This is a genomic window from Nocardia uniformis NBRC 13702 (genome assembly GCF_001613345.1).
Classification (GTDB): Bacteria; Actinomycetota; Actinomycetes; order Mycobacteriales; family Mycobacteriaceae; genus Nocardia; species Nocardia uniformis.
In genome coordinates this window covers 1-57,671 of sequence record NZ_BDCE01000051.1, presented here as the reverse complement: position 1 = coordinate 57,671, position 57,671 = coordinate 1, and the positions used below count along the sequence as shown (strand labels likewise).

Below are 57,671 nucleotides of genomic sequence, written 5' to 3'. Positions count from 1 at the left end.
GCGGCCGATCCACCCCGTGAGGGTCGGTTCCTGGGCGGGTGTGGCGATGAACAGTACGAGGGCGAGCAGTGTGACAGAGCTGATCGCGGCGGCATTCACCACGCGCAGCCATTCCCTCCACAGATACCGCCGCCGCTCCGGGCCCGACTTGGCCGCCTTGACCGGTGGCGGCCCACCGGCGAACCGATAGGCGAAGCGGGCATCGGCCCATCGGACGATCGTCGGGCCGAAGGCGATCGAGAAGCCGAGATACAACCCGGCGAGGCCGTGGGTGGCATCGGCGGTCGCGCCATTGCGCAGATCGATGGCGGTGGCTATCACCAGCACCACATCGAGCAGCGGAATGCCCAGCAGGATAACGGTACTCAGCGTCCGCATCCGTGCGAGGTAGCGCACCGCGAGGCCCGATCCGAGTAGTACCCACAAACCGACCTCACACGCCAGGATGACTCCGGCAACGGGGTGTTCCCCCAATAGTTCGAGCATGTGACAACCCCTTGTTAGCTCAATCGTGCTAGCAACAAGGCTTCAATCTAGCACAGTTGCGCTAATATGGAATCGTGCCGAAGACAATCGATCACGAACAGCGCAAAGCGGACGTCGCCGCGGCCGTATGGCGGCTCATTGTCAGCAGCGGCGTCAGTGCGGTCTCGCTGCGCACCGTCGCCGCCGAAGCGGGCATCGTCCTCGGTTCCCTGCGGCACAGCTTCCCCACCAAGGCCGATCTGCTCGCCTACTCCATGCAGCTGGTCCACGCCAATGTCGAAAAGCGCGTCGCCACCCACACCTCGATCCAGGACCCCCACGCCCTGGTCACGGGAATCCTGTTGGAACTGCTCCCCGTAGATGACCAGCGCTACACCGAAATGCGGGTCAACGTCGCCCTCATTGCCGAAGCCCCCGCCCACCCTCGCCTGGCCGAACTCGCCGAAGCAGCCCAAACGGCCATTGCCGACCTCTGCCTACAGCTCTGCCGGTACCTGGCCGAAACCGCGCACCTGCACCCGACCCGCGACCCGGGAACCGAAGCCCGCCGCCTGCACGCCCTGATCGACGGCATGGCCCTGCACATCCTGGTCACGCCCAGCGCGGCCGCGGCCACCGAGGCCGCGTTGTCGACCTACCTGAAAGACCTTGCCGCGCCCAGCCGTTGACCGACAGCGCGTGGCACTTCCTTCCGGATGCCACGGTGGGGTCCCGGCGGCCGGGAATGGCGCTGCCATACTGAGGTCGAGGCGGCCACCTTTTCAGGGGTCGACCGGCGAAAGGAACTGCGCGCTATGGCGAACGATGGATCGACGGTTGCTGTGCTGGGCCCCGGGGGCGTGGGCGGATTGCTGGCCGGGCTGCTGGCCCGGGCGGGAAATCGGGTGATCTGCCTCGCCCGCGAGGAGACGGCGGCGGCACTGCGGGTGGATGGAATACGGGTTCGCAGTGGACAATTCGGCGACTTCACGGCGGATGTCGAGGCGGTGACCGAGCTGCGGGAACCGGTTGACGCGTGTGTGGTCGCGGTCAAGCACACGGCTCTCGACACGGCGCTCGAGCGAGTGCCGCCCTCGGCGTTGGGGGATGGTCTGCTGGTGCCGCTGCTCAATGGTGTAGAGCACCCGGCGCTGCTGCGGGCTCGCTACCGACCCGATCGGGTGGCCCCGGCCGTCATTCGCGTCGAATCGACGCGTACCGCACCCGGGGTGGTCGAGCACGGAAGCCCGTTCACCGAGATCGACCTGACCGGCGACGTCGTGCCCCGGGTCCTGCTGGACGCGGTGGCGGAGACGCTCTCGGCTGCCGGTCCGTCCGTGCGAGTCCTCGAGCACGAAGTGGCGGTCCTGTGGGCGAAGATGTCGTTCCTCGCACCACTCGCCCTGCTCACCACCCGGCACGGACTTCCCGTGGGTGATATCCGCACCCGGCACCGCGGCGAGCTGGCGACACTGGTCGAAGAGGTGGCCGCCGTCAGCCACGCGTGCGGTGGTCCGGCCGACCCGGCAGAGGTCCTCGCCCGCTACGACGCCTTCCCGCCGCAGGCCAAATCGTCGATGCAGCGCGACGCCGAGGCTGGGCGTCCGCTCGAACTGGACGCGATCGGCGGTGCCCTCTTGCGTGCGGCCGAACGGCACGGTCTGGCGGTCCCGGTGACGGAGCGCTTGGTCGGGGAACTGAGCGCTGACCAGTAACGACCGGTTGGCCGGTCCCGATTTCGAGGGCAACGGGGCGGATGGAACCGACGGAAGGGCACGGCCGTGAACTTCATCGACGGAGTCTCGAACGCGGCGTATCAATTCATGATCGGTGCCCCCGAGCACGTATGGCTGGGCTGGCTGCTCTACGCCATCGGCAGGTAGCCGCGCCGAACAAGGAATAAGCGCGGTGGCCGTGCCATTGGATCAGGATATGACCAGTGCCGAGTTATTGGTTGACGCGTTCGGGCGGATCCGGGAGAACGTGCATGGGGCGGTCGCCGGGTTGACGGAGGAGGAATTGGGCCTGCGGCTGGAGCCGGAGGCCAATTCCATTGCCTGGCTGGTGTGGCATCTGACCCGGGTGCAGGACGATCACATCGCGGATGCGGCGGGCACCGAGCAGGTGTGGACCTCGGAGAAATGGGCGGCGCGATTCGGGCTGCCGTTCGACGAGCAAGCCACCGGGTACGGGCACGGATCCGCTGAAGTCGCCGCGCTGGAGGGTATTTCGGTGGGACTGCTCCTGGGATATCACGATGCCGTGCACGCGCGGACGGTCGAGTATGTCGCGGGGCTCACCGACGCGGATCTGCCCCGAGTGGTCGATACCCGGTGGGATCCGCCGGTCACCCTCGGTGTTCGACTGATCAGCGTCGTCGATGACGATATTCAGCACTCCGGGCAGGCGGCGTTCATCCGTGGAGTCCTGTTGCGCCGCAGGTGAATGCCGCGGCGCGGTCGTCCCACGCCGGTCGGTTACGGCAGGGCGATGTACTTGGTTTCCAGGTACTCCTCGATGCCCTCGGTGCCCGCCTCGCGGCCGAGCCCGGATTCCTTGACACCGCCGAAGGGGGCCGCGACATCGGAGATGATGCCGCGATTGACGCCGACCATTCCGGTTTCCAGAGCCTCGGCGACACGCAGCGCGCGACCCAGGTCGGCGGTGTAAATGTAGGCGGCCAAACCGAATTCGGTGTCATTGGCGGCGGCAATGCCCGCTTCCTCGCCGTCGAACCCGGCAATGGCGGCGACGGGGCCGAAGATCTCCTCGCGCAGGATGCGCGCGTCGGCGGGCACATTGTCGAGCACGGTGGGCTCGTAGAACCAGCCCGGCCCGGGGGCGTACCCGCCGCCGGTGGTGACGCGGGCACCCTTGGCTACCGCGTCGCGCACCAGGTCGGCGACCGAATCACGCTGTTCGGCGGTGATCAGCGGACCGACCTGGACATCGTCCAGATGCCCGGGACCGATCCGCAAGGACCGCATCCGCTCGGTGAGCCGCGCGGTGAACGCTGTCCGTACCGCGTTATCGACGTGGAAACGGTTTGCGGCAGTGCAGGCCTCGCCGTTATTGCGCATTTTGGCGGCCATCGCGCCAGCTATCGCGGCATCGAGGTCCGCGTCGGCGAACACCACGAACGGCGCGTTGCCGCCGAGTTCCATCGACGTGCGCAGCACCCGGTTGGCGGATTGGGCGAGCAGGATCCTGCCGACCGCGGTGGAGCCGGTGAAGGTCACCTTGCGCAACCGATGATCGGCGAACATCGGATCGGTGAGTCGCGCGGCGTGGGAGGTCGGCAGGATGGACAGCACACCCGGCGGTAGTCCGGCATCGGCGAATACCTGGCCGAGTGCCAGCATGGTCAGCGGTGTCTCGGCGGCCGGTTTGACCACCATGGTGCACCCGGCGGCGAAGGCGGGCGCGATCTTTCGCGTGCCCATCGCCAGGGGGAAGTTCCACGGCGTGATGGCCAGCGCCGGACCGACCGGCCCTTTGGTGACCAGAATGCGGCCGTTCCCGGAGGGGGAGTGGGTGTAGCGGCCGTTGACGCGAACGGCCTCCTCAGCGAACCAGCGCAGGAACTCCGCGCCGTAGGTGACCTCACCCTGGCTCTCGGCGAGGGGCTTACCCATCTCCAGGGTCATCAGCAGCGCGAAGTCATCGCGTCGCTCGAGAATGAGTTCCCAAGCGCGGCGCAGGATTTCCGAGCGATCCCGAGCGGGGGCGGCAGCCCAGCCCGCCTGTGCGGCGACGGCGGCGTCGAGGGCGCGCGCCCCATCGGCGGCGGTGGCATCGGCGACCTCGGCCAGGACCGCGCCGGTCGCTGGATCGTGGACCGCGAAGGTGTCCACGCCGGGGCTCTGCTCGCCGCCGATCCACAGTCCGGTGGGCACGGTGGCGAGCAGTTCAGCCACGTCACGCATTGTCGGATTCTCCTCTGTCGCTCAGGCGGTGCTGATGCCCGGGGCGCCGCCGGTGGGCGTCACCGTCGCGTTGGTCGTGGCGTCGTTCTCATAATGCGGCGCCTCCAGCGGGGCGGATTTCAGTCTGCTCGGGAACTCGCACCGCGCACGCTGCCGAATTGGATAAGCGGAGGCCGGAAATTCACCACTATGTACACTCCGGCGCGTGACGCTTCCGGTCAGCTGGGTATCGACCCGATCCGATTTGGGGATTCGGCTCGCTGGCGGCGCCGCGGGGGTGGATCGCACCGTCGACGTGGTCCTCACCACCGAACTCGATGAGCCCTTCCCATGGCTGTCCGGCGGGGAGCTGGTCCTCACCACCGGAATGCGGTTGCCCTCGACCGCCGCGGGACGCGCGGCCTATCTGCGCGGGCTCGATGACTGCGGGGTGGCCGCGCTCGGATTCGGTATCGGGTTCGGCCACGAGCGCATCCCGGACGATCTCACCGCGGTGGCCGACGAGATCGGACTGCCGCTCTTCGAGGTACCGCTGCCGACACCCTTCGCGGCCATTGTCAAAAGGGTGGCCGCCCGTATCGCCGAACTGCGCTACGACGAGGTGCTGCGCGCCTCGCGGGCCCAGCCGCGGATGACCAGGGCACTCATCACAGCGGGAGCGCAGGCCATAGTGCGTGAACTCGCGGCAGCGCTGGGGGCCACGGTGCTGGTACTCGATCGTTCCGGTGCGGTCGTCCGAAGTCAGCCGCGCGCACTGGATTCGGAGCGCTTGCGCGCGGTGCGCGCGGCCCTGGCGGTTTCGGCGACCAGCGGTGTGCACACCGATTCCACCGGCATGTCGATCACCTACCAGCGCATTGGTATCGGCCGCCGCCCGCATGGAGATCTGGTGGTGCTGCGCGATGAACCGCTGGGGCATATCGATCAGATCCTGCTCGGCCACGCGAATTCCCTACTGGCCCTGGACTACGAGAAACCCGCGCGGCTGGGGGTCGCGCAACAGCGGTTGAACAGTCACGCGCTGGGTCTGCTACTGGGTGCCGAAGTCGACACCGCCCCGGCCTGGGCGCAATTGGCACAGGCGGCCGATGCACAGGGTCACATTCGGGTACTGGTGGCCGAATGCGATTCCGATGCGGCGGCGGCCACCATGCACGAGGCGATTGCCGAGGTGGTGACCGGTGCGGGGTACCCACCGTTCCTGTATCTCGCCGAAGGTCGGGTGGTGAGCGTACTGCCGGGCGCAAGCGCCGCGTTCGTACCCCGACTCCATAGTGAAACCCGAGGTCGGGTACGGAAATTCGTTCGTCTCGGTATGAGTGGACCGCATCGGGTGCACGCCCTCGCGGAAGCCGTGTCGAGTGCCCGACTCGCCGCCACGATGGCCGAGCGAGGCGGTGCGCCAACGGAATTCGCCGCCCTGACGGGTCGCTCGCTGCTGTCGATCGATGCCACGCGGGAGGTGCTGGACGCCATGGGGCGGACCGTGCTGGCACCGATCGTCGACTACGACGCGGTGCACGGCACCGAACTGCTGACCTCGCTGCGGGCATTCCTGGAGGCCAATGGTCAGTGGGAATCCGCGGCCGCGGCGACCGGCGTGCACCGCCATACGCTGCGCAAACGCATCGCCACCAGTGCCAACCTGCTGGATTGCGATCTGGACAGTGCCCGCGTCCGGGCGGAACTACTGCTGGCACTGCTCGCCCGCGGCGAGTGATGCCGCATCGCCACCGACGGCACCCCGCCGGGGCATGGCATGTGACCAGAGTTGCGGAATCAACACTCCCAGGATGGGCAGTCTGCTGATTTAGTTGCAGTGATATGATTCAACAACGAAATCAGTTGCCAACCGCTTATCTGGCCTGGGATAAACGCTGTAGTCAGCACCTGCGAACGACGCCCCGTTTCGACTGGCGACCGCGCTTCGCTCCCGCCTTCGAGGAGTCCGTACATGACCGCCATCCGTGAGCCCCGCACCCTGTCCGCGGCCGATTCCGCCCGGATCGTCCGCGACCACCTCTGGATGCACTTCACCCCGCACTCCGCCGCGACCGGCGCCGAGGTGCCGGTGATCGTCCGTGGTGAGGGGGCCTACATCTACGACTCCGCCGGACGCCGCTACCTCGACGGACTCGCGGGCCTGTTCGCCGTACAGGTCGGCCACGGACGCGAGGAACTGGCCGAGGCCGCCGCGCGCCAGACCCGCGAACTCGCCTACTTCCCGATCTGGGGTTACGCACATCCGACCGCACTCGAACTCGCCGAACGGCTGGCCATTGCCGCACCCGGCGACCTCAACCGGGTGTTCTTCACCGTCAGCGGTGGCGAATCCGTCGAGACCGCGTGGAAGCTGATCCGGCAGTACTTCAAGCTCACCGGTAAGCCCACCAAACACAAGGTGATCAGCCGGTCCATGGCCTATCACGGCACCTCCATGGGTGCGCTGTCGATTACCGGAATCCCCGGTGCCAAAGCCGATTTCGAGCCCCTGGTGCCCAGCACCCAGCGGGTACCGAACACCAACTTCTACCGCGCCACCGAACACACCGACGACTACGAGGCCTACGGCCGGTGGGCGGCCGACCGGATCGAGGAGGCCATTCTCTTCGAAGGCGCCGATACCGTGGCCGCGGTATTCCTGGAGCCGGTACAGAACACCGGCGGCTGCTTCGTCCCGCCGCCCGGCTACTTCCAGCGCGTGCGCGAAATCTGCGACCGCCACGACGTCCTGCTGGTCTCCGATGAGGTGATCTGTGCCTTCGGTCGCCTCGGATACGATTTCGGCGCGAAGAAGTTCGGCTACCAGCCCGATATCATTACCACCGCCAAGGGCCTGACCTCGGGTTACGCCCCGCTGGGCGCGGTTATGGTCAGCGATCGCATTGCCGAGGCATTCCAGCACGGCGCAACCTTTATGCACGGCTCCACCTATGGCGGCCATCCCGTGTCCTGCGCGGTGGCACTGGCCAATCTCGATCTCATGGAACGCGAAGATCTCTACGGCCACGTACTCCGCAATGAGCAGGCGTTCAAATCGACCCTCGAAAAGCTCTACGACATCCCGATTGTCGGCGAGGTGCGCGGTGACGGCTACTTCTGGGCCGTCGAGCTGGTGAAGGATCGGGCCACCAAGGAACGGTTCACCGATGAGGACGGCACCCGAATCCTCAAGGGCCACGTCTCCGCGGCGCTCTTCGAAGCGGGTCTGCACTGCCGCGCCGACGACCGCGCCGAACCGGTTATCCAGCTGGCACCGCCGCTGATCTGCGATCAGCGGCAGTTCGACGAAATGGAACACGCACTGCGATTCGCCCTGACCGGAGCCGCGAAACTGCTCTGAATTCATCGCGATCCGACCCGACAGCTCCGCCAACTTTGTTGGTGGAGCTGTTTTTATTCCTGTTACAGGAGGATCGCGGCGCGGAGTGCCCGCTACCCTGTTCGACTCGTGCGATGTTAAGCAAGCATGGAAGCTTTCGTACCCGATCGACCGTAGCGATTGTTAGGGAGCGAATATGATGTCGGACGTAACGGCCATCAATTCGGCATTGGCGGGATTGGACGCGATTCGCTCCGATCTGGCCGATTTCTACCGCGATCTGCACACGCATCCCGAATTATCGGGTGCCGAGCATCGCACCGCCGATGAAGTGGCCAAACGTGCGACGGCACTCGGCTATCAGGTGACCACCGGAGTCGGCGGCACCGGTGTGGTGGCCGTCCTGGCGAACGGGACCGGACCAACGGTATTGCTGCGGGCGGATTTCGATGCGCTCCCCATCCGCGAGGCGACCGGTCTGCCGTACGCGTCGCAGGCCGACCTGGTAATGCACGCGTGCGGCCACGATATGCACGCCACCTGTTTGTTGGGCGCGCTGAAACTACTTGCCGATGCCCGTCATTCATGGTCGGGGACGGTGCTGGCGGTATTCCAACCGGCCGAGGAAACCGGTCGCGGCGCGCAGGCCATGGTCGACGACGGCTTGTTCGACCGCTTCGGAAAGCCCGATATCGTACTGGCCCAACACACCGCGCCATTCCCGGTAGGCGTGGTCGGCGGACACGGCGGCACCGCGGCGGCGGCCACCGACGCGCTGCGAATCATCATGCACGGTCACGGCGGACACGGCTCTCGGCCCGAGGTCACCATCGATCCGGTGGTCATGGCGGCGGCCACGGTCATGCGACTACAGACCATCGTGTCCCGGGAGGTCGCCGCCGACGATGCCGCGGTGGTGACGGTCGGAATGATGCGTGCCGGAACAAAGGACAACATCATTCCCGACGACGCCGAACTGCGCCTCAATATCCGCACCTTCACCCCGGAAACCCGCGCGAAAGTACTCGCCGCCGTGGATCGCATCGTGCAGGCCGAAGCGGCGGCCGCCGGTGCCGAATGGAAACCCGACACCACCGTCATCGACGCCTTCCCTGTCCTGGTCAACGATATTGACGCGACCCGCCGAACAATGGCCGCGTTCGGTGAAATATTCGGTCCCGACAAGGTTTTCGACCCCGGCCGGCTCACCGGCAGCGAGGATGTCGGAACTTTCGCTACGGCCGCCGGTGCGCCCATCTGCTTTTGGCTGTTCGGCGTCCTCGATCCGGAATTGTTCGGCAGTACCGATGTCGTGGAAATCCTGCACGACATCATGACCGGCCAGGTCGACCTCAAAACGATTCCGGGCCCGCACACCGCGACCTACGCACCCGTTATCGACCCCTCGATCACCATTGGCGTCACCGCCATGACCACCGCCGCCCTGACCTGGCTCGGAACCCGATGAAATACCGGTGAACGACCGCACCGGAACGCCAGGAGGATAGTGGCGGAGGTGGAAGCGGTCGATCGGAGGGACGACTATGGATGATGTGCTGGCGTATGCGGAACAGCTCGCTCGATATGCGCAGGACGGCGCGCCCGCCGGATCGGTGTGGTTCGCGGTGGAAACCGAGTCGGGACAACAGGTGAGCCACCAGGTGTTCGATGGTGAACCCGAGCGAGTCTTGGAGCGGACAGTCGAATTCGCGCTGCGGATGCTGCTGTATACCTGCCATGAACTCGGAGGCGAGTGAGGTGCGGGAGGTGTTCGACGCGGTGGTCGCCGCCGCTGACGCACCGATATTCATTGTGACCGTCGCGGTTGACGCCGAACGTGCCGGATGTGTAGTGGGGTTCGCGTCCCAGGTGAGTATCGAGCCGCCGCGGTTTCTGGTGTGTTTGTCGAAAGCCAATCGGACCTATCGGATCGCCGCGGCGGCGCACCATCTCGCCGTTCATCTGGTGGACCGCGACAATACCGCGCTGGCGCAGTTGTTCGGCGCCGAAACCGGTGATGAGGTGGACAAGTACAGCTGGTGCCGATGGCGGGTGGGGCCACATGGAGCCCCGGTGCTCGACGACGCCGCCGCCTGGTTCGTCGGGCGCATCATCACACGGCACGACTTCGGTGATCACGAGGGCGTCGTCGTATCGCCCGAATTCGGTTCGGCCCCAGCCCAATCGATCAACGTGCTGCATTACCGCGATGTCGCCGACCTCGAACCGGGTCATCCGAGCTGAGCAATTCCGTTGGCGGGTGCCGAGAATCGCCGCGGTGCCCCGTCGCGCGGATCGCCGGTAGGCTGAGGACGTGATTACGCTCAGAAAAGAAGACGGCGCTGCGGATCTCGCTGGTATCACCAAGATGAGTGTGGGGGTGAGCTGGGACCCGTCCGCCGGGACCAGCGGCGGTCTACTGGGTATCGCACGCCGAAAGAAGGGCGTCGACCTGGATCTGATCGCCATCCTCATGCAGGGCGCGGAGCCGGTGCGGTTCGCGGGCCTGGATTCACTCGATCCGCTCGGCAACGGCTCGGTCATCCACACCGGCGACGAGCAGACCGGCGCGGCCAGCGGCGACGACGAAACCGTGCATGTCACCTTCAGTGAGGTACCCGGCGGAATCGACTCCATCGTGTTCGTGGCGGCCGCGTTCAAGAAGGGCACCTCCTTCGAGAAGGCCAACAACATCTCGTTCAAGATCTACGACGCCACCGGCGGCGGCACCCAGCAGGTCGCCGATATCTGGCCGTCGATGCTCGGTGCGGATAACGCCAATGCGATCGCCCGCGCCTTCCGCACCGGCCAGGTGTGGCAGCTCGAGGTGCTCGACCGCAAGGGCAAGATCAAGCAGGGCGATATGCAGGCCCTGCTTCGCTTCGCCATGGCGTGAGCTGAAATAACCTCGGTCAGCGCACACCAGGTGCGTTGACCGAGGAGTCGGTCGTCGTCGCGGTAGCATGCTGGGCGTTCGTCCCGCGGCAGCCGCACGACGATCCGACAGGAGCAGTGTGCCCGATGAGTGTCGCCATCGCGCTGTTCACCCGAGATCTGCGGATTCGCGATAATCCCATGCTGGTGGCGGCCTGCCGAGTGGGTACGGCGGTGGTGCCGCTATTCGTGGTGGACGACCGCATTGTGTCGGGACCGGCTGCCTCGCCCAACCGGATCCGGTTCCTCACCACCGCCCTCGGCGAATTGGACGCCGAACTGCGTGCTGTCGGTGGGCGATTGGTGGTGCGGCGGGGCGAGGTTGCCAGCGAAGTCGACGCGGTGGCGGGCGAGGTGGGGGGCGGACAGCGTCCATCTGGCGGCCGATGTGAGTCGCTATAGCTGCCTGCGTGAATCGACGCTGCGAACTCGCTTGCAACGGCGGGGCTGTGTGCTGCACGTGCATTCGGACTCGATCACCGTCGCCGATCGCGCCGCGGTGCTGCCGTCCTCGGGTCGCGATCATTTCGCGGTCTTCACACCGTACTTCCGGCGCTGGCTCGAAACCCCGGTGCGGACGGTGATTCGCCCACCGACCGCGCTGGTCGTGCCGCCGGTGCGCAGCGAACCGCTCCCGGTGTTCGCCGACCTGTGTGCCGAGCCGACCTCTCCGGCGCTCGCGGTGGGCGGTGAGACCACGGGCCGAAAACTCTTGCGCGACTGGGTGGCCGGTCCGATCGGCGACTATGCCTCGACCAATGAATTGGCAATGGGTCGCGGGGACCGGTACCGACACCCGCCCCAATCGGGTTCTCAATCCGATCCGGCAGGCCGAACGCTATGACCCGGAGGGTGACTACGTGCGCCGCTGGATTCCGGAGCTGGCACATATCCCCGGACCTGCCATCCATAAACCCTGGCGCGCCGGGATTCTCGGCGCTGACTACCCGGCACCGATCATCGAATGCAATGGAATGTGAACGTATGCGGGCGGACAACGGGAGCCGCTGGTGCTCCGCTGTCGACGTGTTGTGCAGGTAGCCCGGTCGCCTACCGTCTTTCCTGGGTTTTTGCCGGATAGACGGTATCGACGGTAGCTGGAAATGTGGATGCCATCCTTTGCGCACACCCCGGAGCGATATGAACCACAGCACTGTAGCTCGCCGCGTCGTCCGCGTCTCGGCGCTCGTACTCCTCGTCTGCGCTTCGCATTCGACCGGAGTCGCTCAGGCACAGCCTGATTCGGCGACGTGGTACGTCAGCGCGGTCGCGGGCACGGACGGTGCCGGAACTGTCGACTCGCCGTTCGATTCGCTGGCGCGGGCCGAGACCGCGTCGCGGCCGGGCGACACGATCGTGGTGCAGCCGGTCGCGTCGTCGGTGCGCGCATTGGACGGCGGTATCGCACTGAAGGCCGGTCAGAAGCTGGTCGGTGGGGGAGCCGCGGTGCTCGGCGCAGCGAACGATGCCGCGTTACCCCGTATTACGAACAGCACGGCGAACCACGACGGTGATGCCGTGCGGCTGGCTCCCGGTGCCGAGGTCCGCAACCTGGTCATCGACGGTGCGCGCCGCGGTGGCATCTATGGAAACGACGCCGTCGATGCCGTGATCACCGGCAATATTGTCGCCGCGACCAACCAGCAGTGCGCCGACGGGTTCATGATCGGCCCATTCTCCATCCCGCCGACCATCGCGGTCGGGGTCGCCGCGCCGCCACTGCCGAACTTCATCACCCTCAATAACGGGTGGGCGGCCATTATGACCGACTTCTCGACGGCGACCGGCACCGTCCGCATCGAGGGAAATACGGTCCGCGACACCGCATGTGGTGACGGCATCGATATTCGCGCACACGGGACCAGCCGCGTTACCGCACGGGTCACCGACAATACGACCCGAAATATCAACCTGGGCTTGGCTAAACTCTCGGTCCTCGCCATGGGTTTACAGGCCGCGGATGACGCGCACCTCACCGCCGAGCTGATCGGCAACTCCCAACTCGATATCGCCCCGCTCAGCTCGCCGCTGAACCACCTCGCCGATAGCGAGGGTATTTTCATCAACCCGATGGGCCGGGCCCGTCTCGACGTCACCATCGACCGCAATGAATTCCGCGAAGGCCACGGCAACTTCTCCGCCAACGGCCTGGAATACGTCACCACCAATGGCACACCCGACAGCCGCGTAACCGTCACCAACAGCACCTTCGACACCGTTCGCGGTGACATTATCGAGAACTACAACCTGAGCACCGAGGGCGCGCGCCAATCCCTCACCCTCGACAACGTTCGAGCCCACCACTCCTCATTCCCCGCCGCCGCGCTCAACCCCGTGGTCCCCGCCAATCTCGGAACCTGCCTGGTCACCACGAACTTCGGCCGGACCGCGCATACCGACCTCACCGTCACGAACTCCGACTTCGGCGATTGCAGCGCCGACGGCATCGGCCTGATCGCGTACACCCCAACCGGTGCCGCCCCGTCGACGGCGGAGCTGATCTTCGATATTCGGGACACCACCATCAACGGCACGGCGGCCAACGGGATCAATATCGTCAATATCGGCGATACGGCCGTCCTGCGCGGCACCATCGTCCGCACCGATATCGCCGCCGCCGCGCAGTCCCTCATCCGGGCCCGGAATCAGGATGTGATCGGCAGCGCGACAGTGGAATTCGGTACCGGCGCCCTCGATGGCACCGCGCAGGCCTGCCTCGCCGCCGATCACCCGCGAGTAGACCTCGCGGCAATCCCTACGACTTGCCGCTGACCTTCTTCCGGAGCGGCTCCGACCGGTAGCGGCTGGTGGGGCCGTCGATGCGGAGGAGCTTCCAGACCTGCTTCGACACCGGGTTCATCAGACCGATACGTTCGGCCAGAGCGCGGACGTCCACGAAGTAGTCGGCGAAGACCTGTTTGGCCTCGTCCGAGCCGTAGAACAGCTCCTTGCGGACGTGGTCGGGGATATCGAATTCCTTGAAGAACGAGCGGGGCGGGGTGACGATCGCCCGTCCGGCAATGCGCATGACAATGGGCATGGCTACCGACAGCACCAGCTTGTTGACCGCATTCGATTCCGGCACATGGTGTTCCAGGAATTCATGGGCGAAGGAGATGTGGCGGGCCTCCTCGGCCACATGGATCGCCATCACACCGCGCATGATCGGATGCACCTGGTCGCCGGAGCGCAGGATCGCCTTCTGGATGTGGTCGATGGGTTCCTCGCCCGCGAGTACGGCCATGAAGAAGAGGTTCGGGAACAGGACCGCCATGGGAACGACAATGTGGCGGACCTGCCGCACCAGCGGGCCCATACCCGGCACATCGATGCCGATGCGATTGACCATCTCCTGGAACATCAGGGTGTGGTTGTGCTCCTCGATCATTTCGTGGGAGCAGTACCGGAATTCCGGGGAACCATTGGGCAGGCCGAATGTGTGTTGCACCATACCGCTGATGAGCAGGGACTCGAATTGCAGGCCGACCTTGGCGATATTGGCCTGACGGTACTTGCCGATCGCGATCTGCTGTTCGGGGCGCAGCGCCCGGTACCAGGCGTGCCGGCCGAGCGGGTCGCCCGAGGCCGGTAGGGTCCAGCGTTCGGGTCCGGCATCGACATCGAAATCGGGGTTGTCCCAATCGATATCGTCGAATGGATCGAAGTGCCGGTGCACCGATCCCTCGGAGAGCAGCATCAGCGTGCGCGCGTACTCCAGGGCTTGATCGGCCGCCGGGTCATGGTGTGATTCGGTGATTGTGGACACCGTTGTCCTCCTTTTCGCACGGTGCCTGCGGCACCACACTCCAAGGTAAGTGTTACTCCACGTATCAGTCAATGGTGTCGCGGTGGTGGCGGGGGCGGCCGAAGACAGGGAGACTGGTTTCGCGGTTCGACGCATCCGCATCTGGGCAACGAGGCCGATCTATCCGAAATCGGCCGTCGTTGCAGAACGGAGTGGATCATGACCGAGCACGTGGAACACGACCTGTCACCGGGTCCGGCGGTGCTGTTCGTGTGCACGCACAATGCGGGGCGATCGCAGATGGCACTGGGATTCTTCAATCACCTGGTCGGCGGTCGCGCCACCGCGTGGTCCGGCGGCTCGGCGCCCGCCGCGCAGATCAACCCCCTCGTGGTGCAGGCCATGTCCGAACGCGGCATCGATATCACCGCGGAGTACCCGAAGCCGTGGACCGATGAGCTCGTCCGGGCCGCCGATGTCGTCATCGATATGGGATGCGGCGATACGGACCCGATCATGTCCGGTCATCGCTACGAACAGTGGCCGCTCCCCGACCCCGCGGGTCACGACATCGAAGAGATCCGCGCGATTCGCGACCAGATCGAGATCCGCATTCGCCGTCTGATCGGCAATCTCCGGCTGGCTCCCGTCTAGCTCGAGCACCCCTGTCGGTGGCAACGTGCAGAATCGTACGGCGACAGGCGATTTCGAGAGCGAGGAGAGTCGGGGATGGAGCGGGAGCGGTTCGCGGAAGCCGTATTGGAGAGTCTGCGGGCACACGGGGTGACCGATGCCGAATACGACGCGCAGGAGTTCTGCGTGCGGCACAGCCATGGGGAAATGCTGTACCTGAGCAATGTCTTCGCCGACGCCACCGCCGCTGCGGAGGAGGAGCGGGAGGGGCTGATCGACCATTTCGTCACCGCGATGACCAGCGGGGACGCGGTACCCGAGGACTGGTCGAGCGCCCGGGCGCTGCTACGCGCGGTTCTGCGACCGGTGACCTATGGCCTGGACGCGGATATCGATCCGGTGCTGCTGACCAGGCCCGCGTTCCCGTTCATACACGAGGCCGTGGTGGTGGATCTGCCGCGGACGCGGGCGTACGTGACCGAGGATATGGCGCGGGGCTGGGGTGTCGAGGCGGATGCGGTATTCGCGGCCGCACGGGACAATCTCGCCGCCATCGCGCGGCCCGGATCCCCGGACAACCTGGAGATTCTGCGTTTCGTCGATGACGGTGACGCCTACTTCGGCTCCTGGCTGCTGGTTCCCGGGTGGCTGGCGAGCTACGCCGGTGGCGCGAATCGGCCCGTGGCGTTCATTCCCGACGATCAGACACTGCTCGTGGTCCCGGATGAGCCGGAGCTGCTGGAACAGGTATTCGGGATGGTCGAGGAGCAGTATCGGGAATCGGCCCGGCAGATCTCACCGCAGGGCTATACGGTCGACGACTTCGACCGGGTCGTGCCGTTCGACCAGCTCGGCCCGCATCCCGCGCGCGAACCGGCCCTACGCGCCCGCACCGGGCTCGCCGCCACCGAGTACGCCGTCCAAAGTCGTTTCCTGGAAGCGAAATTCGAGCGGGACCTGGATCTGCTGCCGCTGTGTGACGTGGAACCGGCCTTCGTCGCCACGGTGTTGTTCCAGGAGCTCGGGGGCGCCCCGGTAACCGCGACGATCTGGGGCGAGGGCGTGGAATACCTACTGCCGGAAGCGGACTACGTGCATTTCGTGGAGGGCGATCCGGAGGACGGTGAGATCGACCTGGTATGCACCGTGCCATTCGACGCGGTGGTGCAGATCCTGGGCCTGGCGCCGCTGCCGGGACTGTCTCCGACCCGGTTCGAGGTGCGGCAGTGGCCGGACGCGACGGCGCTGTCGCGGTTGCGCGAGCATTCGATCGACATGGGCGAGTAACGAGGGGCATGGTCGGTGAGCCGGTGTGAACGGCTCACCGACAGTCAGGCGGTGGCGCGGTAGCTGCGCGCGACCAGGGCCGATCGCAGGTACCACAGTCCCGACGCCTGGGTGGGGTCGAAGCCGGTGAGTTGGGCAATGCGCTTGAGCCGGTAATCCACGGTATTCGTGTGGACGTGCAGTACGCGTGCCGTGCGCTGCCGGTTGAGGTTATTGGCGATATGGCGCTGCAGGGTTTCCAGCAATTCCGGGTGTTCGTCGAGGCGATCGAGCAGGGAGCCGAGATATTCGCGGCCGGGGCCGGGGCGGGTGAGCTGGAATTCGAGGGCGAGATCGTCGAATCGGTACAGTCCGCGCACGCATTGCAGGCGGTGCACCATATCGAGGAGTTCATGGGCCTGATCGGCGGCCGTGGGAATCTCCGAGGGGGTCGCGGTGACGGTGGTGGCGGTGATCGGTACCCGGCCCGCGCGGGACAGCTGGATGATCAGTTCGTCCAGGTCCGCGGGTGCGTCGATGGTCGCGGGGATGAGAATGGTCCCGCCGTCCACACTCAGCAGCGAGAGCGCGGTATCGGCGCAGCGGGTGGCCAGTTCGGCCTGCACGCGCCGCAATTTGCGGCGAGCTACGACCTTGCCGTCGAGCGTGGGGTCGGATTCCTCCGGATGTGCCGGGATGGTGAGGGCCAGTACATAGTAGGACTCTGCGATCTCGATACCGCATTCGCGAGCCATGGTGGAGGTGGGGTGCCCGCCCAGTAGCGCCGAGGTGAGGGTGTGCACGGCGGTGTGGTGCTCACCGACCACCGCGCGCAGTTCGCGCACGTAGGCGACGGATACGGCGGAGGTCATGCGATCGAGCATTTCGACCACGAGTTTGGCGCCGTCGATGAGGCTCTCGTAATCGCCGGGGGCGAGCGTCAACTCGCTGTCCTCGCCGCGGTATCGCGCGGTGGCGGTGGAGACAACCAGGTCGAACCCGATTTTGAACCCCTCGTGGATGGCGTGGTGAATGGTGTCGATGGGTACACCCTCGCGGGCCCACTGCGCCGCGGCGTCCTGCAGCCTTTCGGTCTTGGCGGGGAGATCCTGCCCATCGAGCATGCTGACGGCGATTTCGAGGCAGGTGCGGGTGATGGTGGTGACATCGCCGTAGATGGCATCTCCGGGTAGCGTTCCGCAGGGCACTACATTGGCGACGAAATGACCTACCATCTGCCGTGATAGCGCCCAAACGTCCTTCAGTGGCGACGACATCGGCCTCCCGGAAAAGGTGAGACCTAGTTTTTCGGTGCTCTCAACGGGCATCGATTACTCCTTCCGCCCCGACTAGCTGTGCGGCTGGATAACACTAACCACAGCGACCATACCGACGGTCCCTTTCGGTGCGTTCTGTGTCATCGGGGAATCGCGGCGCATGCGCCATTGTGAGACATCACAAATCGGGCGCTCAGCGCCACAGTCGGCCGCACGGTAGTCGGCGCAGGCCAGGACGCACATTGCCATCCACCGCCACCGCCAAACCCGAATTCCGGGCGGCGGAGGTGAACTCCCACGCCTCCGCGCTGGTCGCGGCGTACTCGAGGACCAGGGCATCGCCGGGGCTCGGGCCGTTGAAATAGACGGTAATGCGGCGGGTCGGCACCTCGCCGTCATCGTGCGTGGCGGGAACCATACTGCTCATACCTTCGACGGTAGAACCGGTTCTCCCCGCCGTGCTGTTACATGCTGGTCGGCTGGATATCTCACAGCGGCACCACAGTCGATCACGAACGAATCTTGTGAGATATCAGGAGATTTCGATCTGATTACGATTTCGGCCGTTATATTCCCTACCCTCTCCCAACATGGCGCGTGGCAGTATCGGAGGTAGGCCGGATATGAAAGTTGGTTCGGCGACAAGGCGTTGGCGCGACTGGTCGCGAGTAGTGGTGCTGATCGCGAGTGGATTGCTGGTATTGGCAAGCGCCCCTGCGGGGCTCGCGCAGCCGATGTACCCGGCACCCGATCCGGACGCGTTCTACGCGCAACCCGAGGATATCGGCGCGTACGCGCCGGGCGATGTGTTGGCCACCCGGCCCATGCCGCCGCTGGCGGCCTTCCCCGATACCGACATCACGGTGGTGAAGTTCCGGTCCACGAATTCGACCGGGAAGCCGATCGCCGCCATCACAACGGTTTTGACACCGCACAACCGCCAGCCCGACGGCCCGCTGCTGTCCTATCAGCACATCATCAACGGCCTCGGCGCGCAGTGCTCGGTCTCGCGGGTGCTCTACACCGATGACCCGAATCTCATGGTGCGTGAGGCCCCGGCGTACAACTTCGCGTTGCAACGGGGCTGGAGTATCGCCATGCCCGATCATCTGGGACCTCAATTCGCTTATGGCGCAGCCAAATTGGGTGGACAAATCACCCTCGACGGCATTCGCGCGGCGCAGCGGGTCGATGAGCTGCGGCTGGCCGACAGCCCGGTGGTGATGGCCGGATACTCCGGCGGCGGTATGGCCACGGCCTGGGCGGCGTCGATGGCGGAAACCTATGCGCCGGAACTGCGCATAGCCGGGGCCGCGGCGGGCGGTGTACCGATGAACCTGGTGAAAATGCTGGAAACCATGGGCCTGGGCGCGCATCCGGTATTCGGGCTGGCGCTGGCCGCGGGCCTCGGGCTCGAACGCGAGTACCCGGAACGCTTTCCGATCAGTGAACAGCTCAACGATCGCGGATTGCAGGTGCGCCAGACCGTGGCCAACAGCTGCACCAATGATCTGCTGGCCGCCGGTGCCAACCGGGGTGCGATCGATTTCGCCAAATCCACCTCGATGATCGGCGACAGCGATGCCCGCGCCGTAGTCGAGGAGAACAGTCTCGAACTCTACGACGGTACTCCGAACATGCCGATATTCGAATGGCATTCACCCCTGGACGGACTGGTGCCGGTGGACGCGATCGTCAATACCGTGCAACGGTGGTGCGATGCGGATGTCACGGTGCAATCACTCACTGTCCCTGTCCCCGACCATCTCACCGCCGCCGTACTCGGCCTCCCACACGTACTGAGCTGGATCGACGCCCGCTTCCGCGGCGAGACGGCCACCGGTAACTGCTGACGAATCGACGGATCGCTAGACGAGGAGTACGCATTGTTCACCGCCCTCACCGATCGGGAAATCCTGCTCGAATTGGAACCGATTGCCGAACAACAGCTCAATGAGCATTTGCGCCAGGCGAAACCATGGAATCCGCACGACTACATACCGTGGGACGAGGGCCGCAATTTCGCGGCCATGGGCGGAATCGACTGGGATCCGGAACAATCCAGGCTCTCCGAACTGGCCCGCGCCGCCATGGTGACCAACCTGCTCACCGAGGACAATCTGCCCTCCTACCATCGCGAAATCGCCGACACCTTCGGATTGGACGGGCCGTGGGGGACCTGGGTGGGGCGCTGGACCGCCGAGGAGAACCGGCACGCGATTGTCATGCGGGATTACCTCGTCGTCACCCGCGCCGTCGATCCGGTCGCGCTCGAACAGGCGCGAATGCAGCATATGACCACCGGAATCGCGAGCCCCGAACAGATTTCGCAATTCCTCAGCGGTGTCGCGTATGTGACATTGCAGGAACTGGCGACGCGAATCAGCCATCGCAATACCGGAACTGCCTGCGGTGAACCCATTGCCGAGCGCATGCTTGCCCGTATCGCCACCGATGAGAATCTGCATATGGTCTTCTACCGCCGCATCGGCGGCGCCGCCCTGGACCTCACGCCCAACCAGATGATGCGCGCACTGACCGATGTGGTGACGCAATTCCAGATGCCCGGCCTCACCCAGCCCGACTTCCGCCGCAATGCGGTGCTGCTGGCCAAGCACGGCATCTACGACCTACGCCAGCACCTCGACGGGGTGCTGCGGCCGGTACTGCGCTCCTGGCGCGTGTTCGAACGCACTGATCTCAGCGGTGATGGCGAGTACGCCCGCGAGGAATTGAACGCCTATATCGAAGATCTGGAGACCATGGCGCGGCGCTTCGAGGAGCAGCGTGACCGGGCGTTGGCGCGAGCGGCAATGCGGGCGGCGGGGTAGGCGATCGTGCGAGTGACTCTCGGTGCAATCGCCGTGGCGGCGGCCTTGACCGCCGTCCCGATAGCCGTGGCCCCCATGGTGTGGCCGGAGCCGACGCCGGTCGCCGAACCGACCGTGCTGCGAACCCACCTGGCGTCCACCGAATTTCGTGGTGAGGGCTGGGAGCGGCTGAATATCGTCTCGGCCGCCATGCGACGGGTGGTTCCGGTCGATGTGCTCGTCGGCAGTGGATCGGGGCCGCGCCCGACCCTGTATCTGCTCGACGGTGTGGAAGCTCAGCCCACCTCCGACTGGATCACCAAGGGCGGCGCGCGCGAATTCTTCGCGGACAAGCCGGTGGATGTGGTCCTCACCAGTGGCGGTGTCGGCAGCATGTACAGCGACTGGCAGCGCTACGACGCCAAGCTCGGCCTCAACCGCTGGGAAACCTTCCTCACCGAAGAACTTCCCCCCATTGTCGAGGCACACCTGGGCAGCAGCGGCCGCCGCGCCATCGCGGGCGTCTCCATGGGCGCCCAGGGCGCGATGATGCTCGCCCAACGCCACCCCGGCCGCTACCGGGCCGTCGCCGGAATGAGCGGATGCTATTCCACCGCGGACGAAGTCGGCCGCGCCGTCACCCGCATCACTGTCGGCTCCCGCGGCGGCAATGTCGAAAACCTCTGGGGCCCACCCACTTCCCCCGAATGGATGGCCCACGACAGCCTCCTGGGCGCCGAATCCCTACGCGGGACCGCCATCTACCTCTCCGCCGCCACCGGCTTCCCCAGCGTCCCCGACCTCATCTCCATCGCCCAATCCCCGGACATCCTCGACGCCCTCGGCACCGCGGGCGGGGGAGTGGCCCTGGAAGCCGGAGCCCGAGACTGCACCGCCCGCTTCGCCGACCGCCTGGCCCAACTCGACATCCCCGCGACCGTCGAATACACCCCCACCGGTCTACACGCCTGGCCGGATTTCTCCGCCCAGCTGGGCCCCGCCTGGCAGACCATGGCCGGAGCCCTCGGCGTCGCGGGGGAGTGAGCCTCCCATGCCGTCCAAATTGCCTCGGCAAGAATGTATTTCACCCACTCTTGTGCCCACTCACCACGCCGTGTCCATCACCTGGTGAGGTATCCAGACAACCTCCGATGAACCCTCGCCCCGCCCACCACGCCGAATAGCGTGAAACACAGACCAGCTAACCAACAGTCGAAGTCCCCGAGATCGTGTGTCCGGCGAGCGGTGCTGCCCCGTATATCCCCACCGCCCACCAGACGCACTCCGCCGCACGCACCGCCCACCGGTTGAGGTGCCCCCTTACCCCACACCCAGCCGGCAGGCGAGGTCCGGCCTGCGGCGGAACCCGCCGACCGGGCGGGAGAGCGCAGGACGCACCACCTGCCCGCCCGGTCGGCACTCCACCCCACCCGAATAGCCCGACCCACCTCGGTATCCTCGCGATTTGGTCCAGACGGGGGGTAGTGCGGTAATCTCGTCGAGCACCCGCGCAAGCGAGTGCGGCGGGCTGTGGCGCAGCTTGGTAGCGCACTTGACTGGGGGTCAAGTGGTCGCAGGTTCAAATCCTGTCAGCCCGACAGAAGATGCAGGTCAGCCCCGGTGGAGACGCTGGGGCTTTCTGCTGAAATCGACTCCTCGACACGGATTCAGCTGACAAGGCGGTCCAGGATCGGTGAGCTATCCGGTGCCAGGGTGGGGCGCGGTCGACGTAGTAGAGCTCGTGACCTTCGACCCGGGCACGTGCCCGAGCTGACGGCCCGCGCGTCGCGGCGAAGCGGTCGCCACTCGGGAACTCGCACACAGCGTGCATCCGGAGGTATCGGGATTGCGGTCCGATCGCTGGTATTTCTACCGGTTCCGGGCGGGTTCGGCGATCTCGCCTATTGGGCGGACCCGCACCGCACCAGCCCTCGTCGCGAGTCCGGCGCGACTGCGATTCGTCTTCGCCTCCTGCCAAGCGTGGAACGACGGCTTCTACACCGCCTATGAACATATCGCCGCCGAGGCTCTCGATCTGGTGGTGCATCTCGGGGACTACATCTACGAAGACGCGGTCTCCGGCCATCGCACCGGCCGAGTAGTGGAATCGCACCTGCGGCCCGAAGCCCGCGACCTCTCCGGGTATCGGCTGCGATATGCGCTGTCCAAGGCCGAGGCCCCGCTCCAGCGCGCCCATGCGCTGTTCCCATGGCTGGTGACCATGGACGACCACGAGGTCGACGACAACTGGGCAGGCGGAACCTCCGGCCTGGATTTCGATATCGACATCATTCCGCCGCTGTTCCGCCGCCGCACCGCCGCTTTCCAGGCGATGTACGAACACCAGCCGCTGCGGATCGCGCAGTTGCCCACGGGACCCGCCATGCGGCTGCACCGCCGCTACCGGTACGGCGATCTCGCCGAGATCACCATGCTCGACACCCGCGAGTACCGGAGCAAACAGGCGAGCCTCAATGGCACCCTCACCACCGACCGCGCCCGCCGATCCCGCACCGACCGCTCGATCCTCGGTGGCGCACAACGTGATTGGCTGATCGAGGGCCTGCGCCGATCGCACGCCCGCTGGCAGATCATCGGCAATCAGGTGGTGATGGCGCAGACCGACCATGACCCCGGCCCGGCCACCGTGGTGTCCACCGACGCCTGGGACGGCTATACCGCCGACCGCGACACGATACTCGGCGAAGCGACCGATCACGGGACGCGCAATCTCGTGGTCATCACCGGAGACCGGCACGAGAACTACGCCGCCGACCTGCGACGTGACCACACCGACCCCGAATCACCCGTGGTCGGCAGCGAGTTCACGGGCACCTCGGTGACCAGCGGCGGCGACGGTGTCGACACCTACGGCCACGGCCGGCGCCTGCTGGCCGCCAACCCGGATCTGAAGTTCTTCAACGCCCAGCGCGGCTACGTCCGCGTCGAGGTGGACTCGCGATTGTGGCGCAATGATTTTCGGATCGTGCCCTACGTGCAACGGCCCGGGGCGCCGGTACACACCCGTGCCACCTATGTGGTCGAGGACCAGGTACCCGGTGTCGTGGCGGCCTGGAGTCCCGACCCGCCAACCGAACGGTCCGGCCCGATCGATGAACTCGCCGAACCGGAGACCGGTGACCCCGTTATCCATGTCTACGCCACACCAGGACCGTAGGCGACCAGCATCGCTCACCCGAACGGACCGAGGCCTGAGTCGAAATCCAATGCCACCATAAGGAATTCGGAACCAAACCCGTACCTCATCCCCGCCGGAGGCTCCGAGTGATCACCCGACGCGGTGCGAGATAAGCTGTCTCGGAGTGCAATTGGATTCAAGGAGGCCGATCGTGGGTTTGTTCGACCAGCTGAAGGGCGTGGCAAGCAAAGCCGCCGATCTCGGGGCACAACACGCCGACAAACTCGAACCACTGGTGGACAAAGTCGGCGATTTGGCGGATCAGAAGACTAAGGGCAATTACACCGGACAGATAGACCGGGTGCAGGAAGCCGCCAAGAAGGCACTGCGGGAAACGTCGCGGCGGTAAGCCGAATCTGTCCGCGGTTTCTTGCGAGGGTTCGACCGCCGACCGGAGCGGACTCGAGGCGAGATTCCAGCGGGTAGCCCCAATGAATTGGAGCGCCCGTCGCGGAATGCGGCGGGTCGGCCCCACCAGGCCGCGCCAGCGAGTGTTGTGTGTGGACCGTGCGGCCTGTAGGCGTTGCGACGATCTTCGCGGGCAGTTGGCTGATGAGCACTCATGGTTGGGCATCGCCACTGCGCGTACTCGCGCCGTCGTGGGGCTGGATGTGAATGTTGGGTTGGTGGTGCATGATTCGCTGCTGCCAGCTACGGTCGTCTGCGACGGGTTGCCGGGATTGTGAGGTGGGGGGTGCGGGTGGCCAGGGTCAGGGGGCGGGACCGGCTGCGATTCTGGTTCGACCGGACGATGGATCGCGGGACTCCGGCGTTGATCGGCTGGCTGGGTTTGGCGTCGTTGGCCCTGATCACGGTGGTCACGGTTCTGGCCGCGCTGCTGGCGCCTGCTGATGTTGAGGGTGTCAAGGGCGGCTGGGTGGGTGTGGCGTGGATGAGTTTGCTGCGCACGCTTGATCCCGGGACGATGGGCGGCGACGACGCGACCGTGTTCAGCGTGCCGTTTCTGGTGTTGATGCTGGCTGTGACGCTCGGCGGGGTCTTCATCGTCAGTTCGTTGATCGGTGTGCTGGTGACCGGTATGGAACAGCGGATCGCGCAGCTGCGCAAGGGCCGGGCGCCACTGATCGTGGCCGGGCATACGGTGGTGCTGGGCTGGTCGGATCAGGTGTTCACCGTGGTGTCCGAACTGGTCGGCGCGAACAAGGGCACCCGCCGCTCGAACGTGGTGATCCTGGCCGATCGGGACAAGGTCGATATGGAGGATCAGATTCGTGCCCGGGTCGGTGACACCGGCCGGACGAGGGTGACCTGCCGGTCGGGCAGCCCGCTCAAGCGGATCGATCTGGACCTGGTCAGCCTCGACACCGCCAAGGCGATCATTGTGTTGCCGCCGACGGGCGACGACGCCGATATCGACGTGATCAAAGCCTTACTGCTGCTGAACAATCGGTCGTGGCCGGCCCGGCGCCCGCATGTGGTGGCCGCGGTACAGCAGTCGGAGAACCTGGCCGCGGCCCGGTTGGCCGCGGACGCGGACACACTGGTGATCGACGCCGAGGACATCACGGTACGGATCGTGGTGCAGTCGCATCGCCAGTCGGGTCTGTCCACGGTGTGCACGGACCTGCTCGACTTCGCCGGCAACGGAATCTATCTGCGGGCCGAGCCCACCCTGGCCGGGTGCACCTATGGTGACGCGCTGAGCGCCTATGACCTCGGTTGCCCGCTGGGACTGCGACGCTCCGACGGGACAGTCTCGGTGAACCCGCCGATGGACACCGTGATCGCCGCGGACGACCAGATCATCCTGCTCGCCGAAGGCGATCTGCTGGTGAAGCTGGCGACCGAGCCGGTCCCGGTGGTCACCGCGGCCCTGGTGACCGTCCCCGACCACGCACCCGCACCCGTACCCGACCGGACCCTGCTGGTCGGCTGGAATTCGCGCGGCTCTTGGATTCTCGGCCTGCTCGACGAGTACGTCCCGCCCGGGTCGGTGCTCGACATCGCCGCCCCGCACCCCCCTCCCGACGAGGTCACCGCCAGCCCGCGCGCCAACCTGACCGTCGGCTACCGGGTTTGCGAGCCGACCAGCCGACGCTCGCTGGAAGCGCTGAACCCGGGCAGCTACCAGCACGTCATCGTGCTCACCGACGACACGCTCGAGGAGGACCACGCCGACGACCGAACCCTGGTCACCCTGTTGCATCTGCGTGACATCGAAGTCCACATCGGCGACCCGTACTCGATCGTCACCGAGATGAACGACGACACCAACCGGGAGATCGCGCAGGTCACCAAGGCCGACGACTTCATCGTCAGCAGCAAACTGATCAGCCTGCTGCTGACCCAGCTCGCCGAGAACCGCCATCTGCAAGCAGTGTTCACCGACCTGTTCGATCCCAGCGGCTCGGAGATCTACCTCAAACCCGCCCCGGACTACGTCACCACCGACGCGAAGGTCGACTTCGCCACCATCGTCCATGCCGCGCGGTTGCGCGGTGAGGCGGCGATCGGCTACCGGCTGCACCACCGCGCGGACCAGCCACCGGCCTACGGCGTCACCCTCAACCCGCCCAAGGACGCCACGATCACCCTGTCCGCGTTGGACAGCGTGATCGTGGTCGCCGAAAACTGAACCCCGCCACCGAGTTGCGGTGCCCGGGCGGGTTGGAGCAAACCGATAGCGATCTCACAAAGGCTCAGCCGCCGGGCGAGGACGACGAGAGCGTCGAGCGCGCTGAGCCAGACAACCCGTCATGGAATCGATCACGGCATCCTGCCAGTACTCGCCCATGGTCTATCGATACCCCAGAAAGCGGCGATCGCCCGCATGACACCACCGACCGTGACTCGATGCCCCGCCCGAGCGTCGAGATTGGGCCAGTCGTACAGCTCCGGCGGTACTTCGCGGAAACGCTAGCGGTGTCCGGAGAGCAGTCCGTGCCGCAGGAGTGCCTGGTTCGCGCGGCTGCGGTCGGCGATGACGTCGGGGTCGAAGACCGGGACAGGCAGCGTCTGCTGCATGACCGGCTCCAGGAGCATCGGGCCGAGGATGAGGAACAGTATCTGGTATGCGGCCCAGCGGTCGTCCTGCTCGGTGGGCTTTTCACGCAGGCGGGCGAGGTGGGTGCGGGTGCCGTCGAGCAGGCGTGTGAACAGGTGGGCGCCGAGCGGGCCCGTTTCCAGGAGCGAGCGGCGGATGTAGTCGCGGCGAACGGTGTCTGCGCCGAATAGTTGTGCGGTGGCGTCGCCGAACGCAATGAGGAGGTCCTGCTGGCCGGCATGTGGATCGAGCCCGGCGATCGCGTGGTCGAAGTGGTCGAGGACGTCCTCGTCGACGGCTCGGCGGAGTCCGTCCTTGGATCCGAAGTGGTGGCGGACCAGGGCGTGGGATACGCCCGCGGTGGCGGCGATCTGGCGGAGACTGGTAGCGGCGAATCCGTTTTCGGCGAACAGGCGCAAGGCGGTGCGGCGGATGCGCGCCGCGGCGGTGAGATCGGCATCCTCGCGCGGGGTCATGGATCCGCTGGCTCCCTCGGGTGCGTTGGTTGTTGCTACAGTAGGCGTTTCAGGTACGGCGTCTTCTTGATCAGCCATGCCAGGGCGAAGCTTACGGCCACACCGAGGACGCTCACTCCGACGACGGCGGGTAGCGGTCCGAATGCCACCGCCGCCGCGAGGTATTGCAGTGCGACGACAATCGGTACGTGGATCAGGTACACGGTGAACGTGAGTGCCGCCGCGCCCAGCAGCAGGCCGGAGGATCGGCGAGCGTGTTCACGGAACAACACGATGAGCCCGATCGACAACGATACGCACATCACCGTTTCCACCACTGACCAGATCAGCGACCCCATGGTCGGTCCACCAGCGGCGTACACCTCTGCCAGTTGCCGATGGATTATGACATTCGTTGTCGCGAGGGCTGTTCCCACTGCGAGCCAGCGGTATCCGGTGGTAGCGGGTATCGCGGTGAGCCACCCGCGCCGGTATGCGAGTGCGCCGAGGAAGAAGAACGACGCTTGGTGGGCAAGGTCGGCGGGCTCGGCCTGGATGAATTCCAGCAGCGGCACCCAGGTGTCGACGGGGTAGCGGAGGCGGATCATGAACGTCAGCGCGGCGAGGAATCCGATGAATCCCACGATGGCGAGGGTGCCAGGCGGCGCGGGGGCGGCTACTCGAGACGTCGTCGTGGTGGACCGCGCCGATACCCAACGCCACAGGGTGTATATCAGCGAGTAGACCAGCAGATGCTGGATGAACCACAGATGCCCGAACTGTCGGTCGGGCCAGATCGGACCCGACCAATCGGCGGGCTGCTCACCCTGGCCCAGGTAGACGTCCCAGTAGTAGGACGGGAACGTCATCGGGGGATAGCCGCGGAAGTTCGTGTAGTACGCGTACATCAGCACCGCGACGATGCCGAAGAACCCGACCAGAATCAGTGGTCCGAACCGGGTGAAGCGATCGAGCAGGAACCCGCGTGCGCCCTTCCGGTCGAACACCGACGGCACGAAATAGCCCGAGACGAACAAGAACAGGCTCATCAAGAACGTCCCCACCATCGCGGTGAGACCGGGCAGCCAGTCCAATCCGGCGTCTCCCTCGACATACCACCAGTCGGCGGGGCCGTAGGGCTGGGCCGCGTGCAGCCCGATCACCAACACGATCAGCAATACCTTCAGGTTGTCGAGAAACAACAACCGAGCCGGAACCTCTGGGTGTTCGACGGAAACTCTCGACTGTCCACTTGGATGATTTCCTATCCACATGGATAGCCATGGTACGTATCCGGGCAGCGATCGCAAGGGCGGCAACGGGTATGGCGCTACGAGATTTCGAGCGTGGATCGGGGTGGGTGGCGAGCGGTGAGCTACCCAACCGCCGCCCATACACCATTCCTGGCTATTGCCGTGCGCCAGAATGCAATGCGTGCGCCTTCATCCCGGACTGCTTCTACCGCAGCAGAATTCACCGGATCCGTTCGAAGCCGAAGTCGCTATCCTCTACGTGTGCATGTTCCGATCATTCGACGGCGAATCGATCACGGCATCAACCGGTTCGGGAGGAGTTCGACGCCTCGATGAATCCGCAGCAGTGCGGATAGGCTGTGTGCCATGACCGCCCGCAACGACGTGGTACCTGCCGACTCCGGATCTTCGGTGGCGAGGTGGCGCACGCGGATTATCGCTCTCGTAGCGGTGGCCGTGGTGCTGGTCTCCTTGTATTTCGTTCTGGCCGCGTTCGTTCCGCGCTGGTGGGGACAGCGCATCGGTGACCTGTCGCAGGGCAGTATCGCCAAGGGCACGGGCTGGGGGTTGACCTTCGGAATCCTGTGCACGGCCATCCCTTTGCTGCTGCTGTCGCTGATGCCGCTGGTGTGGCGCCGCCGACACGGGCGAATCCTCGCGGGTGTGGCCGCAACGCTGGCAATTGTGGCCGCGCTCCCCAATCTGATGACGCTCGCGATCGTGATGGGCGACGGTAATGGTGCGCACGCGGGTGAACGCATTCTCGATGTCGACGCGCCGGGATTCCGGGGTGCGTCACTGATCGGCGCGATCATCGCTGTCGTAGTGATCGCTGCCGCGGGATTTGCCGTGGGACGCTGGCGGATCCGACGCCGCCGGTCCCAGCGGCAGCCGCTTCCTGGTGTGCCGACCACGAACTGACAGCAGCCCTGTAACGGTTGTCTACTGTGTGGGCATCCACCCTGCGGAAGGGGAACCCGGTGCGTCCGGACTGACCATCGCCCAGGACTTCCGGCGGCACCGTCTGACGCCGTACTCCACCGGTACGCCGTGAGGGATCGATTCCTGTCGGTCGTGGCTTGCCGGACGCTGAGCGACCGCACCCGGCGGTGAGCGACGACACTCTCGCCTACCTTCGGGTGATACACGGCCAATGCCCTATTCTGCGACACAAGAATTCATTCACTGGACCGAAGCGAGCAGATGAAACGCGCATCGCGCAAATATCGAAAACCCAGCCAGCCCCGTGCTGATCACGGCCCCGGAATCGCGAAGGGAGCGTGGTCGTGCTGACTGTGCTGAGTATCGCTCTCGGTGTTCTGGTGGTTCTGCTCATCACCGCGCTGACCGGATATTTCGTCGCCCAGGAATTCGCCTACATGGCGGTGGACCGCTCCCGGTTGAAGGCTAGCGCCGAGGCGGGTGACGCCGCTGCCGGTCGCGCGCTGGCGGTGACGCGGCGGACCTCGTTCATGCTCTCGGGCGCCCAGCTCGGTATCACCGTTACCGGCCTGCTGGTGGGTTATGTCGCCGAACCGCTGATCGGTCGCGGTCTGGGCGAACTGCTCGGCGGTGTCGGTATCCCCACCGGGGTGGGTGTCGCGGTCGGCGCTGTGCTGGCGGTCGCGTTCTCCACCGTCGTGCAGATGGTCTTCGGGGAGCTGTTCCCGAAGAACCTCGCCATCGCCCGCCCGGAACCGATGGCTCGACGGCTCGCCCTGTCGACCACCCTCTACCTGAAGATGTTCGGTTGGCTCATCTGGCTTTTCGACCAGGCCGCCAACGTGCTGCTGCGCGCGGTACGGATCGAACCGGTCCACGACGTCGAACATTCGGCCACCCCGCGCGACCTCGAGCACATCGTCGCCGCCTCCCGTGACGCGGGTGAACTGCCCGTGGAGTTGTCGACACTGCTGGACCGGATTATCGACTTCCCCACGGCCACGGCCGAACACGCGATGATCCCCCGTTCCCGAGTCGACACGATCGCGATGGACGAGCCGCTGACACAGGTGCTGGAACGGATGAGCACGGGACATACCCGCTATCCGGTGGTGGGCGACACCAGCGACGACCTGCACGGCATCATCCACCTGCACGACCTGCTGGGCGCGGACACCACCAGCGGTACCGCGGGACAGCGAGCCCGGGCCGCGGTGCTGGTGCCGGAGTCCATGTCGCTGCCGAACGTGGTCGCCGCTCTCACCGCCGCGAAGGAGGAGATGGCGCTGGTCATCGACGAATACGGTGGCTTCGCCGGCGTGGTCACCGTCGAGGACATCGCCGAGGAACTCGTCGGGGAGATCGCCGACGAGCATGACGACCCGGAAACCGGGGGCGAGATCGTGGCCGCCGACGGTGGCTGGCTGATCGCCGGCGACGTGCACCTGGACGAGGTCGCGCGTCGGCTCGATGTCGAACTGCCCGAAGGAGATTACGAAACACTCGCCGGATTGGCGATCTCGCGACGAGGCGACCTGCCCGCGGTCGGCGACATCGTGGAGATCGACCTGGAACCCGATACCGCCGACTTGCTCACCGATCACCCGCCCACCCGGCGCTGGATCACCGCCGAGGTGCGGCAGCTGGACAAGCGGGTGCCGTCGCAGGTGTTCGTGACCGTGCACGCCGAGCAGAAGGCGACTGTCGATGAGTAGCCCCTGGGTTGTCGCCGCGATCACGATCGGATTGATCGCCGCCAGCGCATTCTTCGTCGCGGTGGAGTTCGCGCTCATCGCCGCCCGCCGCCATCGGCTCGAGGATGCCGCCGCCACCAGCGCCCCCGCCCGCGCCGCACTGCGCAGCGCCTCCGAGCTATCGGTCCTGCTCGCCGGTTCCCAGCTCGGCATCACCGTGTGCACCCTGGCGTTGGGCGCGATCACCAAACCCGCTGTGCACCACTGGCTCACCCCGGCGATCGGAACCCTCGGCGCGCCGCTGTGGATCGCCGACGCGGCCGGATTCGTGCTCGCGCTGTTCGTGGTGACATTCCTGCACCTCGTGGTCGGTGAAATGGCGCCCAAGTCGTGGGCCATCGCGCATCCGGAGAAATCGGCCATCCTGCTGGCGCTGCCGATGCGGGCGTTCATGTGGGCGACCCGCCCGCTGCTGGTGGCGCTGAACAATATGGCCAACTGGTGCCTGCGGAAGGTCGGGGTCACCCCGGTCGACGAAGTGGAGTCCGGACAGAACCCGGCCGCGTTGCGGCACCTCATCGAGCACTCCGCCACCGTTGGCACCCTCGATGAGCGCTACCGCGGAAACCTCACCGCCGCGCTCGAACTCGAAGCACTCACCGTGGGCGACATCGTGCGCCCCAACACCACACCCTCGGCTGTCGCTCCGGACGCGGACGTGTCCGCTATCCAGGACTCGTCACGGAGCACGGGTCACCTACGGCTGCTCGTGCGCGGCGGTGACGCCGTCGAGGGCGTGTTGCACGTTCGCGACAGCCTGCGCGCACCGAACGCAACCACCGCTCGGGACCTGATGCGCCCGGTGCTGACACTCGCCACCGCGGTGCCCGTATACGAGGCGTTGCGCATCATGCGCGAGACGCGCAACCATATCGCGATCGTCACCGCCGCCGATGCCGGAACACTGATCGGGCTCGTCACCCTCGACGACGTCCTTCACCGCCTGCTCCCCATCGTCGACGAAGAGACCACCGCCGCGTAACAGGACTCGATCCGGGACCAGCGCAGCCCATGCGAGGTCCCGGATCGAACCATTCGCTCTCACGCGATTACGTCCATGGCATTCCGGTGGGTGATTCTAATCCAGTGCACCCCAAGCCTTTTCAAGGAATGAGCATGCGTACCGCAGGGCCGAACTGTGGGAATTGCTGTGCTGCACCGTGGTACAAATCGCCGGTAGGCTGTGGATTGTGATTACGCTCAGAAAAGAAGATGGCGCTGCGGATCTCACCGGGATCACCAAGATGAGTGTCGGCGTCAGCTGGGATCCCTCCGCCGGAACCAGTGGCGGGCTGCTCGGCATCGCACGCCGCAAGAAGGGCGTGGACCTCGATCTGATCGCCATCCTCATGCAGGGCGCCGAGCCGGTGCGGTTCGCCGGATTGGACTCCCTCGACCCGCTCGGCAACGGCTCGGTGGCTCACACCGGCGACGAGCAGACCGGGGCGGCCTCCGGGGACGACGAAACGGTGCACGTCACCTTCGCGAATGTGCCGACCCCGATCACGTCCATCGTGTTCGTCGCCTCCGCGTTCAAGAAGGGCAGCTCGTTCGAGAAGGCCAACAACATCTCGTTCAAGATCTACGACGCCACCGGCGGCAGCACCCAGCAGGTCGCCGACATCTGGCCGTCGCTGCTGGGTACCGACAACGCCAATGCCATCTGCCGTGCGGTCCGCAACGGCCCGAACTGGCAGTTGGAAGTCCTCGACCGCAAGGGCAAGGTCAAGCAAGGAGATATGCAGGCGCTGTTGCACTTCGCGATGCAGTAGGAACCCGCCCGCGCACCGAGAGCGACGGTGAGCCCGGCCTCGGGACCACCGGTGGCGCGAGCATTCTCATGGCACCACCATGCCTTACCCCCGCTGATCGAGCACCTGATCGTCGGGGGTTGCGTCCGGCGTTGCGCTCTCACTGGGTTCGTCGCGGTCGTGTTCGTTCAGCAGGTCGCGGGCCAACAGCGTGGCTCCCGCCACCGCGCCCGGCATGAGGAACACCGCGACGACCGGGACCAGGAAGGCGGCGGCCAGCGGTGCTCCGAAGCCCCAGACCAGCATCTTGCGCGAGCGCAGCAGCGCCAGCCGCTCACGCAACGCGATCGAGCGGCGCGTCAACGCGATGGCGGTCAGCTCCTCGGTGAGGAAGAATCCGGTCACGAGTATCGCGATCACCGGAATCACGGTCTGCCCGAGGACGGGCACGAAACCGAGCGCCAACAACAGCACACCCCACAGCGCGGCGCGTACCAGTATTCGGAGACTGTCGCGGGCCGATATCCACAGGTCCTGTCACAGCGGTAGTCCCGATTCCGGTGCCGTGCCATCCGGTGATACCGATCGATCGACCCGCTCCGAGAGTGCCTCGTAGAACGGCTGACCGATCAGCAGTGTCACCGCGGTGAAGCTCAGCACGGCGAGCAGCAGCGCCAGTGCGAACAGCAGCGCGGTGACGAATCCCCGGAACAATCCCAGCCATGGGCTGGGCCAGTCGTCGGCGAATGACGTAATGGCAGAGGCCAAGTCGTAGCCCCACACAGCGAGCGCGACGAGCGCCGCAACATACAGCACCAGTGTGATCAGACCCGGCAACAGTCCGAAACCATACTGGCGCCCATGTCGGGCCACCCACCGCTGCCCGCTCAGGAGATAGGTGAAACCCACACCGAAATCTCGCACGTCCACACGATACCGACCCGACCCCAGCCGCCAGGACCTGGCGGCGACCACGAAACCCGTTGCTACCGAGCACGTCCCAAGTATGCGTCGCGGTCCCGCCGCCACACCGATGACCCGATCGACACCCGCACCGGATTTGTCTTGGCGCCGACGCTCGTGCGCATGGGCGCGGGACGTCCGCTTCGCCGACTTGCGTCACGGTTTCGCGCCCGACCTCACCCTCGACCGAATTGGCAGTCAACCCGCCGCTTTCCACACCTCCCTGACACTGGCTGTGCTCGGTGCGGCGATCGTGGTCCTGGTGGCCGCCCTGGTCGGCTCGCGCACGCTGGCCTGGCTGGGTGTGCTCACCGGCTTGGCCGGGCTCGCTGCGCTCTCGTGGCGATTGAACGCGCAGTTCGACCAGCAGTTGCGCGACTACTACCGGCACCTGTTCACCAGGGCGTGGGGGCTGTATCTCCTTGGCGGCGGCCTGGTCGTCGCGTTGCTGGCGCTGCTCGCGCCGCGAGAGCGTCTGCCGCGCTAGATGATCCGCTGCTGCTGCAATCATGCCGGTGGGCGTCATACTCGGCCCGTCATTGTTCGGGTGCTCGCGGTGCGCCTCGTAGAGTGGCAGGCAGCAGCTTCGACACGTGAGGGAAGGTCTGTGTCCACAACACTCGCCAAGGGACAGAACGGTCCACTGGGCACTACCGATGTCGTGATCTCGGTGCAGGTCGCCGCCGCCGCCGACCTGTCCGCGCTACTGGTCACCGAACGCGGAAAAGTGCGCTCCGACGCCGACTTCGTCTTCTTCAACCAGCCCAATGGTCCGGGCGTGCGGTTGCAGCCGACAACGCCGGGGCAACCCGCCGCCCTGGCGGTGTCACTGCATCAGGTACCCGCCGACATCGACCAGATCCGCGCGGTGATCACCCTCGACGACCCGACCGTGCCCTTCGGCCGGATGGCCCCACCGTCGGCGTTTGTGGCCGATGGGTCCGGGAATCGGCTCTACGAGTATCGGATCGAGGGTCTGCAGACCGAATCGATTGTCATCGCGTTGGAGCTGTACCGGCGAGCCGGCGGGTGGAAGGTACGCGCGGTCGGCCAAGGTTACGCGGGCGGATTCGCCGCGCTGGTCACCGACCACGGTGTGAGCGTCGACGACGCCGCACCGCCGCCCGCCGCACCGCGCACCCCGCCTCCTGCGCAACCACCGTCGCCACCCGGCTACCCCTCGCAGCCGCCGAACTATCCGCCGTCGGCCGCTGCGCCGCAACCCCCGCCCTACCCGCCCGCAGCGGCCTATCCGCCGCCGACCGGACACCCCCCGAACCCCGGGCCGGGATATCCGCCGCCCCCTGGTGCCGCGGCCGGGTATCCGCCCGCAGGCCCGCACTCCGCGCCGCAACCGGCGGGTGAGGTCAGCCTGGCCAAAGGCCGTCCGGTCAGCCTGGTCAAGGGCCAGCGGGTGACACTGCGCAAGGAGGGCGGTGTCGCGCTCACCCGGATCCGGATGGGCTTGGGCTGGGATCCGGTGAAGAAGAGCGGATTCTTCGGCAGTCGCACCATCGACATCGACCTCGACGCCTGGGTCGCCATGTTCGCCAACCACAACCTCAGCGACGTCGCCTACTACGGGCAGCTCATCTCCAAGGACGGATCCATCCGCCACCAGGGCGACAACCTGACCGGTGAGGGCGAGGGCGACGACGAGGTCATCCTGGTCGACCTCACCCGCGTCCCGCCCCACATCACCACCCTGCTCTTCACCGTCACGTCGTATCAGGGGCAGACCTTCGAACAGGTCAGCAATGCCTACTGCCGCCTGGTGGACGAGACCACCGGCGCCGAGCTGGCCCGCTATTCACTCACCGGCGGAATGCCGTTCACCGCCATGGCGATGGCGAAAGTCTTTCGCGCGGGCGGGGATTGGAAGATGCAGGCGATCGGTGAAGGATTTCAGGCCAAACATCCCGGCGAAGCGGTGCCGCAACTCGGACGATTCGTGGCCGAGCGATAACGGCGACGTTCTACCCGAACAGCCCGATCTCGAGCAAGAAAGAGTTCGCCGGGTGTCCAGACTTCTGGCCAGGTGGTGTCCAACACAGCGGCGACGCGCACCTGATCTGCGGGGTTCGCATCTGGACAACAGCACCACTCATGTTCCGCCGATCCTGCGAGGCTTCCGGACCTCGAAGCGGCACAGAGGCAGCGTCCGACGAGTCTCGCCGTCAAGCCCGATCACCGGAGGTCCGGTGCCTTGACGGAGTTCGCTTTGCGATGCAGAGTATATGTCATGAACTCTGCATCGCAAAGCTATCCCGATGCCGCCGACGCCCGGCAGCTCCTCGGCGATATCGAGCGACTCACTGCGCGCGGCTGGCGAATGGCGTCGCCCGCCTGGTTCCCCCTGTTGTGTGTCGCGGTGGCCGTGCTGGCGTCGGTTCCCGCCGGGATCGCGTTGGAAGGCGGGAGTCCCGGCTGGTACTGGCTGATCGTCGCTCCGCTCACCACGATCGCGTCGTCCTGGTACTTCCTCACCCGTCGCGCCCAGATCCCGGATACCCGCGGTGTGGTGCTGGGGCTGACCGGTCTCGCAATGCTCACCGGGACGATGCTGTTCGGCGCGCTCGTCGACGGAAACTGGGCAGTAGCGACCCCGTGGCTCGTCATCGGCATCGGATTCGGGGTGTTCTCGATCGCGATGCGCTCGATCGGGGCCGCCGCCTTCTCCGCCGTGACCATCATCGCCGCGGTGACCGTCGCAATAACCGAGCCGGCTGAGGGCTACGCGATCCTCGCGTTCGTGGTCGGTGCCACCGCCGCACTCGCGGCGTTCATCGAAATGGTCCGCGCTGACGGGGCGCGGTCGCGTTGATCGAACCGCACCCGTCGGTCGGCCTCGACGATATCGTTCACCAGCGCACCCGGCTCGGCATCCTCGCTCTGCTCCGCAGCGGCGTCACGATGGAGTTCGGTGCCCTGCGCGACACCCTCCAACTCACCGACGGCAACCTCAACCGCCACCTGAAAGTTCTCGACGACGCGGGCCTGATCACCAGCACTCGCAAGACGGGCCACGGCAGGCCCCGCACTTGGCTCACCCTGACCGCCGCAGGTCGCACCGCCCTCGACGCTGAACTCGCCGCCCTACGCGCGATCATCACTACCGCCGAGGGGTAGCGCCACCAGCACGGCAGATCGAAACTGTCGACGGCGCGGAGCGCGGGCCCATACTGCCGGACAGGCTGGCTCGTCCAGTCTGCGGCATTAAATGGGCACCGATCCGGTACTGGTGGGTGCTGGTGAAACTCGTCCTCGCTGTGTCCATTCCGGTGTTCGCGGCGGTAGCAGGAAAGCGGCTGGGTGCGCTGCTCCGCCGCCGTGACCGGCGACCGCTCCGCAGAGCTGGCCGGAACCGACGCCAAGCCGTGGGTGTGCTTCGTCGGATTCAGCCTCTTGCTGGGGTTCGTGACGGCGCTGTCGACGGTCGAGCCGTGGGGCCGGACACCGTGGTTGGGGCACCGATGCGACGGCGGGCGGTCACGCCCGCACCAGTGCACCGAGAACGCGTCGAGAATCGGCGACACTCGGAATCTGCTCCCGCGCGGCGGAATTCGGTGATCGATGTGGACGATCCCTGCCTATAGCCGCCTTTCCCGGTAGTGTTCGGGAGGTGACGACCGGCGAGGGGGGACCGCACGCGACACCGATCGGGGTGCGGGGAACGGTGGCGGCGCGATTACGGGCGGCGATCTTCGATGCGCGAGCCGAAGCGGTACGGGCATCGGACAGAGCGGGCGGGCAGTACCTGGACCGGGATTTGCTCGAGCTCCTGGAACTGCAGCGCCGTATCACGCGCATCGCCGACCAGCTCGACGCGACCGACGACCACCACCTCACAGGCCCGGGCACACCCGTACCGTCCGCCGACACCGGTACCGCTCGGTCGACGGCGGATGTACTGGGGAATCCGCAGTGGCCCGGTGGGCATGGCGAGTTCGCCAGGCGCGCTACCGCCGCAGCTCTCGTGGAGACGCTATCGTCGGGGACAGCGCCGGACCACAGAAGCCGGCAACCCGGAACAAGATTTCGGTACATCGAGAAGGGCAAGAAAGGAATCATCATGGGTGTCACTCTGGCCAAGGGCGGCAACGTGTCGCTGTCGAAGCAGGCCCCGAACCTGACCGCGGTAGCGGTCGGTCTGGGCTGGGATGTGCGTTCCACCACCGGCGCCGACTTCGACCTCGACGCCAGCGCGTTGGCCACCGGAGAGAGCCGGAAGGTGCTGTCGGACAGCCATTTCGTGTTCTACAACAACCTGCGCTCGCCCGAGGGCAGCATCGAGCACACCGGCGACAACCTCACCGGTGAGGGCGAAGGCGACGACGAGGTGATCAACATCGACCTGGCGGGCACGCCACCGACGATCACCAACATCTTCTTCCCCGTCTCGATTCACGACGCGCAGGCGCGGGCACAGTCCTTCGGACAGGTCCGCAACGCCTATATCCGCGTCGTGGACCGCAGCAACGGCGCGGAACTCGCGCGCTACGACCTCACCGAGGACGCTTCGTCCGAGACCGCGATGGTGTTCGGCGAGCTCTACCGCAACGGAGCGGAGTGGAAGTTCCGCGCCATCGGCCAAGGCTATGCGTCCGGCCTGGCGGGCATCGCCCGCGACTACGGCGTCAACCTCTGATTCGGATCACGGTACGGGGGAATGGGTTTCACGTTGCGGTCCGCGGCGCGCAGCCACCGCGGGCTGATCCGTGGCAATAACGAGGATTCGATGTTCGCCGGCGCGCGGTTGCTGGCATTGGCGGACGGTATGGGTGGCCACACCGGAGGTGAGGTGGCCTCAGCAATGATGATCGCGGCGCTGGCACCCCTCGATGACGCACCAATCGCTGACCCGCGTACCGCGTTGGCCGCCGCGCTCGCGGCCGGGAACGCCGCCATCGCCGAGAAGGTTTCCACCGCACCGGATCTGGCGGGGATGGGGACGACGCTGACCGCATTGCTGTTCTCCGGCAACAGGTTCGGACTCGCCCATGTCGGGGACTCGCGCGCCTATCTGCTGCGCGACGGGACGCTGTCGCGGCTGACCCGTGACGACACGTTCGTGCAGTCGCTGGTCGATGCCGGGTACATCACCGCCGAGCGGGCCACCACTCACCCACGGCGGTCGCTGATCATGCAAGCGCTCACCGGGGCCGAGGTGGCACCGACGCTCACGGTCCGCGACACCAGCTTCGGCGACCGCTATCTCCTGTGCTCGGACGGCTTGTCCGACGTCGTCGACGACGACACTCTCGCGGCGACGCTGAGCGAACACGGTATCGATGCCTGCGCGGACCGGCTTATCGAACTCGCTCTCGCCGCGGGCGGACCCGACAACATCACCGTTGTCGTCGCCGAACTCATCGCCGCGACGCCACCGCAGTAGTAACCCGGGGTCGCGCACGAATGCCGTGAGGGTGCCTGCGGTCTCGCGGATATGCCGGTATCGGTCGTGGTTACCATGATCGGCAAGACTCATGTCGGGTCGGGGGCGAACCAGCAGGGAGTACACGACGCGTGACCGACGAGGATCGCCCTTCCGCCGGACGGCATTCCCGCCGCACTCCCTGGGAACGTGCCGATCAATTCGATACCCACCCAGTACATTCGACACCTGGCCCACGCGGACGTCACCACCAGCCGGACAACGATTCGTGGATGACCGCCGAGACCGATCAGTATCCGGTCCCCACCGAAGCAACCGCGCCTCGACCACCGCATGTCGGAAGCCGTCGGCGTCGTGCAGCGACCCGGTCGGGCACACGACGAGCCAAGACCGCCGGACGCGGTGTCGTCGTGCTGCTGTCGGTGATGACGTTGCTCGGCACCGGCGGAGCATGGCGATACCTGCACGCAATCGATGACGGGTTCACCCACATCGATGCGCTCGACCCCGACTCCGCCGACGTCGTCGACCCCGGCGGACAACGGGGTGACGAAACCTTCCTCATCGTCGGCACCGACAGCCGCGCCGGGGCAACGGAGAGATGGGCGCCGGTAACGCCACCGACGTCGAGGGTGCCCGCGCCGACACCGTCATGCTGATCACCATCCCCGCCAACCGGCAACGCGTCGTCGCCGTCTCCTTTCCGCGCGACCTCGATGTCTATCGCCCGGTGTGTCCGGTGTGGGACAACGCGACCGCCAGCTACTCCGGCGAGATGATGTCCGCTGCAGATGGGGACAAGCTCAACGCAACCTATGCCCTCGGTGGGCCTCGCTGCCTGGTCAAGGTAATCCAGAAGATCTCCGGCCTCAAGATCGGCCACTTCATCGGCATCGACTTCGCCGGATTCGAAACCGTGGTCGACCAGATCGGCGGCGTCGAAATCTGCACCCCCACCCCGCTCATCGACGACCTGCTCGGTCCCGTCCTCCCCACCGCCGGCCGCCAAACCATCAACGGCGCAACCGCTCTGGACTATGTGCGCGCCCGCCACATCCTCAGCGACCCCACCAGCGACTACGGGCGCATCAAACGCCAGCAACGCTTCCTGTCGTCGCTGCTGCGGTCCGCGCTGTCGGGCAAAGTGCTGCTCGACCCCGCCAAACTCAACGGCTTCATCACCGCCTTCGCCGCCCAGACCTTCGTTGAGAACGTCACTCCCAAGGACCTGATCACCCTCGGCCGCTCGCTGCAAGGGGTCGACGCGGGGGCGGTCACCTTCCTCACCGTCCCCACCGACGGCACCAACGAGGTCGGCAATGAAATTCCCCGCACCACCGACATACGCGCCATCTTCCGCGCCATCATCGACGACACCCCACTGCCCGGCGAGAAGCGTGGTCCCGCACCGGTCACCACCACCCTCGCCGCCGCCCTGCCCACGCAAGATCAGGACACGGTCGTCGATCCGAGTCAGGTCACGGTGAGCGTCTCCAACGCCACCACCACACCTGGGCTCGCGTCGACCACTGGCGCCGAACTCGCCGACTACGGCTTCACGATCGGCACCATCGGCAATCACCCGGAAACCAGCAGCAGCACCGTCATCCGCTTTCCCACTGGACTTCGGGGCGCCGCCGAGGCACTCGCCGCGATCGTCCCCGACGCCACCCTCGAGGAAACCGCCAGCACCACCGGTGTCCTCGGCCTGATCCTCGGTACCGACTACACCGGCACCCTCACCCCATCGGACACCTCCGACGGCTCGACCATCACGCTGCCGTCCGACCTCACCATCACCAACGCCGCCGACGAGACCTGCGCCTGAGAATTGTGCAGCGGTCGAACACTGTCGTCCGCGAGCTAATCGCTGGCCAGCGTAGCCACGCGCTGAGTCCGGTGCATCTCTGACCACGCCCGCCCAATACACGTTTCTCAGTTCGGGTGCGCGAACCTCTCACCGTGACTGCCGCTGGACCGGTGACGGAAATATCGAGCCACCTCGATATCAGCGGAAATTTGCAGTTCACGATGGGTAGCCGTTGTTGTAGATGCTGTATGTGCCACCCCATTGGCGCGAACCGACACTCACGGGGTGGAGGTATCTAGCCTTCAGTCGCATCGCATGGTTGCGCTCGACAGGCGCCACCTCAGATCAGGTGTCCGGATAATGGGGGAAGCTCAGCCACAACTGGGTGCGCCGGATTGTGAAGAACTGCGTGGGCGGCGTTGCCAGAGATACTGACCATAAGCTGCGCCCAGCGGTCTTCGGCTTCTCGGCTGCGGGCGGTTTCGACACGAATCAACCCTACAGAATTCGCATGGCAACCGACCCCAGGGACAGGACCACCATGAGTCGTACAACGATCATCATCATTATCGGGTTCGTCTTGCTCGGTCTGTTCCTATTGTGCGGCAGCCTTTTCGGCCGCAGGGGAATGCATCGCGCCGCCGAGGATTTCCTGCTCGTCTGGCTGGCCTTGGTCATCGGAAATATGGCGGTGGGAGTGATCGACGAGGGTTACGGAGTGGCCGAGGAAATCCCGTTCCTCCTGATCAATTTCATTCCTCCCGGGATTGTCGCCGCTGTCGCGTGGTTCCGGACCAGGCCATCGTTACGGCAGCCGCAGAACCGGTCCTGAACGGACTCAGTAGTGCAGGGGGCCGTGGGCCTCGTTGAGCGGGCGGGCGGACCCGTGGCCGCGTTCGGCCAGGATCTGCGCTGCGATCGATATCGCGGTTTCGTCCGGGGTGTGGGCGTTGAGATCCAGGCCCAGTGGACTTTTCAGGCGTGCGAGTTCGGTGCTGGTGACCCCGGCGGTCCGGAGTCGTTCGGTTCGTTCGGCGTGCGTGCGTCGTGAGCCGAGGGCACCGACGAATCCGATGTCGCGTATTCCGAGTGCCGCCGCGAGCATCGGAACATCGAACTTGGTGTCGTGTGTGAGCACGCAGACCACGGTGCGCCGGTCAATCCGTCCGCCCGCGAGTTCTGCCATCAGATATCGGTGCGGCCAGTCCACGACCACCTCGTGCGCGGCGGGGAAACGAGCGGGGGTAGCGAAGGTTTCGCGTGCGTCGACCACCGTTATCCGATAACCGAGCTGGCGGCCGGTCCAGCTCAGTGCCCGCACGAAGTCATTGGCTCCGGCCAGGATCATCCGCGCGGGTGCGGCGAAGGTGTGCACGAACACTCGCGGGCGCGGTGACGGGTCGGTACCGCACTCGTCGGTGCAGATAATGCCGCTGCGTCCGGCATCGAGTAGAGCCCGAGCGTCACGGTCGACGCCGCGCCAGGGTTCGCAATCTCCCGGGCGCAACAGTTTCCAGTGTGCGTCGGTGTCCAGCGTGGTCGCCAATGCCACCGGGCGCCCCGCCGCGATATCGTCGCGCACCTCGGTAAACAGGTCCCCGAGCGCGCTGTCGAGGCGCTGGCAGAAGATCTCCATCTCGCCCCCGCAGGTCAGCCCGACTTCGATGCCGTTGCCGTCGGCGTAGCCGAACCGGTCGGTGACCGGTTGCCCGGTCTCCAGCACCTGTGCGGCGGACTCGAGCACAGCGGATTCGACGCAACCTCCCGATATCGATCCCAGGACCTCGCCCGTCGTGGTGAGGACCATCGCGGCCCCAGGTTCGCGCGGGCCCGCGCCGGTCGAATCCACGACCCGCGCCAAGGCCACCGGGCCGTGGGGCAGCAGCCTGATCAACTCATCGAGCATCGCGCGCACAGGCTCGCTTCCTTCCTCGCGTCGGTCGACACCGTGCCCTCGCCGAAGGACGAGGGCACGCCCGATCCGGCCAGTCCTCGACCGACGGCGGCATTCGGGTCAGGGTTACAGCAGGTGCTCGATTCGTAGTGGGATCTCGCGCATGCGGCGGCCTGTGGCATGGTGCACGGCGTTGATGATCGCCGCGGCGGTGCCGACCATGCCGAGTTCACCGAGCCCTTTGACGCCGAGTGGATTGAGCACCGAATCTTCGAACTCGACAAAGGAGATGTCGACCGCGGGGGCGTCGGCATTGACCGGTAACAGGTATTCCAGCAGCGAGGAATTCGCCCAGCGGCCGTCGCGGATGTCGGGCAGCGAGCCTTCCATCAGTGCTTGGGACAATCCCCAGTTCATACCGCCGAGTACTTGGCTGCGCGCCAGTTTCGCGTTGAGTACCCGTCCGGGCGCGAACGCACCGACCAGGCGCCGGACTCGGATCAGCCCGAGCTCGGGATCGACCGCCACCTCGGCGAATTGGGCGCCGAAGCTCAGTTTTCCGTGCGCCTCGGGATCGGGCGTGGGCAGCCAACTGCCGGTTGTCTCTATGTCGGACAGCTGATTTCGCTGAAGCACCGCTGAATAGGTCTCTCCGATCGAGGGATCGGAGACCAGGCGAAGCGTGCCGTCGACGCCCTCGATCTCCGCGGAGGTTCGCCCGTGCAGCGGCGAACCCTCGTCGGCTGTCGCGATCGAGACAAGTTGCGCGAGCAGTTGCGTGCCCGCGATGTGCACGGCCGAACTGACGATCGCCGCTCCCGTCGAACCCACCGCCGCAGCGATATTCGGGAAGTCGGTGCTGCCGATCTCGACGCGGACGCGGTCGAACGGCACTCCCATCGCGTCACCGGCCACCTGCGAGGCGATGGTCGCGACCCCGGTGCCGAACTCCTGTGTTCCCGCCTGCACCACCAGAGAACCATCCGATCGCAGTCGCGCGTGTGCGCGTTGCGGCTGACCGGGTTCGTAGACCGGATAGCCGGCGGTGCCCACCCCCCAGCCGATCAGCCAGTTCCCGTCGGTATGTGAGCCGGGGACCGGATTGCGTGCGCCCCAGCCGAATCGCTCGGCCGCGTGCCGCAGGCATTCGGCGTAACCGTCGGAAGTCCACCGATTGCCACTTTCCGGGTCCACCGCGGCATGGTTGCGTAGACGCAGCTCCACCGGGTCCGCACCGAGTTGCTCGGCGAGTTCGTCGAGCGAGCACTCCAGCGCCACCATCCCGGAGGCCTCGCCGGGCCCACGCATGAATGTCGGGGTCATGGTGTTGCCCTTGACCAGCTGATACCGGCCCTCCCAATTCGCGATCGCATAGGCCTTGCCCGCCACTTCCAGGGACAGCTCCGCCCAGTCGTCGAACGGGGAGGTGACCGAGAGCTTGTGGTGGCGCAGGCCGGTGCAACGACCGTCGGTATCCGAGACCAAGGTGATGCGCTGTTCCTGTTCTTCGCGCAGCCCGGTGCCGTAGAACATCTGTTCTCGGTTCAGGATAATGCGCACCGGCCGTGCGAGTTCGCGAGCGACCAAGGGCGCGAGGGTGACGTGCGGCCACATCATGGCTTTGCCGCCGAAGCCACCCCCGACGTAGTCCGCGACTACCCGAACCCTGCTCGGAGAAATACCAAGATATGCGGCGATGGTCAGTTGACTGGCCACGATGCCCTGGGTGGAGTCGTACACCAGGACCGAGTCGCCGTCCCACATCGCTGCGGTCGCCGAGCACTCGATGGGATTGTGATGGTTGGCCGCGAAGTGATACGTGGCGTCCACGCTGTGCGCGGCCTCGGCGGCAGCGGTTGCGAAATCACCGCGGGACTGCGCGGCGGGCACAAGGCCGGCGAAGATGCTGTCCGGCAGGTATTGCCGGTCCCGTCCGTCGTCCAGGCGGACCATCGGCGGCTGTGCGGTGTAGGTGGCTTCGATCAGAGTGGCGGCATGCTGGGCGACCTCGAAGGTATCGGCGACGACCACCGCGATCGGTTGTCCGAAGTAGTGGATCGTGGTGTCCTGCATGGGAAAGAACGTCTGGCCCGGCGCCGAATGGCCGAACGCGGACGGCAGCACCGGGACGGTGGCGACCCTCGGCAGATTCTGGTGGGTGTAGACCGCGACGGCGCCGGCGCGCAGCGCGGCATCGGTGTCGATCGAGCTCAGCGTGCCGTTGCCGATCTCCGCACCGACCAGCACGCCGTAGGCCGCATTGGGCATCGGGATCTCGGCGGTGTAGCGGGCGGCACCGGTGACCTTGGCCCGGCCGTCGACCCGGTCGATTCCTTGCCCGACCAGCTTCGGCGCGGTGGGCGCGCTCATTTGTGGCCCCCGATCTGGACGGTGACCGTCTCGAGGGCACGCACCAGTGTTCGTTGCGCGAGTGTGACTTTGAACTTGTTCATCGGATTGCTGCCGTCGGCAGCGGCGAGTTCGGCGGCAGCCGCGATTGCGAAGTTCTCCTTGGTCGCGGACCTGCCGATGAGCATGGATTCGGCGATGCGGGCCCGCCATGGTTTGGTGGCGACACCACCGAGACCGATGCGCACATTCGCGACGGATCCGTCGACCAGATCCAGCGCCACGGCCGCCGAAGCGGCTGCGAACTCATAGGATTCGCGATCGCGCACCTTCAAATAGTGCGAGGTGGTCGCGTAGGCGAGCGGGGGCACATCGATGCGGACGACGAGTTCATCCGGACTGATCGGATGTTCGATATGTGGTGTGTCCGCGGGGATCAGGAAGAAGTCGTCGAAGGCGAAGGACCGGGTGCCCTTCGGGCCCTGCACATGAACGACAGCGTCGAGGGCGGTGAGTGGGATGGCCACATCCGAGGGGTGCATGGCGAAGCAGTGCTCGCTGGTGCCCAGGACAGCGTTGCCGCGGTGCAGGCCGTCGAGCACACCACATCCGCTTCCCGGGTTGCGTTTGTTGCACGCGAACGCCACATCACGAAATCCTGGACACCGCACCTTCTGCATCAGATTGCCGCCCATCGAGGCCATATTCCGGATCTGCGCCGTCGCGCCCTTCCAGAGCGCCACCGAGAGAAACGGATACCGCTCACGTACACCAGGATCGGCCGCTACCTCGCTCATCCGCACCATCGCCCCGATCCGAAGACCGCCGTCGGCGGTGATTTCGAGTTCGGTGAGCGGGAGCCGGTTGACATCGACCACGTTATCGGGCTGCATCGCCCCGATTCGCAGCATGTCCACCAATGTTGTTCCGCCCGCTAGGAATACCGTGTTCGGGCGAGCCGTGACAGCGGTGATGGCGTCGTCGACGGTTTCGGCGCGAGCGAACGCGATGGGCTTCACTTCGCGTCACCTCCCGCCATGTCGTCGCGCGCGTCCTTGATAGCCTCGCGGATGTTCTGATACGCCGCGCAACGGCAGATATTGCCGCTCATCCACTCGGCGATCTCCTCGTCGCTGTCGGTATGCCCCTCCTCGATGCAGGCGATGGCCGACATGATCTGCCCCGGTGTGCAATAGCCGCACTGCAGCCCATCGCGGTCAATGAACGCGCGCTGCACCGGATGCAGCTGGTCTCCGTTCGCGACGCCCTCGATCGTGGTGATCTCGCGGCCCTCCGCGCTGAGTGCCAGTGTCAGACACGACAATTCGCGCCTACCATCCATCAGTACCGTGCAGGCTCCGCAGGCGCCCTGATCACAGCCCTTCTTGGTGCCGGTCAGACGCAGATACTCCCGCAGCGCATCGAGCAGGCTCGCCCGCGGCTCCAATGCCACCGGGTAGAAATGTCCGTTCACACGCAATGTCGTCAGCGTGTGATCTGGTCCGGAGAATTCAGGTGTACGGGTGTCTTGCTCGGTTATTTCGCCAATGCTCATCGACTCGTATCTCCTGCTCGTGAATACGCATGGAACGCACAATCTCGATGTCGGAAAACGCAATTTCGAGGCCCGGGGAAATGCTAGCGAACAGTCAGCAACTATGCGCGGTCGGGTACTGCGATGGATCACTCGTAATCTAGTCGTTGTCAACCACGAGCGGCATCCGGCGGGACAGATCCGCGCGCCGGACGTTCCGGCTCAGACCATCGAGTGGCCAGGGAGCTTCCTGAACCCTCGAGAGCGGGCCCATCAGCCTGAGTGCGAGGCTCGCGCGGTGTAGCTGAGTTGGCTCGGCCATCTGATCGGGCACGATGCGGGATGTTCCGCCGATGTGAAGGAGACCCAGGCTGTCCGATTCGTCCACCGCTGTCAGGTCTTCATCACACCCCGGTAGTATCAGACCATACGGTCGCTCGTCGGCTGTGCGCTTTTCGGCTTGCCCGGGAGAGTGGAAATGAGACCACGCGGTGGCCCTGGTCTGCGGCGGTTGTCTCGCCGCAATCGGATACTGCTGATTTCCGCCGCGGTATTCGTCGTGTTCCTGCTGATTACTTCGCGTCTGGTCGGTGCCTATGTCAGTTGGCTGTGGTTCGGGGAAGTGGGATTCCGCGGCGTCTGGCTGACCTTGCTGTTGACCCGGCTGTCGCTGTTCATCGTGTTGGCCGTGTTCATCGGCAGCGTGCTTTTCGGGGCTATGTGGCTCGCGTTTCGCGTCCGCCCGCCGTTCTTCCCCGGCTCCGGAAAAGAAGATGTACTCCGGCCGTATCGTGCCATCGTGCTTCGGCGGCCGTTGTGGTTCGGACTGGGTATCGCCGCCGCAGTAGGCCTTATCTGCGGCCTCGCCGGGCGATCGAGTTGGGTGACGGTTCAATTGTTCATCCATGGCGGATCCTTCGGTGTATCGGATCCCGAGTTCGGCCACGATGTCGGATTCTTCGTCTTCGATCTGCCCTTCTATCGACTTGTCGTGAACTGGCTGCTGGTCGCCACCGTCCTGGCGTTTCTGGCCAACCTCGCCGCGCACTACCTGTTCGGGGGTCTACGGCTGTCGGGAAACGCGGCCGGTCTGACCCGTGCGGCGCGGATCCAACTCGCGGTACTCGCCGGGACCTTCATTGTCTGGAAGTCGGCCGCCTACTGGCTCGACCGATATTCGCTGCTGTCGAGCCGTAGCAGGGAACCCACCTTCGCTGGCCCCGGCTACACCGATATCAACGCGGTGCTTCCCGCGCGCTTCATTCTCTTCGCGATCGCCATCGTCTGCGCTGCGGCGGTATTCGCCGCGGTCGTGGTCCGGGATCTGCGAATCCCGGCGATGGCCGCCACACTTCTCCTGTTGTCGTCGATCCTGGTGGGCGGCGTCTGGCCGATGGTCGTCGAGCAGTTGTCGGTCCGTCCGAACGCCGCCGACATGGAACGCTCCTATATCGAGCGCAATATCGCGGCTAGCCGACAGGCCTACGGGGTCGGCAGCGACCGGGTCGAATACCACGCCTACCCCGGTGTCGGTACCAAGCCGCCGCCCGACGTCGCAGCGGACGCGACCACGATCGCCAACGCCCGCCTGCTGGACCCCAACGTGCTCTCGCGAACCTTCACCCAGCAGCAACAGCTGAAGAACTTCTACAGCTTCCCGGAGAATCTGGACCTGGATCGTTACCGCATCGACGGGGAACTGCGTGACTACGTGGTCGCGGTGCGTGAGCTGACCCCGAACGCGCTGAGCGGCAACCAACGCCACTGGGTGAATCGGCACACCGTCTACACCCACGGGAACGGCTTCGTCGGCGCGCCGGCCAATCGCGTCAACGCCGCGGTCCGGGACGCGGTCGGCGAGGTCGCCAGCAGCAATAGCGGATACCCGATCTATACGGTCAGCGACATCGCGTCCCAAGCATCCGGGCAGCAGGTGATCCCGGTGGATCAGCCGCGTATCTACTACGGTGAGGTGATCGCCCAGGCTCGTCCGGACTACGCCATCGTCGGCGGTGGCACCGAACCCCGCGAGTACGATACCGACACCACGAAATACACCTACAGCGGTGCCGGTGGCGTCCCCATCGGGAACTGGCTCAATCGCCTGGCGTTCGCCGCGAACTACGCCGAACGAAATATCATCTTCTCCAAGGCCATCGGTCCGGAATCGAAAATCATCTTCCATCGGGATCCACGCCAGCGCGTCGAACTCGTCGCACCGTGGTTGACGACCGACAACAATCCCTACCCGGCGGTCGTCGACGGCCGGATCCTCTGGATCGTCGACGCGTACACCAGCATCGACGGCTACCCATACGCCAAACGCAGCTCGCTCGAAGCCCTCGCGCCGGACAACGACACCCGCCTGCGGCCGCCCCGAGAGATCTCCTACCTCCGCAACTCGATCAAGGCCACCGTGGACGCGTACGACGGTACGGTCACGCTCTACCAGGTCGACCGACAGGATCCGCTGTTGGCGGCGTGGATGAAGGTCTTTCCCGGCACGGTCGAACCCGAAGAGTCGATCACCGCGGAGCTGCGAGCCCACTTCCGGTACCCGGAGGATCTGTTCACGATTCAACGGGAGATACTCGCCAAATACCATGTGGACGAACCGCGAGAGTTCTTCACCACCAACGCATTCTGGTCCGTACCCAGCGACCCGACCACGGACACCAACCCGCATCAGCCGCCGTTCTACGTGCTGTTCGGCGATCCGGACGATGCCCAACCGTCGTTCCGGCTGGCCAGCGCGATGGTCGGGTTCAATCGAGAATTCCTCTCCGCCTACGTCTCCGCCCACTCCGATCCCGAGAACTACGGCAAGATCAGCATTTTGCAGCTGCCGACCGACACCCTCACCCAGGGGCCTCAGCAGATCCAGAACTCGATGATCTCCGATACCAGGGTGGCATCCGAGCGAACCCTGCTCGAGCGTTCGAACCGAATCCAGTACGGCAACCTGCTCACCCTGCCGATCGCCGACGGTGGCGTGCTCTACATCGAACCGCTGTTCACCGAAAGGATCTCGACGACACCGAACGGGTCGACCTTCCCGCAGCTGGCTCGGGTGCTGGTCAGCTATCGCGAACCCGGTACCGGTGGTGTCCGGGTGGGGTACGCCCCGACCCTCGCCGAGGCACTCGACCAGGTATTCGGACCCGGTACCGGCGGGCTCGCCACCGCACCCGGAGGCAGTCCCGCCGCACCGCCGCCCCCGGGACAACCGCCCCCGGGACAGCAGCCCGTCCCCCCACCCACGCAATCCCCACCCGCCGTGGATCACACGAAGATCGCCGAACTCAACGCACAGATAGAAACCATCCGCGCGGCCCTCGAGCGTCTTCAACAGCAGCTCAACGACCTCGACCGTCCCGGTGGATAGCGACCGCTCGAAGGACCGGTCGGTGGTGCGAGAGCTGGCCGACCGCGCGAGCAGTTCGACTGCTTGCCGCCGCTACCCGGTTATCGGGCGGTGACGGTCTCGGCGGCTGCTGCCTCGTCCTCGGCCACACGAGCCGCATTCTTCGGGCCGCGGAGGGCGATGTAGATGAACAGGACGCCCATCACGGCGGCGCCTGCCGACATCGACTGCTGCCAGCCGTCGACGAAGGACTGCTGCGCGGCGTGCACCAAGCCCGGTGCGTGTACGCCTGCGTCGGCGGCGGCTTCGACGGCGTTGGCGATGCCTGCTCGCGCGGTGTCCGCGGTGCTCCGCGGGATGTCGTGCAACCGGTCGTCGATGGCGTTGCGGTAGCCGGCGGCCAGGAGTGCGCCGAGCAGGGCCACGCCGAGCGCGGTGCCGAACTCGCGGGTCACGTCGTTGAGCGCGGAGGCAACCCCCTGCTTCTCGCGCGGCAGGGAACCCGTTATGGCCTCGGTGGAGGGTGTCATCGACAGGCCCATACCGATACCCATGGCGAGCATGCCGGGCAGGATGGAGAGGTAGCCGCCGTCGACGGACACGATGGCGGCCATGAGCGCGAGACCGGCACCGGCCAGCAGGATTCCGGTGGCCATGGTCGCTCGGGCGCCGATGCGGGTGGCCAGCAGTGGGGCGAGCCCGGCAGTAATCATCATCATCACGGCCATGGGCATCATGGCCGCCGTGGACAACAGTCCCGACCAGCCGAGGACGGCCTGGAAGAACGGGAACAGGACCACCGCGATACCGGCCTGCACACCGAAGACGACCAGTAGCGTGATCGAGCCGCCAGCCAGGCCGCGCTCTCGGAACAGGCGCACATCCAGCAGCGATGCGTCCCGGAGGTGCAGCTCCCAGATCACGAAGCCGACCGCGGCGAGGAGACCGACGGCCAGGCTGATCAGAGTCGCGGGCGCGGTCCAGCCGCGTTCCGGTCCCTCCTGCAGGACGAAGATGAGCCCCACCACCGCGACGGTCGATACCAGTGCGCCGACGGTGTCGAAGGGGTGCGCGGCCCGCTCGCGGGAATTGGGAACCGACCGCAGCGTCATCGCCAATGCCGCGATGACCAGGACCACGGGCAGGGCGAACAGCCAGCGCCAGTCCGCGACATCGACGAGCAGGGCGGACAGGAACATACCCAGGATCCCGCCGCCTCCGGCGACACCCGTCCACACACCGATCGCCTTTCCGCGCTGCTCCGCGGGAAAAGTGGAGGTGATGACGGCAAGGGTGATGGGCATGATCATCGCCGCACCGATACCGCTGGCCACCCGCGCGGACAGCATTACCCCAACCGACGGGGCCGCTGCCGCAGCGATATTCGAGATGCCGAAGACGACCAGCCCGGCAATCAGCATGGGTTTGCGGCCCAAGCGGTCACCGATCGCGCCGAGCGGCAGCAGCAGCGCGGCCAGGGCGAGGGTGTAGATATTGATGATCCACAGGACGGTGCTCTGCGAGGCGTCGAACTCGACGGCCATGTGGGTCTGGGCGACGTTCAGTCCGGACACCGACGCGATGACGGCCATCAGCGCGATCGAGACGGCGATCAGGATTTTGCGTAGCTGACGCGCATCCGGCACGCCACCGCCGCTGTCGTCGGCGACGGTCACCTGTGCGGGCTGGTTCGTTGTCATGGATTCCTCTCGAAAAGGGCATGCGGAGTCAGCGCCGGAGCGTGTCCGGGCGCGGAGTGAATGCAGTGGGGGCCCGGTTGCCAGCGCACCCCGGCTGAGTCGCGCGGTGGGGCGATGCGGGCCTGGCCGTCAGGCGGTGGTGTCGCCCTGGGCCGCGGCGAGCGCGGCGTCGGTGTCGGCGGTGGCCAGCAGGGCGTTGATGTGGGAGCCGGCCAGGGCACCGGCCGCGGCGGAAGCGCCGACTTGCGCGGTCAGGTCGGTGGCGTTGCCGGCCACCCAGACACCCGGCACCTCGGTGGTGCCGGCCATGCCGGAGGCAATGCGGCGGCCCATATTGTCGGGCAATTCCTCCATCGGCAGCTTCAGACCGTCGAGACCTGCTGTGCGAGCTTGCATCCGGGTGGAGACCGCGAGAACGCGGCGGTCCACGAGCGTGCCGTCGACCAGACGCACCCCGGCGATGCCACCGGCCTCGCTCTTCACGACTTCCCGCACCGCGGTGTCGACAATGCGGATGTCGCGGGCGGCGAAGCGCGCCCGGGTGTTGTCGTCCAGCTCGGTGTCGCGGGTGAAGTAGACGAGATCGTCGGTCAGCTGCCGGAACAGCAGCGCGTGATGGATCGAGGCGGGGCCGGTGGCCAGGATGCCGATGGGTTCATCGCGCACCTCCCAGCCGTGGCAGTACGGGCAGTGGACCACCGAGTGACCCCAGTGCTCGGCCAGGCCGGGGATGTCGGGCAGCACGTCGTATAGTCCGGTGGCCACCAATACTCGGCGCGCGGTCAGGGTGCGGCCGTCGGCGAGGGTGACGGTGAAACGGAGGTCACCGTCGCTCGCGGGGGCGGCCGGTTCGGTCGAGGTCACCGCACCGAAGACGACCCGGCCGCCGTACCGGCGCACCTGTTCCCGGCCTCGCTCGAGCAGTTCGCTGGGCGGGGTGCCGTCGAGCACGATGAAGCCGTGCATGGCCTCGGCCGGCGCGTTGCGGGGAGTGCCGCTGTCGATCACGACGACCGAGCGGCGGGAACGGGCGAGCATCAGCGCACCGTTCAAACCCGCGGCACCCCCGCCGATCACCACGACGTCGACGGTCTCACCGGGCAGTGCATTGTCCGCATACAGGGGAGTCGTCTCAGCCATCCTCATACCCTTCGTGCGTGGCCCAGCGGTTCTGGGCCCTGCGGCGACCATAACCCCGTCTTGCATTAAAGGCATACAATGTTGCCTATGGCGCAAGAAGATGGTGAGTTGGACAGCCTCGTACGCAAACGCATCCGGGCGCTGCGCGTGGCGCAGGGTTGGTCGCTGGAGGAGCTGGCCGCCCGAGCCCATGTCAGTCAGTCCACGCTCTCGCGCATCGAGAACGGTCAGCGTCGCCTCGCGCTCGATCAGCTGGTCACCCTCGCCCGCGCCCTGGACACGTCGCTGGATCAGCTGGTGGAGGCCGCCCCGGACGATGTCGTCACCAGCCCGATGATCGACGGTGCGCGCGGAATCATGCGCTGGCCCATCAAATCCGATCCCGGCGTGACCGTCATACGTCAACGTATGACCGAGCCGCCACCAGACAATCCCACGCGCATGCGCGCCCACCCCGGTCGGGAATGGCTCGTCGTCCTGTCCGGCACCGCGATCCTCATGCTGGGGCACCGCCGCTTCCGCATCGAAACCAATCAGGCCGCGGAGTTCCCCACCATGCTCCCGCACGCCATCGGCGCGGAAGGCGGCCCCTGCGAGATCCTGGGCATCTTCGACCGCGATGCCCGTCGCGGCCACCAGCGCGATAGCGATGGTGAGGGCACCGGGGGCGACCTATGAATCCCGCGTCGGTACCACAGTTCTGACGCTGTGCCCGATGACGATGACAGAACCTCCTGCCACTGGGTTTCGGCCGTCCTACGTCACCGTTCATGAGAGCGGTACGGCTACATGGACGATCGTCGAAGAGACGGCGTGCGTCGTGGCATTGCGGACCGGCGACAGCAGCATCCCCTTTGACCGAGCGGTGCAACTCGGCCAGTGCTTCGATCTGTTCCCCGCCTATCCAGAGCTGTGGTGGAAGGTGTTGCGGGACCGCGAACACCTTCGAGTTGAGGGCGAGAGGTGCGGCAGGATCGGATGACGCAGAGATGACGAGAGTGACTTCGCCGCCAATAGGCTGGGGCACTGCGCATTGAGGTGGGCAATGTTCGCAAGGCTCCTGCTGGGGCGGGACCCAATGACCTCGGTGTTTCAGCTCCTCGGCGACAGCCAGGCCGACCGCGCCAACTGCTCGGCCAGGGCATCTGCCTGGCGAATGCCGGCTCGGAATGCTTCAGGCCAGCACGCGAATACGTCTGGATTGGCCGCGGACGCGTTGAATACGTCGATCGTGGCGGCGTCCGGTCCGAAATGCACCACGGCATCGGCCGGGACCCCGGCGAGTTCGGCACGAAGAGGCTCGCGCGGCCACTGATGCGCTAGGGGTTCGATGACCAGAACAACATCCGCGTCCGCGGCGATGTCGGCGTTGGTGGCCGACCACACCCCGCCATCGATGTAGTAGCGGTTGTCCACGACGACGGGCGGGAAGGCTCCGGGCAAGGCGCGGCTTGCGACGGTGGCGGTTGTCAGGGCCACACCACTGTCGCTGTTCCAGATTCGGCGCTCGCCGCTCTCGGCATCGACCACGATGACCTTCAGCCTGTGATCCGGCCAGGCGTTGCCACCGATAAACCACTCCGTCGGCTCGATATGCTCTGGCCGGGCCGGTTCTTCGGCCATCGCCAGCTGACCCACCTTGCGTCGCGCCACCTCACGATCCGCATTCCGGTCGGACAGCACAGCGAATACCGCCGCCAGTAGCTCCGGCTTCCGCGGAGGATGCGACACTTTGACGTCGGCAGGGAATGGACTGTTGGCGAGTGAGTCGAGATCGCGGCCGGTGGCCAGCATGGCACCGACCGACGCGCCCGCGGACGTGCCCACTATCGAATCGGCCGCACCCAAATCGATTCCGCGGCGGCGCAACTCAGCGGCCAATCCCGCCATCCACGCCGTGCCATAGATACTGCCGCCACCCAATACAATCGAACGTCGAATGGTCTCGTTGGACGTTCGATCGACAGTTTTCCCCACCATTCGGCCATCCTAACCACGTTGATCACCGTTGCAAGTCAACGCATTTCAGCGGCCGATCGAACCTTCGCCAGCTCCGGCACCGACCACTCGGCTCGCGGGTGGGTGGTGTAGCTAATCGAAAGCGCCAGTAGGCGTGCGGCACTCGTCAGCGGCGGACGTCCCGGCGTTACTCGACAGGCATCGTGGACCAATGGTCCTCAATCGCCGCACGATGAGATAAGGGTCTGTTGAGGATCTTGAAAGTTCGCCCCGGTAGAAATGCTTCCAATGGACTGAAAATAGTTCAGCCGCAGGCAAACCGGCTCTGCGGGAAGGTGGCGACGGGGGGAGCCTCGCCGCGTGTTCGACCGACGGAAGGCACGATCATGAAAACATTCAGGGCCACAGTGGTTATCGGAGGAATTGTCGCGACTGCCCTCACCGGCTTCGCGGGAGCGGCGGCAGCGACGACTCCGGTGGCACACACGCCGTGCGACAACAGCGAAGCGATGCACAAGGCGTGGGATGTGAACACCGGGCGACCGGTCATCTGCGTCAGTACCGGCGCCACCGGCCCCAAATGGGTGCCCGACGCCACCCGATAGCGGCCGACCCCGGACTCCGCTGAACCCCCGTTCGGCAATCCGGATGGGGTTCGGTGACCCGATTGTCGGGCGGAGGCCCAGGCAAGTTCGCCGCTTCAGTTCGCGGCGTTGGGTGAATCGATGGGGGCGTGCAGTGCGTGCGTGAGGATCCGGTGGATGTATTCGGGATCGGCGGGGGCGTTATCGATCAGGATCGCGGTGCACAATCCGTCGGAGGCGGCGACCACGGCGGCGATGGCGGCGGTGTCCTCGGTGAGGGTGCCGGCGAGTTCGGCGACATTCTCCCGCCAGCGGCGGGCGACCGGTGCGAGTGCGGGCCGGCGGGCGGCGAGGGTTGCCAGTTCTCGTTCGGCCATGGCGCGTTCGCGGCCGGATCCGCCGGATGCGGCGATGAGTTGAGCCAGGCCACGCAGTTTGTCCTCGGGGCCGTCGATGAGAGCGCGGATGCGGGCGGTGTATTCGTCGGCGACGCTGGACAGGGCGGCGACGAGCAGATCGTCGAGGGTGGCGAAATAGTAGGTGCTCAGACTGGTGGTGATGCCTGCTTGTTTGGCGACGGTGCGATGGGTGACGCCGGCGGCGCCGTCGCGGGTGATGACGGCGAGGGTCGCGTCGATGATCTCGCTGCGTCGCTTACTGCCCCGGGCCTTGCGCCCGTCGGTGGCCGTTTCGTCGTCGCTCATGCTCCCCTCCCGTGGGTGTCGAGGTTAGTCGAGCACGTCACCGCGGGTCCGTTCCGGCTTCCCGATGTCGCCGAGTGGGTCGACATGACGCAGCGCGACCATACAGAGGACGACGGCGGTGAGGATGGCCGCACCGGCAATAGCCGAGGCGATATTCACGCCGTCGGTGAAGACATTCTTCGCGGTGTCGATGACATCGCCGGGGACTTCGTCGGCCACCGACAGTGCGCCGGAGAGGCTTTCTGTGAGCCGCCCGGAGACCTCCGTCGAGGTCCCGGCCGGTGGGTTCATCCGACCCGTATAGAGGGCGGTGGTCAGACTGCCGAGCAGAGCGACGCCGACGGCGATACCGAGTTCCTGCACGGTTTCCGACATTGCGGCGGCCGACCCGGACTTCGATGCCGGCGCCGCGCCGACGACGATGTCGGTGCCCAGCGCGGCGACGGCGCCCAGTCCCAGGTAGACGAACGCGAACCCCGCGACGACCCGGGTGGTATCCCCGCTCCCGGCAGTGGCCAGCAGCAAATAGCCGAGGGTTGACAGCCCGAGCATGACCGCCATGACCCGGCCGGGACGCATCCGCCGGGCGAGCAGGGGTGCACCGATCGCGGCGGCGAACATCGCCAGCGCCGGCGGCCCCATCCATAAACCGGCCACGAATGGGCTCAAACCCTCGACGAGTTGGAGGTATTGGGTGACCAGGTACATTGTGCCGCCCACCCCGACCAGTCCGATCAGCAGCACGGCCAGGGCTGCGGAGAAAGCCCCGTCGGCGAACAGGGTGACATCCAGCAGCGGCGAGACGAGACGGCGCTGACGCCGCACGAACAGCACACCGGCGATCACGCCGACCACCAGTAGGACGACCGCGGTGAGGTCGAGACCATGCGACGAGATGTGCTTGACCACATAGACAACCGGCAGCAGCGCCGCCAGCGAGAGGACAACACTGATCAGGTCGAGCCCGCCCGCGTGCGGATCGGCGAACTCGGGCAGCGCGAACTTCGCCCCGACCAGGACGACCACCGCGATCGGGACCGCGAGCAGGAATGCCGCGCCCCACCAGAAGACATCCACGAGAATCCCCCCGACCACCGGCCCGGCAGCCATACCGACCGCGAACATCGTCACCCAAACCCCAATGGCAAGCGCACGTTCGCGCGCATCGGCGAACATGTTCGAGATCAGCGACAGCGTGGATGGCATCAGGGTGGCTCCCGCCACACCGAGCAACGCCCGCGCCAGAATCAGTAGTTCGGCACTGGGGGCGAAGGCAGCGAACACCGAGACCGTCGCGAACGCCGCCATTCCGATCATCAGCAGTCGTCGTCGGCCGATTCTGTCGCCCAGTGTTCCCATTGTGATGAGGAATCCGGCGATGAAGAAGCCGTAGGAATCCATAATCCACATCGTCTGCGTCGCAGAGGGATTCAGCGCTTCGGCCATGCTCGGTAGGACCAGATACAGCACCGTCACGTCCAGGCCGAGCAGGACCGTCGGCAGCGCCAACAGCGCGAGACCGAACCATTCTCGAACCCC

General features: G+C 65.9%; 51 protein-coding genes, 1 tRNA gene and 3 pseudogenes (1 of these 55 running past the window's edge). 38 read left to right on the top strand and 17 right to left on the bottom strand.

All coding sequences use genetic code 11. From position 1 onward, the window contains the following. Positions 1–486, bottom strand: partial view of a hypothetical protein gene (locus NU1_RS17800; protein WP_067522818.1) — the 5' portion only. The gene continues 105 nt to the left of window position 1, outside the view; 486 of the gene's 591 nt are visible here — the first part of the coding sequence; its start codon is at positions 484–486; the stop codon falls past the left edge of the window. A 74-nt stretch (positions 487–560) separates the two neighbouring features. Here NU1_RS17800 and NU1_RS17795 point away from each other — a divergent pair, with 74 nt between their 5' ends. The 3 genes from NU1_RS17795 (at position 561) to NU1_RS17785 (ending at position 2,910) form a co-directional block, all read left to right on the top strand. Beyond that, on the top strand, positions 561–1,154 hold the full coding sequence (locus tag NU1_RS17795; RefSeq protein WP_067522816.1) for a TetR/AcrR family transcriptional regulator: 594 nt from the start codon (positions 561–563) through the stop codon (positions 1,152–1,154). 126 nt (positions 1,155–1,280) lie between these two features. Beyond that, complete coding sequence (locus tag NU1_RS17790; RefSeq protein WP_067522815.1) at positions 1,281–2,180, top strand: ketopantoate reductase family protein; 900 nt, start codon at positions 1,281–1,283, stop codon at positions 2,178–2,180. A 217-nt stretch (positions 2,181–2,397) separates the two neighbouring features. Then, positions 2,398–2,910 (top strand): mycothiol transferase, encoded by a 513-nt coding sequence (locus NU1_RS17785; protein WP_067522851.1) that lies wholly within the window; start codon positions 2,398–2,400, stop codon positions 2,908–2,910. Between the two features lie 32 nt (positions 2,911–2,942). Here the strand turns inward: NU1_RS17785 and NU1_RS17780 are convergent, their stop codons facing one another. Continuing rightward, positions 2,943–4,391, bottom strand: coding sequence for an NAD-dependent succinate-semialdehyde dehydrogenase (locus NU1_RS17780; RefSeq protein WP_067522813.1), 1,449 nt, complete (start codon positions 4,389–4,391; stop codon positions 2,943–2,945). Positions 4,392–4,596: 205 nt separating this feature from the next. On the opposite strand from NU1_RS17780, the gene NU1_RS17775 reads away from it, so the two are divergent. The 10 genes from NU1_RS17775 (at position 4,597) to NU1_RS17740 (ending at position 13,419) form a co-directional block, all read left to right on the top strand. Next, positions 4,597–6,111: a PucR family transcriptional regulator gene (locus NU1_RS17775; RefSeq protein WP_067522811.1), complete on the top strand. Its 1,515-nt coding sequence runs from the start codon at positions 4,597–4,599 to the stop codon at positions 6,109–6,111. Positions 6,112–6,345: 234 nt separating this feature from the next. Beyond that, positions 6,346–7,734, top strand: a complete 1,389-nt coding sequence (locus NU1_RS17770) for an aspartate aminotransferase family protein (RefSeq protein ID WP_067522810.1) — start codon at positions 6,346–6,348, stop codon at positions 7,732–7,734. Between the two features lie 175 nt (positions 7,735–7,909). Further along, complete coding sequence (locus tag NU1_RS17765; RefSeq protein WP_371859802.1) at positions 7,910–9,181, top strand: amidohydrolase; 1,272 nt, start codon at positions 7,910–7,912, stop codon at positions 9,179–9,181. Positions 9,182–9,257: 76 nt separating this feature from the next. Continuing rightward, positions 9,258–9,470, top strand: a complete 213-nt coding sequence (locus tag NU1_RS17760; RefSeq protein ID WP_067522808.1) for a CinA family protein — start codon at positions 9,258–9,260, stop codon at positions 9,468–9,470. Next, the gene (locus tag NU1_RS17755) at positions 9,451–9,957 is read left to right on the top strand and encodes a flavin reductase family protein (RefSeq protein WP_067522806.1); all 507 of its coding nucleotides are present in this window, start codon (positions 9,451–9,453) and stop codon (positions 9,955–9,957) included. The genes NU1_RS17760 and NU1_RS17755 overlap by 20 nt, the downstream gene beginning before the upstream one ends. Positions 9,958–10,027: 70 nt before the next feature. After that, positions 10,028–10,609, top strand: coding sequence for a TerD family protein (locus tag NU1_RS17750; protein ID WP_067522804.1), 582 nt, complete (start codon positions 10,028–10,030; stop codon positions 10,607–10,609). Between the two features lie 125 nt (positions 10,610–10,734). Continuing rightward, positions 10,735–11,049, top strand: coding sequence for a deoxyribodipyrimidine photo-lyase (locus NU1_RS44055; RefSeq protein ID WP_307644168.1), 315 nt, complete (start codon positions 10,735–10,737; stop codon positions 11,047–11,049). Next, entirely contained in the window at positions 10,931–11,491 is a 561-nt protein-coding gene (locus NU1_RS44050; protein WP_307644164.1) for a deoxyribodipyrimidine photo-lyase, read from the top strand. Before NU1_RS44055 ends, NU1_RS44050 begins: the two co-directional genes overlap by 119 nt. Then, a complete protein-coding gene (locus NU1_RS44045) occupies positions 11,394–11,627 on the top strand; it encodes an FAD-binding domain-containing protein (protein WP_307644162.1) in 234 nt (77 codons plus the stop codon). The genes NU1_RS44050 and NU1_RS44045 overlap by 98 nt, the downstream gene beginning before the upstream one ends. 160 nt (positions 11,628–11,787) lie before the next feature. Beyond that, complete coding sequence (locus tag NU1_RS17740; protein ID WP_157552439.1) at positions 11,788–13,419, top strand: hypothetical protein; 1,632 nt, start codon at positions 11,788–11,790, stop codon at positions 13,417–13,419. On the opposite strand, the gene NU1_RS17735 is transcribed toward NU1_RS17740, so the two are convergent. After that, positions 13,403–14,404 (bottom strand): AurF N-oxygenase family protein, encoded by a 1,002-nt coding sequence (locus NU1_RS17735; protein ID WP_281221161.1) that lies wholly within the window; start codon positions 14,402–14,404, stop codon positions 13,403–13,405. The two genes, NU1_RS17740 and NU1_RS17735, sit on opposite strands and share 17 nt — an antisense overlap. A gap of 207 nt (positions 14,405–14,611) precedes the next feature. Between NU1_RS17735 and NU1_RS17730 the strand changes: the two genes are divergently transcribed. Then, positions 14,612–15,046: an arsenate reductase ArsC gene (locus NU1_RS17730; protein ID WP_067522800.1), complete on the top strand. Its 435-nt coding sequence runs from the start codon at positions 14,612–14,614 to the stop codon at positions 15,044–15,046. 75 nt (positions 15,047–15,121) lie between these two features. After that, positions 15,122–16,312, top strand: coding sequence for a DUF1444 domain-containing protein (locus NU1_RS17725; protein WP_084521538.1), 1,191 nt, complete (start codon positions 15,122–15,124; stop codon positions 16,310–16,312). 44 nt (positions 16,313–16,356) lie between these two features. Here the strand turns inward: NU1_RS17725 and NU1_RS17720 are convergent, their stop codons facing one another. Then, the gene (locus NU1_RS17720) at positions 16,357–17,619 is read right to left on the bottom strand and encodes a PucR family transcriptional regulator (protein WP_067522798.1); all 1,263 of its coding nucleotides are present in this window, start codon (positions 17,617–17,619) and stop codon (positions 16,357–16,359) included. Between the two features lie 142 nt (positions 17,620–17,761). Next, positions 17,762–17,995 carry a hypothetical protein gene (locus tag NU1_RS17715; RefSeq protein ID WP_067522797.1) on the bottom strand — a complete coding sequence of 78 codons (234 nt, stop codon included), beginning with the start codon at positions 17,993–17,995 and terminating at the stop codon, positions 17,762–17,764. A gap of 196 nt (positions 17,996–18,191) precedes the next feature. Between NU1_RS17715 and NU1_RS17710 the strand changes: the two genes are divergently transcribed. The 7 genes and pseudogenes from NU1_RS17710 (at position 18,192) to NU1_RS17680 (ending at position 26,173) form a co-directional block, all read left to right on the top strand. Next, the gene (locus NU1_RS17710) at positions 18,192–19,421 is read left to right on the top strand and encodes a lipase family protein (RefSeq protein ID WP_067522795.1); all 1,230 of its coding nucleotides are present in this window, start codon (positions 18,192–18,194) and stop codon (positions 19,419–19,421) included. A gap of 33 nt (positions 19,422–19,454) precedes the next feature. Next, positions 19,455–20,399, top strand: a complete 945-nt coding sequence (locus NU1_RS17705) for an acyl-ACP desaturase (protein ID WP_067522793.1) — start codon at positions 19,455–19,457, stop codon at positions 20,397–20,399. 12 nt (positions 20,400–20,411) lie between these two features. Further along, entirely contained in the window at positions 20,412–21,422 is a 1,011-nt protein-coding gene (locus NU1_RS17700; RefSeq protein ID WP_245720176.1) for an alpha/beta hydrolase, read from the top strand. Between the two features lie 480 nt (positions 21,423–21,902). Beyond that, positions 21,903–21,976, top strand: a tRNA-Pro gene (locus tag NU1_RS17695). A 188-nt stretch (positions 21,977–22,164) separates the two neighbouring features. Then, a pseudogene (locus NU1_RS17690) lies at positions 22,165–23,556 on the top strand (alkaline phosphatase D family protein); the annotation flags it as partial. A gap of 172 nt (positions 23,557–23,728) precedes the next feature. Next, the gene (locus tag NU1_RS17685) at positions 23,729–23,926 is read left to right on the top strand and encodes an antitoxin (protein WP_067522791.1); all 198 of its coding nucleotides are present in this window, start codon (positions 23,729–23,731) and stop codon (positions 23,924–23,926) included. 351 nt (positions 23,927–24,277) lie between these two features. Further along, positions 24,278–26,173, top strand: a complete 1,896-nt coding sequence (locus NU1_RS17680; protein ID WP_067522841.1) for a CASTOR/POLLUX-related putative ion channel — start codon at positions 24,278–24,280, stop codon at positions 26,171–26,173. Positions 26,174–26,454: 281 nt separating this feature from the next. Here the strand turns inward: NU1_RS17680 and NU1_RS43810 are convergent, their stop codons facing one another. Together NU1_RS43810 and NU1_RS17670 are read right to left on the bottom strand one after the other, a co-directional pair. Next, positions 26,455–27,057, bottom strand: coding sequence for a TetR/AcrR family transcriptional regulator (locus NU1_RS43810; RefSeq protein ID WP_067522790.1), 603 nt, complete (start codon positions 27,055–27,057; stop codon positions 26,455–26,457). A 35-nt stretch (positions 27,058–27,092) separates the two neighbouring features. Next, complete coding sequence (locus tag NU1_RS17670) at positions 27,093–28,241, bottom strand: acyltransferase family protein (protein WP_067522788.1); 1,149 nt, start codon at positions 28,239–28,241, stop codon at positions 27,093–27,095. Positions 28,242–28,655: 414 nt separating this feature from the next. Here NU1_RS17670 and NU1_RS17665 point away from each other — a divergent pair, with 414 nt between their 5' ends. The 4 genes from NU1_RS17665 to NU1_RS17650 all read left to right on the top strand — a co-directional run bounded on the left by NU1_RS17665 (position 28,656) and on the right by NU1_RS17650 (position 32,757). Then, positions 28,656–29,210 (top strand): hypothetical protein, encoded by a 555-nt coding sequence (locus NU1_RS17665; protein WP_067522786.1) that lies wholly within the window; start codon positions 28,656–28,658, stop codon positions 29,208–29,210. Between the two features lie 365 nt (positions 29,211–29,575). Next, positions 29,576–30,946, top strand: a complete 1,371-nt coding sequence (locus NU1_RS17660; RefSeq protein ID WP_067522839.1) for a hemolysin family protein — start codon at positions 29,576–29,578, stop codon at positions 30,944–30,946. After that, positions 30,939–31,967 carry a hemolysin family protein gene (locus NU1_RS17655; RefSeq protein WP_067522785.1) on the top strand — a complete coding sequence of 343 codons (1,029 nt, stop codon included), beginning with the start codon at positions 30,939–30,941 and terminating at the stop codon, positions 31,965–31,967. Before NU1_RS17660 ends, NU1_RS17655 begins: the two co-directional genes overlap by 8 nt. 208 nt (positions 31,968–32,175) lie before the next feature. Further along, positions 32,176–32,757, top strand: a complete 582-nt coding sequence (locus NU1_RS17650) for a TerD family protein (RefSeq protein ID WP_067522837.1) — start codon at positions 32,176–32,178, stop codon at positions 32,755–32,757. Between the two features lie 84 nt (positions 32,758–32,841). On the opposite strand, the pseudogene NU1_RS43315 reads toward NU1_RS17650, so the two are convergent. Then, a pseudogene (locus NU1_RS43315) lies at positions 32,842–33,645 on the bottom strand (EI24 domain-containing protein). 205 nt (positions 33,646–33,850) lie between these two features. Between NU1_RS43315 and NU1_RS17640 the strand changes: the two are divergent. The 9 genes and pseudogenes from NU1_RS17640 (at position 33,851) to NU1_RS17595 (ending at position 41,736) form a co-directional block, all read left to right on the top strand. Beyond that, on the top strand, positions 33,851–34,186 hold the full coding sequence (locus tag NU1_RS17640) for a hypothetical protein (RefSeq protein WP_157552438.1): 336 nt from the start codon (positions 33,851–33,853) through the stop codon (positions 34,184–34,186). Between the two features lie 120 nt (positions 34,187–34,306). Beyond that, a complete protein-coding gene (locus NU1_RS17635; RefSeq protein WP_067522782.1) occupies positions 34,307–35,665 on the top strand; it encodes a TerD family protein in 1,359 nt (452 codons plus the stop codon). 276 nt (positions 35,666–35,941) lie between these two features. Continuing rightward, complete coding sequence (locus NU1_RS17630) at positions 35,942–36,523, top strand: hypothetical protein (RefSeq protein ID WP_067522780.1); 582 nt, start codon at positions 35,942–35,944, stop codon at positions 36,521–36,523. Further along, positions 36,520–36,828 (top strand): transcriptional regulator, encoded by a 309-nt coding sequence (locus tag NU1_RS17625; protein ID WP_067522778.1) that lies wholly within the window; start codon positions 36,520–36,522, stop codon positions 36,826–36,828. Before NU1_RS17630 ends, NU1_RS17625 begins: the two co-directional genes overlap by 4 nt. A 943-nt stretch (positions 36,829–37,771) precedes the next feature. Then, complete coding sequence (locus NU1_RS17615; RefSeq protein WP_067522835.1) at positions 37,772–38,347, top strand: TerD family protein; 576 nt, start codon at positions 37,772–37,774, stop codon at positions 38,345–38,347. Between the two features lie 21 nt (positions 38,348–38,368). Further along, positions 38,369–39,073, top strand: a pseudogene (locus NU1_RS17610) (PP2C family protein-serine/threonine phosphatase); the annotation flags it as partial. A gap of 293 nt (positions 39,074–39,366) precedes the next feature. Next, positions 39,367–39,753, top strand: a complete 387-nt coding sequence (locus NU1_RS44040) for a hypothetical protein (protein ID WP_067522775.1) — start codon at positions 39,367–39,369, stop codon at positions 39,751–39,753. Then, entirely contained in the window at positions 39,696–40,922 is a 1,227-nt protein-coding gene (locus tag NU1_RS17600; RefSeq protein ID WP_067522773.1) for an LCP family protein, read from the top strand. The genes NU1_RS44040 and NU1_RS17600 overlap by 58 nt, the downstream gene beginning before the upstream one ends. Positions 40,923–41,445: 523 nt before the next feature. After that, positions 41,446–41,736: a hypothetical protein gene (locus NU1_RS17595; RefSeq protein ID WP_067522833.1), complete on the top strand. Its 291-nt coding sequence runs from the start codon at positions 41,446–41,448 to the stop codon at positions 41,734–41,736. A gap of 6 nt (positions 41,737–41,742) precedes the next feature. Here NU1_RS17595 and NU1_RS17590 read toward each other — a convergent pair whose 3' ends face one another. From NU1_RS17590 to NU1_RS17575, 4 genes are all read right to left on the bottom strand, one after another. Further along, complete coding sequence (locus NU1_RS17590) at positions 41,743–42,819, bottom strand: XdhC family protein (protein ID WP_067522771.1); 1,077 nt, start codon at positions 42,817–42,819, stop codon at positions 41,743–41,745. Between the two features lie 105 nt (positions 42,820–42,924). Further along, positions 42,925–45,168 (bottom strand): xanthine dehydrogenase family protein molybdopterin-binding subunit, encoded by a 2,244-nt coding sequence (locus NU1_RS17585; protein WP_067522770.1) that lies wholly within the window; start codon positions 45,166–45,168, stop codon positions 42,925–42,927. After that, a complete protein-coding gene (locus tag NU1_RS17580; RefSeq protein ID WP_067522768.1) occupies positions 45,165–46,166 on the bottom strand; it encodes an FAD binding domain-containing protein in 1,002 nt (333 codons plus the stop codon). Before NU1_RS17580 ends, NU1_RS17585 begins: the two co-directional genes overlap by 4 nt. Then, complete coding sequence (locus tag NU1_RS17575) at positions 46,163–46,636, bottom strand: (2Fe-2S)-binding protein (RefSeq protein WP_067522831.1); 474 nt, start codon at positions 46,634–46,636, stop codon at positions 46,163–46,165. The genes NU1_RS17580 and NU1_RS17575 overlap by 4 nt, the downstream gene beginning before the upstream one ends. A 523-nt stretch (positions 46,637–47,159) precedes the next feature. Between NU1_RS17575 and NU1_RS17565 the strand changes: the two genes are divergently transcribed. Then, positions 47,160–50,066, top strand: coding sequence for a UPF0182 family protein (locus tag NU1_RS17565; RefSeq protein WP_067522764.1), 2,907 nt, complete (start codon positions 47,160–47,162; stop codon positions 50,064–50,066). An 80-nt stretch (positions 50,067–50,146) separates the two neighbouring features. Here NU1_RS17565 and NU1_RS17560 read toward each other — a convergent pair whose 3' ends face one another. Both NU1_RS17560 and NU1_RS17555 read right to left on the bottom strand, forming a co-directional pair. Beyond that, positions 50,147–51,745 (bottom strand): MFS transporter, encoded by a 1,599-nt coding sequence (locus NU1_RS17560; protein ID WP_067522762.1) that lies wholly within the window; start codon positions 51,743–51,745, stop codon positions 50,147–50,149. A 129-nt stretch (positions 51,746–51,874) separates the two neighbouring features. Continuing rightward, positions 51,875–52,885: an NAD(P)/FAD-dependent oxidoreductase gene (locus NU1_RS17555; RefSeq protein WP_067522760.1), complete on the bottom strand. Its 1,011-nt coding sequence runs from the start codon at positions 52,883–52,885 to the stop codon at positions 51,875–51,877. Between the two features lie 87 nt (positions 52,886–52,972). On the opposite strand from NU1_RS17555, the gene NU1_RS17550 reads away from it, so the two are divergent. Next, positions 52,973–53,563 carry a helix-turn-helix domain-containing protein gene (locus NU1_RS17550; protein WP_067522759.1) on the top strand — a complete coding sequence of 197 codons (591 nt, stop codon included), beginning with the start codon at positions 52,973–52,975 and terminating at the stop codon, positions 53,561–53,563. Between the two features lie 414 nt (positions 53,564–53,977). Here the strand turns inward: NU1_RS17550 and NU1_RS17540 are convergent, their stop codons facing one another. Next, positions 53,978–54,865 carry a patatin-like phospholipase family protein gene (locus tag NU1_RS17540; protein WP_084521530.1) on the bottom strand — a complete coding sequence of 296 codons (888 nt, stop codon included), beginning with the start codon at positions 54,863–54,865 and terminating at the stop codon, positions 53,978–53,980. 365 nt (positions 54,866–55,230) lie between these two features. Here NU1_RS17540 and NU1_RS17535 point away from each other — a divergent pair, with 365 nt between their 5' ends. Next, entirely contained in the window at positions 55,231–55,449 is a 219-nt protein-coding gene (locus NU1_RS17535; protein WP_067522755.1) for a hypothetical protein, read from the top strand. A gap of 95 nt (positions 55,450–55,544) precedes the next feature. Here NU1_RS17535 and NU1_RS17530 read toward each other — a convergent pair whose 3' ends face one another. Next, entirely contained in the window at positions 55,545–56,132 is a 588-nt protein-coding gene (locus NU1_RS17530) for a TetR/AcrR family transcriptional regulator (RefSeq protein ID WP_067522754.1), read from the bottom strand. Between the two features lie 24 nt (positions 56,133–56,156). Further along, a partial coding sequence (locus NU1_RS17525; protein WP_245720175.1) for an MFS transporter occupies positions 56,157–57,671 on the bottom strand: 1,515 nt, incomplete at its 5' end.

Coding starts and splice junctions, on each gene's coding strand:
- NU1_RS17530 (WP_067522754.1), bottom strand. CDS start 56,132: ATGAGCGACGACGAAACGGCCACCGACGGGCGCAAGGCCCGGGGCAGT.
- NU1_RS17540 (WP_084521530.1), bottom strand. CDS start 54,865: ATGGTGGGGAAAACTGTCGATCGAACGTCCAACGAGACCATTCGACGT.
- NU1_RS44045 (WP_307644162.1), top strand. CDS start 11,394: ATGCCTCGACCAATGAATTGGCAATGGGTCGCGGGGACCGGTACCGAC.
- NU1_RS17655 (WP_067522785.1), top strand. CDS start 30,939: ATGAGTAGCCCCTGGGTTGTCGCCGCGATCACGATCGGATTGATCGCC.
- NU1_RS17550 (WP_067522759.1), top strand. CDS start 52,973: ATGGCGCAAGAAGATGGTGAGTTGGACAGCCTCGTACGCAAACGCATC.
- NU1_RS17730 (WP_067522800.1), top strand. CDS start 14,612: ATGACCGAGCACGTGGAACACGACCTGTCACCGGGTCCGGCGGTGCTG.
- NU1_RS17770 (WP_067522810.1), top strand. CDS start 6,346: ATGACCGCCATCCGTGAGCCCCGCACCCTGTCCGCGGCCGATTCCGCC.
- NU1_RS17760 (WP_067522808.1), top strand. CDS start 9,258: ATGGATGATGTGCTGGCGTATGCGGAACAGCTCGCTCGATATGCGCAG.
- NU1_RS17725 (WP_084521538.1), top strand. CDS start 15,122: ATGGAGCGGGAGCGGTTCGCGGAAGCCGTATTGGAGAGTCTGCGGGCA.
- NU1_RS17790 (WP_067522815.1), top strand. CDS start 1,281: ATGGCGAACGATGGATCGACGGTTGCTGTGCTGGGCCCCGGGGGCGTG.
- NU1_RS17715 (WP_067522797.1), bottom strand. CDS start 17,995: ATGAGCAGTATGGTTCCCGCCACGCACGATGACGGCGAGGTGCCGACC.
- NU1_RS17535 (WP_067522755.1), top strand. CDS start 55,231: ATGAAAACATTCAGGGCCACAGTGGTTATCGGAGGAATTGTCGCGACT.
- NU1_RS17755 (WP_067522806.1), top strand. CDS start 9,451: ATGAACTCGGAGGCGAGTGAGGTGCGGGAGGTGTTCGACGCGGTGGTC.
- NU1_RS17720 (WP_067522798.1), bottom strand. CDS start 17,619: ATGCCCGTTGAGAGCACCGAAAAACTAGGTCTCACCTTTTCCGGGAGG.
- NU1_RS17615 (WP_067522835.1), top strand. CDS start 37,772: ATGGGTGTCACTCTGGCCAAGGGCGGCAACGTGTCGCTGTCGAAGCAG.
- NU1_RS17560 (WP_067522762.1), bottom strand. CDS start 51,745: ATGACAACGAACCAGCCCGCACAGGTGACCGTCGCCGACGACAGCGGC.
- NU1_RS17740 (WP_157552439.1), top strand. CDS start 11,788: ATGAACCACAGCACTGTAGCTCGCCGCGTCGTCCGCGTCTCGGCGCTC.
- NU1_RS17785 (WP_067522851.1), top strand. CDS start 2,398: ATGACCAGTGCCGAGTTATTGGTTGACGCGTTCGGGCGGATCCGGGAG.
- NU1_RS17630 (WP_067522780.1), top strand. CDS start 35,942: ATGAACTCTGCATCGCAAAGCTATCCCGATGCCGCCGACGCCCGGCAG.
- NU1_RS17565 (WP_067522764.1), top strand. CDS start 47,160: ATGAGACCACGCGGTGGCCCTGGTCTGCGGCGGTTGTCTCGCCGCAAT.
- NU1_RS17595 (WP_067522833.1), top strand. CDS start 41,446: ATGAGTCGTACAACGATCATCATCATTATCGGGTTCGTCTTGCTCGGT.
- NU1_RS44055 (WP_307644168.1), top strand. CDS start 10,735: ATGAGTGTCGCCATCGCGCTGTTCACCCGAGATCTGCGGATTCGCGAT.
- NU1_RS17665 (WP_067522786.1), top strand. CDS start 28,656: ATGACCGCCCGCAACGACGTGGTACCTGCCGACTCCGGATCTTCGGTG.
- NU1_RS17765 (WP_371859802.1), top strand. CDS start 7,910: ATGATGTCGGACGTAACGGCCATCAATTCGGCATTGGCGGGATTGGAC.
- NU1_RS17600 (WP_067522773.1), top strand. CDS start 39,696: ATGGGCGCCGGTAACGCCACCGACGTCGAGGGTGCCCGCGCCGACACC.
- NU1_RS43810 (WP_067522790.1), bottom strand. CDS start 27,057: ATGACCCCGCGCGAGGATGCCGATCTCACCGCCGCGGCGCGCATCCGC.
- NU1_RS17710 (WP_067522795.1), top strand. CDS start 18,192: ATGAAAGTTGGTTCGGCGACAAGGCGTTGGCGCGACTGGTCGCGAGTA.
- NU1_RS44040 (WP_067522775.1), top strand. CDS start 39,367: ATGACCGCCGAGACCGATCAGTATCCGGTCCCCACCGAAGCAACCGCG.
- NU1_RS17585 (WP_067522770.1), bottom strand. CDS start 45,168: ATGAGCGCGCCCACCGCGCCGAAGCTGGTCGGGCAAGGAATCGACCGG.
- NU1_RS17555 (WP_067522760.1), bottom strand. CDS start 52,885: ATGGCTGAGACGACTCCCCTGTATGCGGACAATGCACTGCCCGGTGAG.
- NU1_RS17780 (WP_067522813.1), bottom strand. CDS start 4,391: ATGCGTGACGTGGCTGAACTGCTCGCCACCGTGCCCACCGGACTGTGG.